Genomic DNA, 55,643 nt, shown 5'->3' with positions numbered 1-55,643 from the left:
GCGACCTCGAACACATGCGGCATGTTGTGGCTGATCAGAATGATCGGAATACCACGCGAACGGACATCAAGGATCAGTTCCAGCACGCGGCGGGATTCCTTGACGCCAAGGGCGGCCGTTGGTTCATCAAGAATGATGACTTTGGACCCGAAAGCCGCAGCTCGCGCCACGGCAACACCCTGCCGCTGACCACCCGAAAGCGTTTCAACCGCCTGATTGATGTTCTGGATTGTCATGAGTCCCAGATCAGACAGCTTCTGGCGGGCGAAGTCTTCCATCTTTTTCTTGTCGAGTTGCTTCAAGTACTTGCCCATGAAGCCTTCCTTGCGGATTTCACGGCCCATGAACATATTGTCTGCAATCGACAAGGCAGGGGACATCGCCAGCGTCTGGTAGACGGTTTCGATCCCGGCGGCACGTGCGTCGATGGGGGAATGGAACTTGACCTGCTCTCCCTCAAGAAACACCTCGCCCGCATCGGGGACAACTGCCCCCGAAAGCGCTTTGATCAAAGATGATTTGCCAGCACCGTTATCCCCGATCACGGCGAGGATTTCGCCGGGGTAAAGCTCAAAATCGCAGTGATCCAGCGCTGTGACCTTGCCATAGCGTTTGACAAGGTTCTTTCCGGTAAGAATTGGCTGTGTCATGCCGATACCTTTCTGATCCATTGGTCCAGACCAACCGCGCCGATAATCAACATACCGATCAGCATAAAGGTCCATTGCGGGTCTGCACCGGCCATCCGCAGCCCCATTTCAAAGACCCCGACGATCATCGCGCCAAAGAAAGCGCCATAGATCGAACCGCGTCCGCCGAACAACGAGATGCCCCCGATCACGACGGCTGTAATTGACTGGATATTGCCGATAACCCCGGTGGAGGCCGAAGGAGAGACAGAGCTGAACCGCCCGATCATCACCCATCCCGCCACTGCGCAAATCAATCCGGTCAGAATATAGACGGACATCAGCGTCTTGTGCACGTTGACACCGGCCAGTTGTGCAGCTTCTGGGTCGTCACCGACCGCATAGACATGCCGCCCCCACGCCGTTGAGCGCAGCGCGTAGGCCAGAGCGACCACGATCAGGATCATCAGGATCACGCCAAAAGTGAAGTTGGCACCACCGATGGAGACCTTGTTTCCAAGGAAAAGCAGAGATGGCGCTTCCTCGCGCAACTGACTGCTGCGCAACGTTTCGTTCCGTGAAAACAGGTAGGTTGAGGCCAGCACGATCTGCCACATGCCCAGCGTAGTGATAAATGGTGGAATCTTCACCCGGCTGACCAGAAATCCATTCATCGCGCCAACAAGGGCACCGAAACACAGACCGATCAGCAGACTCAATTCGGCAGGCAGGCCATAGCGGAAAGTGAATTGCCCCATGATCACCGTGCACAGTACGGCCAGTGCGCCGACCGACAAATCAATGCCCGCCGTCAGGATCACAAGGGTCTGTGCCGCAGCCAGAACGCCAACGATCTGTACCTGCTGCAAAATGAGTGTCAGCGTCCCCGCTGAGAAAAAGCGCTGGCCAAGAAGCATCCCGAACAGCGCAATCGCCGTCACCAGAATGATCAATGGCACAAGGGCCGGGTTCACATGCAGGGTATGCTGCACCGTGCCCAAGAACCCTTTTCGTTCGTCTTCAAACTGGGCGAATTGTGTTTCGCCCTTGTCCTTGACGACATCTTCGTAGCTTTGACTGTCTGTCATGTCGTTTCCTCCCGACTTTGTGAATACCACAAAGCAGTCTACCGCGTGACATGAAAAGGGCGGGCAGCGGTGGCCACCCGCCCCTTCGGATGTCAGTTGCGGCTATGTTGCCGCGTCAGTCGGGTTTAGCCCCAGCAGCGATCAGTGCCTTCGGCAACCGAGATTGACTCAACGCCATCGGCAGGCCGGTCAGTGACAAGCGACACGCCGGTATCAAGGAAGTCCTTGCCTTCGGTGTTTGCAGGCAATGTGCCGTCCTCGGCATATTGCGCAATCGCTTCAACGCCCAAAGAGGCCATGAGAAGTGGATACTGCTGGCTTGTCGCGCCGATCACGCCGTCGGCCACGTTCTGCACACCCGGGCAACCGCCATCGACAGACACAATCAGCACGTCATTTTCGCGCCCGATGGCAGCCAACGCTTCATAAGCGCCCGCAGCCGCAGGTTCGTTGATCGTGTAGACAACGTTGATTTCGGGATCGACAGCAAGACAGTTTTCCATCGCTGTGCGACCGCCCTCTTCGTTACCTGCGGTGACTTCGTTGCAGATGATGCGCGCATCATCTTCGTCACCCCAGCGGTTGACGTCTTTGACGTCGACACCAAAGCCGGTCAGGAAACCCTGGTCACGCAGAACACCAACAGTGGGTTGGCTGATGGCCAGATCAAGCATTGCGATCTTTGCAGTGGCCGCATCGTCACCCATGGTTGCGGCGGCCCACTTGCCGATCAGTTCCCCGGCAAGGAAGTTGTCAGTTGCAAATGTGGCGTCAGCGGCGTCGATAGGGTTAAGTGGTGTGTCAAGTGCGATGACCAGCAAACCGGCTTCGCGGGCCTGCTCGACCGAAGGAACGATTGCGGCGGTGTCTGACGCTGTGATCAGGATACCGGACGCGCCATTTGCGATACATGTTTCGATCGCGGCAACCTGTGCTTCGTTGTCGCCGTCAACCTGACCGGCGTAGGAATTGAGCGAGATGCCCAGTTCTTCGGCTTTGGCAGCAGCGCCTTCGCGCATCTTCACAAAGAAGGGGTTGGTGTCTGTTTTTGTAATCAGGCAAGCGGATGTGCCATGCGCGTCAGCCATCGCCGAGCCAGCGGATGTGACAGCGACGAGCGCAGTTCCGATAAGCAGTTTTTTCATGTTTTCCTCCCAAAAAGTCAAATTATAGCGGGCGTTTCCCGCAAATTTCGTCCGGCGCAATGCGAACCAAAGTAGGGGCAAAAAACGCGATTCTCACGGCGCTGTCAATTAATTAATTAACTTTCTTTATTAATTAAGAGTCGGTATGCTGGTGTGGGAGGATAGCTCCATGCGCGCAAGAATGGATAATTCAGTCGTTAGATCATTCAGTGCCGGACTGAGCCAGAAAGGCGTACGCAATCATAACGAACGGTTGCTGCTGTCGCTCTTGCAGCGTCACGGGCAGATGCCGGGTGGCGATCTGGCAAAGCTGGCGGGTTTGTCGCCGCCTGCGGTGTCAGCGATCCTCAAGCGACTCGAACTTGACGGACTACTCGTGAGGGGTGAACCGACACGCGGCAAAGTGGGTAAACCATCGGTACCGATGATGCTGGCGCCGGGCGGTGTGTTGTCGATCGGGCTCAAGATCGGGCGGCGGTCTGCCGATCTTTTGCTGATGGACTTCAAAGGGACGATCCGCACGCAGCGCCAGTTCAAGTACGCCTATCCCGTTCCGGCAGATGTGTTTGCATTTCTGGCCGCATGCATGTCCGAAATTTTGGCCAGTCTGTCGCCCGCCGAGGTGGGGCGCATCTGCGGAATTGGCGTCGCCGCTCCGTTTGAGATGTGGAACTGGCACGATCTGACGGGCGATGATGCCGACGTCTTCATGCGCTGGAAAGACATCAACATCCCCTGCGAGATCGCAAAGTTCAACGCGCTACCCGTTTCTATCGTGAATGACGCAACCGCCGCCTGCCACGCAGAGCATATCTTTGGAAGGGGCAAGGAATTCCGCGATTATGCGTATTTCTTTGTGGGTGCCTTTGTCGGCGGCGGCATCGTGTTGAACCATTCCGTTTACGAAGGGCGAAAAGGCAATGCTGGCGCGCTTGGATCGCTACGCAGCATCAGCCCTCTGGGCGAAAGCAAGCAACTGATCGACATGGCCTCGATCCATTTGCTGGAAACCCGGCTGAGCGAAGTCGACATCGCGCCTGAACGCATCTGGCGTCATCCACAAGACTGGAGCGGGATCGCAAGATATGTCGATCCATGGTTGGGTCAGACCGCACAGGAATTGGCAAAGGCCAGCCTGTCAATATGCGCTGTCATCGATTTTGAGGCAATCATCATTGATGGGGCGTTTCCAAACGACGTGCGCAGTGAACTGGTGGAACGGGTGCGGCGGTACATCGTCAACCAGGACACACGCGGCCTGATCGCGCCCCGGATCGAAGCGGGCAGCATCGGCGGCAATGCGCGTGCAATCGGTGCCGCCTGTGGGCCGATCCTTTCGCAATATCTGCTAAATACGAACGCAGGAGTCGCTGTGGCATAGTCGGCGCGTCTTGCAGGGAGCGGGCAAGATATGGTGGCGCTATTCCCGCCCCTATCGGCAGACCCAGCCCGCAGGCTTTGGATTGTTGTTTGAAGATGCGAAATCCATGCTTTTCGAATCGTACTACCCCAAACTTTCAGGCGAAACGAAATTCGGCCTTTGCTGGGGGCACTTATCCTACCAGTTCCGCAAATTGCTCGAAACCGGACGGGCGGGTCGGTCGAACTGGCCTTTCCGGATCATATAGGCAGTTTCAATTCCTGCCAGCGTGACTGCCGCAGAATTGAACGGTCTGAATGTCTGGGTGTGGCTGGCAATTTTCTTGATGAAACGATGGTCCTGCGCGATCATCTTGTTGAGATATTTCACTCGCAGAACTTCGATCAGCCAGCACCAACTCTGCATCGTCAATAAAGCGTTTCCCGAAAAGCTGTAGGTATCGCGACGCGTTAAACTCCCCCAACGCTCTTCACATTCAGCCAATCATGGCGCCATCGAATGAGCCCGGGGGTCACAGCCGGGGCTTATGTCGAGGTCCTACAGGTTTTTCGGCTCACCTTCTATCTGACCGGTGTCCTCACGGCTATCGTCAAGGGACATAAGCAAAAAGACATCCACCAGCTCCTACCATGGAGCTTCAGAGGCTGAAGCAACGCTAACTTAGCACTGGGATAGCTGTTATTTCAGCACAATTCTGGACGGCTACCTCAGAAGATAAATTCATGAGGTCCAGCGCTTCACCGATTGGATGAAATCCCAGCACCATTACAGGTCCCGATTGGCGACAAAACTCACATTTCAAAATTGACATATATCAAAATGGTCGTCCTCTTCTCGTGGATATCTTTGGTAGCAAAACAGCGAAGGAGAATATTATGCGCTTGATGAAAACACTAAGATCTTCTGTAGCACTAACTGCAGCCGTGTTGCTGACCGGATTTGTCGCCAGTGACTTCACTGACTTGTCCATGGCAGCAATGGCGCAAGAGGCCTCGGGTGGTCCTGCCCGCGGGCAGGGAAATCAAGGCGGCCAAGGTCAAGGTGGGCGAGGTGCGCAAGCTGGCCAAGGCAATCAGGGTGGTTCTGGTGCCGGTCAGGGCGGACCGGATCAAACTTCTGACAGTCAGGGTCCGCAAGCGGGCGGTCCTTCTGACACCAATACCGGTGGCGGCAGACCCCTTTGGGCACAAGAAGGCATTCCCGAAGTTGAGTTAGGGCGTCTGAGCGTCGTGCGCTCGCCCGATCAGGTGCTCGATAGGGCATTCGATGAGGCGCTTTCGACATGGGACGCCGCGACAATGGAAGCGTTCTACAGCCTGCCATTCGACAATGCCGACACCACCATACTGAGTGAGCTCAGCTTGAATTGGGACAATCTGACGATCTACGATTCTCCTCTTCAGAATCTTGCATTGATGGAGGACATTCTTGAGGATGGCGACAGCCAGCTTCCTGTGAACAACGATGCTGACATTTTGATGGCGGTCTTTCTTGGAGTCGCCTCTGACAAGACGCTTCCCATCACATCCGATACCGTCATCGCGGTAACAACGATTTTGGGCTACCCGATAACGGGTCAAGATGCAGCAGATCTGGCTGAAGACGCCGAAGCAGTGCGCATTGCTGTTCTTGCAGGCCACGGCTGATCAAATCAGGTTGGGTTTGCGCGAAATGAAATGGGTCCGTGGACCCGAAGCAAGAACCCCGAAAACGAGACTGACGACACGGGAACGGTGCGCACCTTTGCAGGTGCCACCGATACCGGTTTTGCATGGCCAGTCGGCGTTGGCGCATCGCTTCAAATGACGCCCCCTGGTGAATCGCTCGGTGATCCTTAGAGCAACCTACCGGTATTAAGACTATGGCAGCGTTTCGGGTGGCGGGGATCCGGTTGGAAACGGGGAAAGTGCAAAACAGGGATTTACCGTCGATCACACCGATCAGGTCATCGGCATCGCCATCCGCATTCCGCCGGAGCCAAGTGTGCAAGGATGCTCTGGCCGCTGCTGTACTGACGTTCAATGCGATAGGATGCTCAGATTTAGGAGAACCAAGATGATACGCATAATTTGCATCGGGACCGCTCTCGCCGCCTTGACGTCATGCGCAGAAACGACTGATTGCCAGAACTGGACGACTTATGAGTTTTTCGAGGATGCATCGGTCCAAGACGTGGCTGGGTGTCTCAGTACTGGCGCCAGTGTGAATGCAGTCGACCGGGATGGAGGGACGCCGTTGCATTTGGCCGCAATGGGCACCGAAAACCCTGATGTCATCAAAGCGCTGATCGCTGTGGGCGCAGACGTCAACGCGCGCGATCTAGCACAAAGAACGCCTTTGCACTGGGCGGCCCTGATCAACGACAACCCGTCGGTTTTCGTGGCGCTGATCGATGCCGGCGCAGACGTCAACGCACAGGATGTTTGGGGGCAAACCCCGCTTCACGAAGCGAACGTGGTGTCCAACAACACGGCTGTCATCAAGGTGTTGACCGATGCTGGTGCCCAGTGAACTAGGTCTGGCCGCCTGCCAAAAAAGTATGCCTGTCGCCTGCGTCACGAGGCCGCTCTGGTGAATGAGTTGATGGAGGCACGAGACGAGAAACAGCTGATGCGATTGCAGCGCCAACTCGCAAAGGTTAGCCGACGGATTGGTTTGATGTAACCGCGCAGTTTGTGAGTTATGGCACCGCGCCCAGCGCGGCGCGAAGGATGCGGTCAAGAGGTCCGGCATTGGTGGCCTTCATCATGGTATGTTTCGCGGTCTTTGGTGCAGGCACCTTCTATATCCTGCGGATGATGCGCAAACGGCCTGCTACACCCAACCTTGGCCTACGCGATGGTCCGATCCGCACGGCGGATATCACGCCCGCTGCGCAAATCGACCCTGACTTCATCCCCGCGAATAAGGAGCCCCACTATGGAATTTGATCTTGCTTTCATCTGGGCCGGTCTGATCGCCTTCGCGGTGCTGACCTATGTGGCTCTCGACGGGTTTGACCTTGGTCTTGGCATTCTCTTCCCGTTCGGCAAGTCCGTGCGTGACCGCGACATGATGATGAACTCTGCCGCACCGGTCTGGGACGGGAACGAGACGTGGCTGGTTCTGGGCGGCGGCGGCCCTTTTCGCGGTTTTTCCTCTGGCCTACGCCATCATCATGCCGGCGCTCTACATGCCAATCACGCTCATGCTGCTGGCGCTGGTCTTTCGTGGCGTGTCCTTTGAATACCGTTGGCGGACAAAGCGCTGGAAACCCGTCTGGGACACAGCCTTTTTCGGCGGCTCATTTGTCGCCGCATTGTGTCACGGCATCGCCCTGGGCGCGCTGGTGCAGGGGATCGAGGTTGATGGGCGTGCCTAGGCCGGTGGCTGGTTCGACTGGCTGACGCCTTTCTCTGTTCTGACCGGGTTTGCTGTTGTGGTTGGTTATGCATTGCTGGGTGCAGCTTGGCTGGTCATGAAAACCGAATGCGCCTTGCAGATGCAAATGCGCGGCTATGCCTGGTGGCCCGGGGCGGTGACCCTTGGTCTGATTGGCACCGTGAGTATCTTTACGCCGTTTCAGGATCCGGTCTATTTCGAACGCTGGTTCAATCTGCCGGGAAGCCTCTGGTCGATGAGCGTGCCGCTCGCGATGATCGCGCTTGTCTGGTCCTTTTTCACAGGGCTGAATGACCAAAGCGACCTGCGCCCGTTCCTCTCTGCCCTCGGCTTTTTTTGTAGTCAGCTTTATCGGCATTGGTATCAGCTTCTACCCGATGGTGGTGCCCCCCTCGCTGACGATCTGGCAGGCCGCCGCGCCGGATCGCGGCCTTGCCTTTGCACTTGTTGGCACGGTGATCCTGATCCCGATCATCCTTGCCTATACCGCCTATGCCTGCTGGATGTTCCGCGGCAAAATGGATCCGAGCGAGGGCAATCACTGATGGCCCGGAATGTCCGCAAATGGCTCTGGTTCATCGGGCTTTGGTTCGCAAGTGTTGCCATGCTGGCCATCGTCGCCTCGGTGATCCGTGCCATGGTACTCTAGGATCAGGACCCATAAACGCAAGAAAGGTTGGTGCGCTCCTCTTGGCGTCGTGACGGACAAGCTGCGCAGTTATCGCCGCTTTGCCTTGGTGTCGATGACAGATCGCACATGGCATTGCACAATCGCAGCGCGGCGTCACATCGGCCCACCCCTTGATGAGAGAAGATATTCCGCCGGTTCAAATCAGCAAGACAGGCGCTTGAGGCTCCCGGCAGGGTAAAACAGGCAGACTGTCCGAATAATGCTTGACCCGTCTACAGCTTCACACCTTAGGAATATCTCAACAGTCGGAATTCGGTGTGAGTGGGCAAGGCGGCGGATGTATCAAATATCGAAACTGGCGGAGAGCGTGGGTCTGTCACGCGCGACGCTGCTCTATTACGAGAAGCTTGGGCTGCTTAGGGCCGCGCGGCAGGCGAACGGCTATCGCGTCTACACTGATGTTGATCGGCAGCGCCTGAGTCTGATGCAGCAGCTTCAGGCCGGCGGCCTCAGCCTGCAGGAATGTCGGGCCTGCCTCGATGGCAAGCTCGACCGCGAGATGCTGGGCCAGCGGCTTGACACGCTGGAGCGCGAGATCGCCGCGAAGACGCGGTCGCGCGATCTGCTCGCCGCACTTCTGGGGCGTGGCAGCCTGAAGGACTGGCACGAGGAGGTCGAGCGGGTCGCGCCCGACCTGCATCGCGCCTGGCTGATGACCCAAGGATTTTCAAGCGCGGAGGCCGCGCGGGTGGCGTGGCTGTCAAAGGACATGAACGCACATGACGATTACATGGCGGGCTTCATGGAGGTGTTCTCGAGGCTCGACCGGTGGGGGCCGGCGACAGAGGCCGCAACGCGACGCGCGCTGGTCATGGTGCCTTTTGCACCCCAGACGATCCTCGAGATCGGCTGCGGCCCCGGCATGGCGACGATGACGCTGGCTGACGCGACCGCTGCGCGGATTGTGGCGACCGACACTGATGCGGGTGCGCTGGACCGGCTTACGGGACGGATCGCAGCGCAGGGCGTAGGCGACAGGGTCGAGGTCCATAACATGGACATGGCACAGTTGCCCGTGCCGGATGATCCATGGGATGTGATCTGGGCCGAGGGCAGCGCGTATATCATCGGTATCGAGCGTGCGTTGCGGGACTGGCGGCCCCTCCTGCGCCCCGGTGGCGTGCTGGTGTTCTCCGAGATGGTCTGGCGTATCAATGACCCCTCGGACGAGTTGCGCGCCTTCTGGGCCTCGGAATACCCGGCCATGACCCGCGTTCCCGTCCGGCTCGCGCAGGCGAAACGCGCGGGCTACCGCGTAATCGGGCATTTCGACATGGGGCGGGAGGCGATGGACACCTATTACCGCCCGCTGGAGGCCCGCGTCGCGGAGATGGAGGAGCGGTTGACAGGTAGCCGAGTGCTCAACGATCTGCGCGCGGAACTCGCGACCTACCACACCTGCGACGGGATCGTGAGTTTCGAGATGTTCGTGCTGCAGAAGCCCTGATCCGCAGCGCGATCCGATTTTTCAACCACAGCATGGCAAACAGCCCCTGCAGACGGAGACATGACGATGGACTATTCAACGGACCATAGCGCCCACGCCGAGGCGATCGCGGATCTCTTCACAGCAACCTTCACCGCCTCGGAAGGGGCGGAAGAGGGCGCGCTGATCGGTGACCTCACCCGCCGCCTCTTGGCTGAAACGCATGCCGCGGACCTCCGGGTCTTCACCGCTTGGGAAGACGGTGCGCTCGTCGGCGGCATCCTGTTTACCCGGCTGACCTTCGAGAACGAGACACGTACGGTCTTCATGCTCGCCCCGGTGGCGGTCGCCACGACATGGCAGGGCAAGGGGATTGGACAGAAATTGATCGCCTACGGTCTGGATACGCTTCGAAAGGAAGGGGTGGACATCGCCGTGACCTATGGCGATCCAGCCTTCTATGGGCGGCTTGGGTTCAAGCCGGTCACGGAAACCGAAGTTCCTGCGCCCCACAATTTGCAGCACCCCGAAGGCTGGCTGGGCCAGTCCCTGACCAAGGGACCTCTCGTGCCTTTAAGGGGACCGGTTCGGTGCGTTGGAGCCTTTGACGATCCGGCTTATTGGTAACTTCGGCAGCCTGTCAGCCTGACGCTATTTGATGCTTCCGGCAGTGTAGGAAAACAGTCCAGCAGCCTTGGCACCGTCCCCCTGCTCTGGCTGACCGCCCCGGAGCGCGCAATCAAATACTCACAAGCGCGTTGCGCGTCCGCCGCGTGGATAAAAATCGCTTACTTTACGGAACGCAGAAGGCGCAGCCAGTTGTAAAGCCAGACGGCGTTCATCTCAAGCGTATGGGCCGTGGTCGCGTCGTAAATTCTTTGAGCCCAGTTGCGGTGGACTGATGCTCACAGCGTTTCGCGAAGAACCGTTCTCACAGCTTTTCGGGAAACGCATTGCGACGTTCGTACGTGGTGGGCATTTCTTCTTTATCTGATGCCTCAGTTTAAAGGCAAAACCCTTGATTGGCGATGCAGCGTTGGGGCGGGCTGATCGAAGTCTTGCAAGTGAAATATCTCAACAAGCTGATGATGCCGGATAATGGGTCCTTACCCTAGGCCACAGCGTGCGCCGCTGCCGCATCACGTTTGAAAAGGAGCGCAAGACCAATCGCGATGAACCACACGATGGCGCCAAGGCCAAAAATAGCGCCAGCAACATCCCCCAGCGGGGGCAGGATCGTCAGCAATCCGCCCAGCCCGGTCAGCAACCCAAGTCCGATAACGATCTTGCCAAAGGCGCGGTGCAGCAGGCCCGCAAGGCTGACGCACAGTATCCAGACCCCTCCGGCTATTTCATTCCCGCCGCCGAGGCCAAGCTCAACCGCATGCAAGGTCTCCCAGGTCTGCACCGCCACGTCGAAATCGCTTTGGGCCAGAACAACCGCTCGTTCTGTGGCCACATTGGCGATCATCCCCGCCCCCAGCACAAGCGTCGTCCAGATCACCCCGAACACCAGTGTAACGCTGCCCCATTCCGGTGACGTGGACTTCAACCGGTTTGCCAGTGCGACGACCAGCAGGGCCAGCGCAAGCGCATTGACGATATAGATGACCGTGTTCCAGGTAATCATGATGGCCTGGTTTTCGGCGCTGAAGCGAACCGCGGCGGCCGCGTCAATCGCGTTTGTACCGTACCCCAATTCCGCCATTACAGTGACAAGCAGAACAAAGCCAAAGACATAGGTGCCTGCGCAAGTGAGGGCGGCGAGCCCGCCAATACGTTGGATCGTCATGATTCTTTCCTTTCGGTTGGGTGCTGGAGTACACGCGCCGCCTTGGCGGCGGCAAGGCTGTCCTGAAAGTAGTCTTGCAGATGATGTGTGCCGTGGCGCCTGCCGACCATGTCGAGGGCCAGGGCGCTGAGAAAAAAGCGGGCAGGCCCGTTGATGCGGCGTGGCCTGAGACAGGGCAGAAGTCGCAGTACAGTGCGTCGAACGACATCCGGCAAAAAGGTCAGGCGCGGGGGTTTTCCAAGACTGGAAAACGCCAGCTCCGCCAATTGCTTGTGGGTAAAGGCATCAGGACCGCCGATATCAAGCCACTCAATCCCCGTCTCTGCCGCATCTGCGGTGGCGGCCGCCAGATCTGCCCCGTGAATGGGATTGATCTGTTTGCTGCCATCGCCGAACAACCAGACCCGTCCGGATAGCGCCATCGTCAGGAAGTCACCCATATCAGAGAAGTACCCGGTGGGTGCGACAATCGTGGCGGGAACCGGACTGCGCTGCAGTTCGGCCACAAAGGCGGATTTGGCGGCGACCATGGGCACGCGGCTCAAATCTTTTGCTCTCAGCACGTGGATATAGGCGAACCGGCCGACCCCCGCCTGTTCCGCTTCGCGCAGCAGGTTAAGGTTGGCCTGATAGTCGACATCCCAATAACCCAGCCCTTCCGCTTGCCGCGTGATACCAAGGCAAGAGACGACCAGATCGGCTCCGGCCATCGCCCCTTTGAGGGTAGCAGGCACAGTGGCCTGCGCCTCAACCAGTTGGTCAGCCGCGATAGGGACGGCCTGGGTCGTCTTGCGGACAAGTGCGATCACATACCATCCGCGGCGCTGATATTCCGCGCAAAGGTAGCGCCCGAGATAGCCGGTCGCACCGGCGATAAAGACACGTTTCATGGCGTATATCTTTCCTTAAAAGGGCAGCAGTTGCGGCCTGACCGGGTGAATGCATAGACCCAGATGACTTATGGGCCGGTCGCGCCGCGTCGCTTCCGGCAAGCCCAGGTCTTGCGACAGATGATCAGGGATATCGTGGTGGCCGCGCGGTTTTGTACGCGCGTCACCGGTGAGCAAAGCGTAAAGCCCGTGAAACCGGCGGGCACGAATGCAGGGGATGTCAGTCATCGTCCGGACCTCAACCAACGACCCGGTGGCCGCGACCACGCAGGCATTCAACAACAATGGACTCTCGCCGTTCGCTGACGTCCACGGCACTCGCGATACCGCCGGCCAGCGCGCCTGCAAGGGCACCGCCCAATGCGTCGCCACTTTCGGCTGCACCCAATGCTGCACCAGCGCCCGCGCCCAGAACAGTCGCCCCCAGCGTTTCCTGATCGAACTGGTTTTGGTCGTGGGCCAGCGCCTGACAAGCAGCCAAGTCAGCCTGATAGGCAGGGGTCGGCGTACCATCAAGGATCGGCTGGTAGTTTGCACCGCTATCGGCACAGGCCGCTATCAGGACCACCCCGGCAGTGGAAATTACAAGTTGCGTTTTCATTGTCTGACCTTTCTCGTTTCGATGTCGAGACAGCAGATAGCCAGTCGTCCGCGGTCACGGCATGACCGCAGGCATCAACGAATTGACACTTCGTAACAGAGTGTCGTCAGGCTGCCTGATTGAGGTAGGCAGTGGGGCTGAGCCCTGTCCACCGCTTGAAGGCGCGAACGAAAGAGGAGGCTTCGGAAAACCCCAGAAGATAGGCGGTTTCGTTCACTGTGACCTTTTGTCCACCCAGATATTCCATGGCCATGCGCTGACGCAGGTCATCGTGGATTTCAGCGAAAGTAATCCCTTCATCCTTCAACCGACGATACAAGGTCTGGCGGCTCATCGCGGTATCCTTGGCCACCTTGTCCATCGAGATCGTTCCTTCGTGCAGTTTGGGCAGAATCTGGGCTTCAATCTGCGCACGGATGGATGTATCGGCCCGCAGCTTTGCCAGCATCTTATCAGCGTGGCGGGTGAAAATGCCGAATGCATATTCGTTTCCCGGCTCGAACTGGGTGTCCGGGCTGTCCCAGACCGGATCAATCTGAAGCGCATTGCGGTTGGCATTGAACTGCACCGGCACGCGAAATAGGTCAGGGTACTGGTCCGCATGCGGCGGCGGCGGGTAGGTGACCTCCATCCCGATCTCGAATGTTGCACCCGGAAATGACCTGCGGAATTCGCTGATGAACCGCGCGAACGCCCCCTCAATGCCCATATACGCATCATGTGGAACAACCAGATGATCGACGATCCAAAGACCAGCATCCGTGTGAAGAAGCGCAAACCGGTCGGTGCCCGCTGGCAGGTTCACATCGGCCATCAGGTGCAAATAGCGGTTCAACTGCGCGATTGAGTGACCGAGCGACGCCGAGGTATGAACGATCTGGCCAACAACCGACATAGTCTCCAGTCGCGACTCCAGCGTGTGCCGCAGCAGCAACGCGGTATCGCCCGTTTGCCGGATCGCAGCCCCTATAAGCGCCTGATACGCCGCCACTGGAATGCGATTGTCCTGATCTGACAGAACATCATCTGTCAGGCCGCTGTCGGCCAGCAAGGCATCACGGTTTGCACCTCGGTCGCAGGCATAGTCCGCAAATGCCGCAGCAAAACCTGCTGCCATTGTCTGTTCGGTCACGATTGTCGCCTCAATCCGGTCATCTCATGACAGAATACGTCCTGATCCGGGTTTTAATCAACCAGGGCGGATGAAGACAGCGCTCCATTTCGGACCCGATATCCAAACAATGAACCGACCTGACGATGAGGTCCCACGATTTGGCCGATCAGGCGTTATCTTGCGCCGTGTCGCGGCTTTTGATCGACCATCTGAGTGCCGCCTTGTCGAAGGGGCGCACGGACTTCATCGGGCAGTGAAGGGTTCGGAGGTTATAGCCATACGATTGCAATTGTGAGGCACAGTATCACGGTCATGATTGGCCCCCAGAGCTTACGTTCTGCAACAGACGGCGTGATCCAGTTCAGGACAGTTGAAACGAAGATGACGGCCACAGCCGGCCATGCTGTCCAACGCGGCCAATACGGCCAATAGCCATCAGCCGAAAGCAGTGCCAAAGCGATTGCCGCAAGGATCGCGATTGAGAGCGCCGCAATGATCCTGCCGGACAGGGGCAAGGCCCCGTCCACCTGCCCCCCTTGGGTCAGCCGCCCCCAAGGGGCCCCGACTATCAAGGCGACCTGAAAACCGATCACCCCAAGGATCACAACGCAAACGAAATAAACCATGTAAGCCATCATATCCATTCACGCGCCGCCCTTTCAATCCACATCTGAAGCCGGGAAAACGGATTTCCCGGCTTCAGGCGCGGTGCGTTCGTGATGCGCAGCGCTCTGCTGCAAACGCGCCTCACGCCGACTGTGTTTGGCTCTGTGTCATCCACAGAAGCCCAAAGAGAAGCAGCGCAGCCGACGCGGCGCAGGCGGTCGTCCGGACGGAATTCCAGAAGGTCCACCGGGGGACATAGGTCTGCGCCCAGTAGTCGCGCGTGGTGCCCGATGAGATATCCATGCCCGCCAGTGCCTCGTTCATTGGCACGTTGAAGAAAACGGTGACACCGAAGCAGCCGACAAGATAGACCAGTCCGGCCATCATAACCAGCGTTCCCGCGGGGCCGGAGAGACCAAAGGCGCCATAGCCCGCGACGATCAATGAAGCTGCTGCCATGCCCAGAAACAGCGCCATGAACACCCAGCGAAAGACCTCGCGGTTTATGACCTGCATGGCCTCGATGCCGCCATGGCCACCCGTCATTGCGAGGGACCGCATGATGAAGTCCGAAAAGGCAAGGAAAACGCCGCCCAAAAGAGCATAGGCGAGAATTGCGAATTGGAAGAGGAAGAAGAAAGCTATCGACATTGTCGGGTCTCCTGATGAGGGTGATGCGGCAGAAAAGCGGTGTCTCCTGCCGCCTGTTGTGAGGGTTAGGCGGCGGCAGACCATGCGCCTGCGGCCATCGCGGTCTGTGCGAACGCGGCGAAGTCGCGCGGCTTGCGGCCCAAGGCGCGCTCTACCCCGTCCGCTGTGTATGCGTTGCGGCCATCCAGCGTTTCCCGCGCGATCTGCGTAAAGACCTCGGCCACGAAGTCACCGCCAGAGGCTGCGACATTGGCGTGAAAGTCTTCAAACGTGATCGGGACATGCTGGATATGGCGGCCTAGCGTCGTGGACAGCACTTCTGCCATCTCAGCAAAGGTCATCAGGCGCGGGCCAGTGACTTCATAGCGCTCGCCCAGATGCCCCTCTTCGGTCAGGGCAGCGACCACCACGTCGGCGATATCGTCGATATCAATGATCGGCTCAGGCATATCACCACCCGGCATCGGCAGCACGCCCCCCAGGATCGGGTCGCGCAGGTAGCCTTCGCTAAAGTTCTGCGCAAACCACGCTGCCCGCACGATGGTGAAGGGCAGGCCTGAATTGCGGACGACCTCTTCGCCCATGCTGGCAAAATGCTCGCCGCGGCCCGAGAGCAGCACAATATGCTTTAGCCCTGTGTCCACGGCCACCTTGGTGAAGGCTTCGAGCTTTTCTACTGCGCCGGGGAAGGCGAGATCGGGGAAATAGGTCACATAGGCTTTTGAAACGCCGGTGAGGACGGGAGCCCAAGTGCTTGGGTCGTCCCAATCGAAGGGTGTCTCGGACCGCCGTGCGCCGCGACGCACTGCGACGCCTTTGGCTTCGAGTTTGCTGGCGACCCGCGACCCGGTTTTGCCGGTGGCGCCGATAATGAGGATAGGTTGGTCAGTCATTTTCAGTCTCCTTGGTTCAAGTTGATGACCAAGGATTAGAAAAACCAAGGGACCCAGGTATTGACCGCGCTTGCCACGGTTTTAACATCTGCTGCCAATGTCACAGGTCGGGGGAATTTTACTTGGGAGACTTCCGATAGGTCGCCGGTGTCACGCCCATCCACCGCTTAAAGGCACGGTTGAAGGCGCTTTGCTCTGAATACCCGGTGAGGAACGCGATCTCGGACAGCGCGTAGCGTTCTTCTTGCAGCATGGCTGTGGCAATCTCGCGGCGCGTCTCCTCGGTGAGGGTCTGAAAACTGAGACCCTGTTCGGCGAGGCGCCGGTGAAGAGACCGGGCGCTAAGCCCCAACCTGCGCGCGATGTCCCCCATCTTGGGCAGGCCTTCGCTCAACGCGCGCGCGATTTCGCCTTTGGTCTGCGTTTGCAAAGCGGGGGCGTCGTCAATCTGCGCAAGCTCCTGATCGAGGTGCGAGACAAGAAACCGGGTGATCCCCTCATCCCCAAGCACATTGGGCTCTGAAAGAGACTGATGGGACATAAGCATCGCATCCTTGTCTGCCCCAAAGTGAACCGGGCAGCCAAAATAAGCCTCATGATGCTTGGTCGTTTTAGGCGCGTCATGCTTGAAATAGACCGCCAACGGAGAAAATGGCCTCGGCGAAACCTGCCGACTGAGCGAGACACCACTGGCCAGATCGGCCTCTATCGAAATCCGCATTCCAAGGCGTCGCGCACCTTTGCGTTGCTCTATGAATAATACACCTTCGTTGGTCCGTTCCAACTCATAGCGTGTGAAGCTGGTCCAAAGGCGCCAATACCGTTCCACGCGAGAAAAGGAACCAAGGAGATTTGGCGCGGCTTTCCAGGCAAGGCCAAGGGCCCCGTATTCATCTGGCCGCATCGCATCGCCGACGATCAAGGCCAATGACGTCACATCCATTTGCTCTGCGATCAATTCAATCATGCCGTAGAAGTCATCTTCCTCCAGCATGACTTTTGGGTCCCACGGCCCGTCCACGTCCAACCCAACGAATGCGAGTACGGCGCTCGCATCAATGACATCGCCAGCGCCACCGACGACCTTTCGCGCGAAGAGAGAAGTAACCTGCCCCATGAAACCAGTTTAATCTGATGAGAAATATGATCCAAGTGCTACAATCAGTGTCTTGTCCTGAAAACGAAGAAGCAGTTTCGCGTGCCATGAAACAGCCAAACATTCCGGCGCCTTCAAAGGCCACCGTTTCGCGCCTGATATCATTGCCTATGCGGTCTGGTCCTGTTTTCGGTTTCCCATGAGCCTGCGCGATATCGAGGATCAACTTGCGGCGCGCGGCATCATCGCGAGCTAAGAAACGATCTGGAAGTGCGTTGATAAATTTGGTGCAAAGTTTGCCGCGTCCATCCGGCGGGATCGGCCTGCGCAGACATAAGGGGGCAAACAACAGCTCCGAAGGCTCGCATCGACCGACGCGACGTCGGGAAAATATTCCTCTTGTCTTATGAATTGAACAGTTTCTGTGAGAAGCTGGAACATCTGCCCGGTACGGCATTTATGCCGGGCAGCGGCGGAGATCGGACCGCTCCCATATTGGCTATAATGGGCCGTCTATGAGTATGGTCGCCTGACCAGGGCTCTGCCGCTCATTTTCCGCAAGATCCAATAAGTTGACGATGCCAAAATGTGTCCCCGCAATCGAAGTTGGACTATGAACGCAATCTAAATATGGTCGGGAGCGGGCAAAACCCGGTGGTTGCAACGGGCATTGTCAGGCAAAGAAGTTGGCTACATCGAAACCTTTGTCTTGAACGCGCGGGCCACCCCTCAAATGGCCCCGACATCGCCGTAACGCGCAAGTCATCTGCTCTATTTGGGTATTGCGCGCTTAATACGGGGTCGAAAATCGGATCTTTCCGACGCCTTGGAGGCATTAGGAAAAGCAACCAGCTGACGGTTCGGTTACTTTGCGTCGTTCCGGCGCGCGTTTTGCGTGCCGGGCAAAGATCAGGCCTGATACTGGGCGTCCGTGACCTTCTCCATCCATGTTACCGCACTGCCGTCGATGCTCTCCTGAATAGCGATATGGCTCATCGCCGTGTCGGGAGTTGCCCCGTGCCAGTGTTTTTCGTCTGCGGGGAACCAGACGACATCGCCTTGGGAGATTTCTTTGATTGGTCCGCCCTCGCATTGCACGAGGCCGCGCCCGAAGGTGACAATCAGCGTCTGACCCGCGGGGTGCATGTGCCAGGCCGTGCGGGCACCCGGTTCGAACGTGACATGGGCACCTGCGACGCGCCCGGGCTCTTCTGCCTGAAGCAGTGGGTCGATGCGGACAGTGCCTGTAAACCAGTCCGTGGGGCCCGGGCTTGACGGAGCTGTCCCGCCTTTCATGATCTTCATGAATTCTTTCCCTTTCCTTCAGCAATGCAGTTTCTCAAAGCTATAGGTTAGTGCCGGGCCACCGGGCTGGCCATAGGCAAGTTTGGCGGTCACCATGGCGAAGGGTTCAACGAACCGGGCCGTACAGAGGCCACCGGCCGCGAGCGGCTCAAAGCCAATGTCCCGGATCGTAACTCCAACGGCATCCTTGGCATCGGCGTCGTCACCATTGACAAGCATGTGCGAAGGGGCACAACCCTCGGCAAACCCGCAGGACGTCGATTTCACATCAACTCAGCGGCCTGCGTCGTCCTTAGAAAAACTAGGCCTGCGCAGCGCAAATCACTGATATTTCATGAAATCTACGCTAACGGCGCAGGATGAATGGCTCCTGAACCTAGGGCCCATCCCTGCAGAGTCTTACCCTCCGGTAAAGCGACTCACTGTATATTTTCCGGTATTGGGAGATGAGAGTGCGATCAAGTTTCACCACGAAGCCCCGTTCGCTTTTCTCGCCGTTGCGTTTCTCATGTCCGGAGCGGTATCGCCCGGATCCGGAGAACAGGAAAGGAGAATGGAAGCTATGACCAGTATCAACTTCATTATCGCAGACGCGCAACTTTCTGCGACGCTTGACGATACGATGGCAGGCCAGGACTTTGCCGAACTGCTGCCTCTTGATCTGAAGCTGACCGACTTTCACGGAATCGAAAAGGTGGCGGACCTGCCTCGCAGTCTCGATACTTCGGGTGCTCCGGAAAGCTACAAGCCCGAAGTCGGTGACATCACGCGTTACGCTCCCTTGGGGCAACTTGCCGATCTTCTACAAACCATTTCAAAGATTGCGCGGGCTTGTCCGGCTGGATGCATTTGATGATCCGATTGATCCGCTCATCAGGGACGGCGCGATTCCGGTTCGTATCAAATTGTCTGACTGAAATGCGTTGAAATCGAAACCTAGGGGGCAGGCTTTGCCGATCATCGTGGTATGCGGTGCTGCGCTGAATTTCGGGCGCAGCATGTTTTCCGGCGCAGGGTCCAACATTCGTCCGGTTCAAAGAGTTCTTTGTGCCCAAACCTGTCTGGACGAACGCTTTGGCGAATTCGATCATTGCCTTTTGTCACACCAACCATCGTTTTTGGCGTTGGGCTTGGTTTCTTTCGGGCGTTCAACAGCGGCTTGGGGGCAATCTGGTCCGGGGTTATCAGCCCCGCGATCTGGCGGCGCACGGATTTTGACAGTGCCGAGATGAACGTCGCATTGGCAGTCAGGCCCATCGGCACAGAAAGAAATGGCGGGTCGGGACATGCTTCGTAAATCGCATCGGTGAGATGCAAAAATAGCATTTGCGGGACAAGGTTGGACCACACATTCTGTCGGGATCAGGAGAACGCTATGGAAGATGCGAAGGGCCCGAGAGGTTACCACGATGTGGGCGGTGACCAGGCGGGTGAAATACCAAAGGTTGAGTTGCCCTGGCTGCATTGGGAAAAGCAGGTTGAGGCCATTCGTGGATTGTTGGGCGACGGCACCCGCAGGATTGTGTCGTTGGACGAAGTCAGGCGTGGCTTCGAGAGCTTTGGGCTAGAGAAGTACAACACACTGTCCTTTTACCGTCGCAGGCTTCAGGCGATGACAGATATCCTTGTTGAAAAGGGCATCATATCCCCCGAAGAACTGGAGACGGCTATTGAGGTGGTTCGCGCCCGGTGGGTTGAGGCCAATGATGCCAAATGACACGTTTTTCGGCAGGCGATATCGTGACTGTTCTGGCGCTTGGTAAACGGGGCCATGTCCGCATACCGCATTATATCCGGCACCAGACCGGTGAAATTGTGGGGTATTGCGGCACCTATTTGAACCCGGAAGACCTTGCAGTCGGAAACACGGGTTCCAGAGCGATCGATCTGTACCGCGTTGCCTTCGCCCAGACCCGGCTTTGGCCTGACGAAGACCACCCCGCCCAAGATCGATTGATCATTGAAATCTACGACCATTGGCTCGCACCGGCAGCAGGAGACTTATGATGCCCCATGATCACCATCACGAAGAACACGAAGCGCTCGTGATTGAGGATGATGCAGGTAATATAGAGGCCCAGATTATCGTCGATGCCTTGCAAGAGGTCTTGATCAGCAAGGGATTGCTGACGGCGACGGAAGTGACGGGCGCAATCGCAAAGCTGGAAAGCCCTGGCATCCACCTTGGGGCACAGGTTGTGGCCAGGGCCTGGACGGACCCCGCCTATAAGCGCCGCTTGCTGAAAGATGGGCGTGCAGCCGTTCAGGAGCTGGATATCCCCGTCACAGAGGCCCGGATCATCGTTGTCGAGAATACCGACCAGTTGCATAATCTGATCACCTGCACCTTATGTTCTTGCTATCCTCGCTCTATCCTTGGTCAGCCACCATCATGGTATATTTCAAAAGCATATCGTGCCCGGTCCGTGCGGGAACCGCGCCGGGTGCTTGCTGAATTCGGGCTGAGTTTGCCGCACGATGTGCAGTTGGATGTGCATGATAGCAATGCAGACATGCGATACCTCGTTTTACCCCAGCCACCAGCCGATGTCGCGCGGCGGTCGGTCCAAGAGCTCGAGGCTTCGATCTCGCGCGACCATTTGATCGGGGTCGCACGAGAGGTCGCATGAACAACCAAACCAACCTGCAAATATGGGACAAACACATTCATGCCTTTGTAACTTTGTCTAATACAAACGGCGGGACCGGGCTGCTGGCTGGCATACGCGTTGGCGTGAAGGATATCATCGACGCCGAAGGGTTGCCGACCCGCAACGGCAGCGATGCATGTGCTGATGTGCCTCCTGCACTGACTGATGCGCCTGTCGTGGCGCGCCTGCGCGCGCATGGGGCAACCATTGTTGGCAAGACCACCACGACCGAATTCGCATTTACCGACCCTACACCATGCCGCAACCCACATGACCTGCGCCGGTCACCGGGTGGATCCAGCAGCGGGTCAGGCGCTGCTGTTGCCGCAGGCGTTGTAGATATTGCACTTGCTACGCAAACGGCAGGGTCATTATGCAGACCAGCCGCCTATTGTGGTGTTGTGGGCTTCAAGCCAACTTACGGGCTTGTGCCGACGGCGGGCATGACGCCGCTTGCGCCCAGTTTTGATACGCTTGGGATCATCGGTCGGGATATCACCACAGTGCGCAGGGCTTTTGATCTGATAGTCCCCGATCACCCGCCGTCAGACCAGATGCAGATCAAGGCAATCAGTGGTCTGTGGGAAACCGATGTTCCGGTCGGGGAAAAATGGCGCGGGGCTTTGGCACAGGCGGCAAATGCGTTGTCGTACATCGGCGCGCAGGTGGACCGACGTCCGCTTATTGCACCTGTAGCCAGCATCGTGACAGCGCACCGTCAGGTCATGTGTGCAGAGGCATTTGCCGCGCATGGTGCCATGTTGTCTGATAGTCGGGCCCCGCTATTGCGGCCCAAATTCAAAGCGGGATTGGAATTTGGGCGGGATATCACCCCCTCAGATTTTTCCGACGCCCGGAACCTTCTGAAGACCGAAAGACAGGCGTTTTGGGATCGGATGTCCGACCACAACATCATGTTGACCCTGCCAGTGCCGGAAGGTGCCCCTTTGATCGGTGATACCACCGGATACCAGGATTGGCTGACCCCCTGGACCGTCTTTGGGGGACCGCTTGTTTGCCTGCCATGGGGGATGGATCAGCTGCAAAGACCTGCATCGGTGATGCTGGCCGCCCGTCCAGGGCAGGATAGGTGGCTGCTGGAGGTGGCGGCAACGCTGGAACCGCACGCACCGCCAATATCTGCCCCTAATCTTTAAGTCGCACAATGGCATCCACCTCGACCGAGGCATTGCCAGGCAGCCCGGGTACACCAACGGCGGTGCGGGCGTGCCAGCCGCTTGCGCCGAAAAGGGCGATGAAGAGCTCTGTGGCCCCATTGATCACAGCCGGGCTTGCACCAAAGCCAGATTGGCAATTCACGAACCCACCAAGCCGCAGAACCACATCGACACGGTCCAGATCGCCATGGCAGGCTTCACGCAGACGATAAAGCAAGTTCAAAGCACATATTTGCGCGGCCTCGCGCCCCGATTGGATGCCTTCAGGCGTATCGGCAACCGGGCCTGCATGTGTGACGGCGCCTGCCCATTCGCATATCTGGCCCGACAGATAGACAGTGTTCCCGTCCTTGCGAAACGGCAGAAATTGCCCGCGCGGTGTCCAGTCGGGCGGCAGCGCCAAACCCAGCGCCGCAAGCCTTTGTTCGACCTGCGATGTCATGCGGGCACGGCGTCCTGCGCCAAAAAGCTGCGCCAGTCTCCCAAAGCCGTGATGTCAGTGGCACCATCCAGCCCGCTTGCCTCGCACAGAAACCCTTTCACGCTTGATCCATCAGATAGCGAAACGGTGCCGATCCCCAATGGGGCCGGAATACCCGCCATGAACGTCCCAAATGCGGTTTTGGGCAAGGACCAGATTTCAAGTGCGATGGCCGCCCCGGCGTCGCCTGTTTTCACCAGACCCGGTCGCGCTGGCGGACCACCGGCAAGGGCATAGAATTTATAGTCGCTCGTCGTTCTTGCCTTGCGCACAAATACACCGCCAAGATCCGTAAGCTGCCAATTCAGCGGCAGATCCGACATATGCGCACCACAAACCGCCAGTTCAATCGTGTCCGGAACAGCCAGCGGCAACGGTGTAGGGCTGGGGGCCGGATGCCGGGTCGCCCCCATCATACGTGGGCAGTCTTTTTCAAAGTCACGGGCAACAGCGGCAACCAATGCGTCTTTGCCCGCGCCTGCCAACAAGGTAACGCTCCCCGGTCGCCCATCACTGCGGGGCGCTGTGGGCACCGCAACCCCGCACATATCAAGCAGGTTAACGAAGTTCGTGTAAGTCCCGTTGTTAGAATTAGGCGTAACCGGGTCTGCATCCAGATCAGCTACGGTGTAGAAAGTCGGTATGGTTGGCACGCAAAGCAGATCAAGCCGTGCAAGCATGGGTTCAGCGGCGCGTTTCAGTTCGGCCAGTCGGTAAAACCCGTTGAACGCATCCGCCGCAGACATGCTTTCAGCATGGGTGATGATTTTGCGGGTGACCGGGTGGATGGCTTCAGGGTCTTTTGCCAAAAGGTCCGCGATGACGGTATAACGTTCCGCCACCCATGCGCCTTGGTAAAGCATCTCTGCAATTGCATAAAGTGGTTCAAAATCAATCGGCTCGATGATCGCGCCGCGCGCGGCCAAATCCGCGATATCGCGTTCAAATGTTGCCTTTTGCACAGTATCGCCAAAGAACTTGATCGAGGCCGGATCAGGGATGCCCACGCGCAGTGGCATTTGAGGCGCTGACAGAGGTTCATGCGTCATGGGCTTGGAATATGCATCTGCCGCATCAAAGCCCCGTGCAATAGCGAAGGCAGCATAGGCATCGTCTACTGTCAGCGCAAAGATCGAAACAGTTTCGGTCGTCCGGCATGCGGGCACGACCCCGCTTGCTGATAATGCGCCCAAAGTGGGTTTCAATCCAACGATGTTGTTCAGTGCAGCCGGTACACGGCCCGAACCGGCGGTATCTGTCCCCAGTGCAAAGCTGACAATGCCATGGCCAACAACCACGCCTGATCCACCCGACGATCCACCGGGCACGATTTCAGGGTCGATGGCGTTCAAGGGCGCGCCGTAGGGGGTGCGCACGCCCACAAGGCCGGTGGCAAACTGATCAAGATTGGTCTTGCCAATCATCAGGGCACCTGCTGCGCGCAGTTTGGCGATCAGAAACGCGTCTTCGTCCGGCATATAGGCATAGGCCGGACAAGCAGCAGTCGTTTCAATCCCGGACACATCAATGTTGTCCTTGACCGCGTAAGGAATACCCCAGAGCGGCTTGTCCGGGTCGTATTTTCCCAAAACAGCAGCTTCGGCACGCAGGCTTTCGCGCGCGCAAAGGTGGATGAAAATTCCGGGATCATTCACCGCTTCAAGCCGGGCAAAGATTTCGTCAATCACATCAACAGGGCTGGCGCCTGCTGCATAGGCATCATGAAGCGCGTTTATCGTGAATGGCAGTTTGCTCAACATGAGTCTTCTCCAGTTCAGGTCTTGGTATTTCTATCGCGCGTTCAGGCGGCTTCGGGGCCGCTGCGATCAGTGATTTGGTGTAGTCATCTTGCGGGTTGACCATGATCTGCTGGGCTGGGCCTTGTTCGACGATTTGCCCATCTTTCATGACGATCACATGATCGCAAAGCAGCCGCACAACGTGTAGGTCGTGGCTGACAAAAAGATAACTCAGGCCCAGCTTGGCGCGTAAATCCACCAGCAGGTTCAACACCAGCGCCTGGATAGAAACATCAAGCGCGGCAGTTGGTTCATCAAGAATGAGGAACTTTGGCTCAAGCGCCACGGCGCGCGCAATCCCCACACGGGCTTTTTGGCCGCCGGACAATTGATGCGGAAACCGGTCAAGTAACGAAAGCGGCAAGCCTACCAATCCTGCCAGTTCTTCTATTCGTGCCGACCGCGCGCGCCCGCGCATCTTGCCCAGACGGCGCAAAGGCTCAGCGATCGTCTGGCGCGCGGTATACCGGGGGTTCAAACTGTCGGTGGCATCCTGAAACACCATCTGGATATCTGCGCGGCGTGGGTCCTTTGCAAAGGCACGGGCAGGGATTTTGGCGATGTCGCCCCCATCAAATACGATCTGGCCTGCGGTGGCATCCATCAAGCGTACCAGCATCTCGGACGTGGTGGATTTCCCACATCCGCTTTCGCCAACCAATCCGACGCACTGTCCGCGATTGATCTTGAAAGAAATACCTTTGACCGCTTGGACCGGACCCGATTTGCCAGCATATGTCTTGACCAGATTGCGGACCTCCAGGATAGGCGCGCTTGATGGATTCAACACAGGTGCCGCGGCGCGCATATCTTTCGGCAGAAGATCGCGCACCGACGCCCCTGTGCGCGGCGTCGCGTCGACCAGTTTACGGCTATAAGAGTGCTGCGGTTGGCTGAATATCTGTGTCGGGTCGCCTTGTTCAACAATTCGCCCGTCTTTCATCACCAGCAACCGGTCACAATATTGCGCGGCAAGTCCCAGATCATGAGTGATTAAGATGCTGCTCATATTGCGTTCACGGATCAGGTCACGGACCAGATCCATAACCGCTTTTTGCGTCGTGATATCAAGACCCGTCGTGGGTTCATCTGCGATCAGCAGGCGCGGGTTGCAGGCCAGAGCAATGGCGCACACGATGCGCTGACACATGCCGCCTGACAATTCGAACGGATAGGCATCATAGCGGTTCGCAGCATCGTTGATCTTGACCGCCTCCATCGCTGCGATGGCCTTTCGGCGGGCGTCGTAGCGGGTGGCTTGGGCATGTTGGCGCAACACATCCTCGATTTGATGGCCAACCTTGCGGATCGGGTTGAGTGCGGCGCGGGGATTTTGAAAGATCATCGAAATCTCGCGCCCGCGAATGTCGCGCATGTCCCGTTCTGCCGCACGGCGCAGGTCGACGCCAGAATATGTAGCCTCGCCCGCTTTGATCGTTCCGCCTATATCGAGGATTCGCATCAAGGCGTAGGATGTGACGGATTTTCCCGACCCGCTTTCGCCCACAATACCAAGGATTTCACCCTTGGACACCTCGAAGCTGATGCCACGCACCGCGTCAACTGCGCCGCGCCGGGTCTGAAACATGACGCTGAGGTCTTTGACGGTAAGCATCACTCAGGTCCTCTTACGCGGGTCAACGATGTCACGCAGCCCGTCGCCCAGAAGGTTGAAGGTGAAGACAGCAAACATCAGCCATAAGCCGGGAAACAGGGCCAGCCACCATTCACCCGAGACGATGAAATTTGCACCTTCCGCGACCATGATCCCCCATTCGGCGGTGGGTGGGCTGACACCAAGCCCGATGAAGGACAGCCCCGCTGCGTTCAGGATCGCCCAACCGAGGTTCAACGAGACTTGCACCATCATGGGCGGTAGCGCGTTGGGGAAAATTTGCGTGGCCAACACCCGGACGTCGGAGCTGCCTGCCAGTTTGGCCGCGCGGACAAAGCCTGCATCGCGGCGGATGTTGACCTCTGCCCGGACCAGCCGGGCATAGAAGGGCATGTTGATGATGGCGGTGGCGTAGATGATATTTTCGACCGTATTGCCAAGGGCCGCCACGATTCCCATCGCCAGTACAAACAGGGGAAAGGCCATGATTGTGTCCAGGCATCGGTTCAGGATGATATCCAGCCATCCGCCCCAATAGCCTGCGATGCAGCCCAAGACCGAACCAACAACAAAGGAAATTGTGACGGCCGCCACCGAAATTGTCAGGTCCAGCCGTGTTGCCACGATCACCCGGCTGAACACATCGCGTCCGATCTGGTCAGTGCCGAACCAATGCGCCCATGATGGCGGTTGCAAGGCGTTGCTTGCATTGGTTGCCAGCGGATCATAAGGCACCAGCGCGGGTCCAAAGACCGCCGAAAGGATAAGGAATGCGAACATCCCGAACGCGATCAGCGTCACCGGGTTGGCCCGCAGCACATAGATGATATGGCCCATTTGGCCCTTTTGGCGCGGCAGGTCGGTGGGCGTTGTATCAGTCATTTCGCTTCAAACCCGATGCGTGGGTCGATGGCCGTGTAAAGCAGATCGATCATCAGATTGAGCGCGACGAACAACAGCGCCATAGCCAATACGAACCCCTGCACGGCTGCGTAATCCGAGACCACCAGCGCCTCGACCGCGTATGAACCGATCCCGGGCCACGCAAAGACTTTTTCCACCAGAACATTGGCCCCAAGCGCAAAGGAAAACACCATGCCCAGCGTCGTGACGACGGGCAGCAGAGCATTTCGAAATGCATAACGATACAGCACGGCGCGATTGGACAGGCCTGCCGCTTTTGCCGTGCGGATGAAATCCGATGACAGGGCGGTCAGCATCGCGGCACGCGTCATCCGTGCGATGGGTGCAAGGGTGAACAGGGCCAAGGTCGTCGCGGGGAGAATCAACTGTTTCGCCGCCCCCCACCAGGTTTCCCAATCGCCCATCAAGGCTGCGTCGATCAGGTAAAAACCTGTGACGTGATCAGGGGAAAGATAGATGAAGTCCAGCCGCCCCAAGGGCGATGGCGCCCAGCCCAGAAGGTAATAGAAGATGTAAATTAACAAGATGCCGGTAAAGAACGTTGGCAAGGATACACCCGCTGTCACAACGATACGGCATAGGTGATCGACCCAGGTGCCCGGACGCGTTGCTGCCAGCACGCCAAGGGGGACCGCGATCACAATGGCCAGGATCAATGCAGTGAGCGTCAGTTCCAGTGACGCCGGCAACCGATTGGCCAAATCAGTGGAGACGGGCCGTCCGCTCGTGAGGGACTGGCCCAGATCACCTTGCAGCAGGTCGCCTACATAGTGGAAGAACTGCATCGGCAACGGCTTATCCAGCCCCATCGCCATACGGGTTTCCGCGATTGAGGCTTCATCCGCTGCGACCCCCGCAAAATAGACGGCAGGATCCCCCGGCAGCGCGCGTGTCAACAGAAAGCTGATCACCACGACACCGACCACTACAGGTACGGCCTGTGCCACACGCCAGCCAATTGCGCGCAGCCGGGGGAAGGTTTTGGCCATGTTCAGACGGCCTTCAGGACCCGAGAGTCAAGCTGGCGATGGAACCAGAATTCATACCCTTCAGCTCCATTGGTCGCCACATTTAGGGCAGGCTGATACAGCGGAATACGGGGCAATTCATCCAGCACAATCTCGAACATGCGCATGATCTTGGGTGCATATTCAGGATCGTCCATCGGCATATGCAAAGTCGCATTTGTCAGCTCTTCAACTTCGTCATTGCGGTAGTTGGAGGAGTTGAACAGATGCCCTTCCTGATAGGCCCAGAAGAAATAATAATCCGGTGTGTTCAGCCAGCCACCGAAGTTTTCCAGATGCAACGGCAGGCGCTTTTCCACCAGTACAGCGGTCCTCCAGTTGGCACCGGGGATCTTTTCAATCTCGACCGTGATCCCGATTTCGCCCAAGGCTTCCTGCACCAGCAACGCAGTTGGTTCCATCCATGAGGCAAGGTCGAGGCTGATCGACAAGGGTACCTCGAACCCATCCGGATAGGCGGATTGTGCCATCAGTTCACGGGCCTTATCCAGATCCGTATAGTACTGGGTCTTGCGTGGCCAAGCGATGTCGGTGATCTCCTCCTCGCCGCCCCACATAGGCAGGCCGCGGCCAAAGGCAGCCGCCTGGAAAATGTCCTCGTAAGGGACGGCATAGGCGATGGCTTTGCGCACATTGGCATCCTGAAACGGCTCAAACGCGAAGTTCGGGCACAGGCAGTGGATGCAGTTTTCGACCGGGGTCGAAAAGACATCCAATGTATCCGCCAGTTCTGCGGCGTCCTTATCGGGGATGTCAAAGGCCACCTGCACATCGCCACGTTCCAGCAAGGCACGGCGGGTGGCAGGGCTGGGAACTTCGCGGATCACAACGCGCTGCACTTCGGGCAGTGGGCCGCCCACCCATGCATCGTTGCGTTCGTAGACAAGCTGTTCACCCGGGGTCCAGCGGGCGACTTTGAAGGCACCTGATCCGGCGGGCGTCGTATGCAGGTATTCCATCGCCCATGGGTCGTCCTCGGTGGCGTTGGCCTTCGCTTCCTCAGCGTTGATGATATAGGGAACAGGCACAGCCAGATCAGGGATCGTCAGTTTCGATGGACGATCCAGCTTGATGATGAATGTATCTTCATCTTCGGCAATGAATTGCTCCGGACGCTCCAGCCCACCGGCTTTCATCTGCACCGTCGGGAAACCACCCACGGAAACAGCGCGGTCGAAGGACCATTTCACATCGGCTGCCGTCACTTTGCGGCCGTCCCAGAAGGTCGCATCCGGTTTCAGCTTGAAGGTCAGGGTCAGCCCGTCATCGGATTCTGTCCAGCTTTCAGCCAGTTCGGGTTCTACGACTGTGTAGTCATAGGACAGTCCGTTGCCGGGCACTTCCTTTGTGCCGAAGGTCAGCAGGCGATCATAGCAGTTGATGCCCACTTGATACGACGCGCGGCTGGTGCCGGTGCGATGCAAATCAAGGCTGTTGATCGTTGCACCCGTCACGACAACCAATGTGTCGTTCCCTTGGGCGGCGGCAGGCATAGCGCGCAAGAAAGGCAGGACAGACGCGCCAGCGACCCCCATTTTCAGGAAATTGCGTCTTGAAGTTGTATCGGTCATCAGATCTCTCGCTGTTGGTGTGGGGGCTCTTGATTTTGTTGTGTAAGAGCTTGCAATGGAACAGCGTGCACTTCTAATGCTATAAAAGAACACAATCGGTGCAAAAAATGCATCGGATAAGGAATGCCATGACATGCGCTACCTAAGAACCTTTGAACTGATCGAAGCCGTGGTGCGCGCGGGCTCGATCCGTAAGGCCGCGGAGGACACAAATTTAACGGCGTCCGCGTTGAACAGACGTATTCAGGGATTCGAGCAGGAATTCGGCTGGCCGATCTTTGAACGGCTTCCGCGCGGGATGCGGCTGAACCCTGCGGGCGAATTGCTGATGCAGCATATTCGCTTGCAGCGGACTGATCTGGCGCGCGTGCAGTCGCAGGTCGCCGACCTCTCGGGGGAACGGCGCGGCCATATCTCGATCGCCTGTTCGCAAGCCTTGCTGCCATATTTTCTGCCAAAGCAAATTGCGATCTACCGGGCAGAACATCCGGGCGTGACCTTTTCGATCAACGTGCGCGACAGGGCGCAGGCAGAGCGTGACCTGGCATCCTACAGCAGCGATCTGGCACTGGTGTTTGAGCCGGTGCATTTGGTGGAATTCGATGTCATTTATGCCTTGCCGCAAAAGGTGCATGCGCTGTTTCAAAACGGCAGCCCATTGGCGGAAAAGCCTGATCTCAGGCTGCGGGATTGCCTGAACCATCCACTTGTTCTGCCTGCGCCCGCATATGGTGTGCGTCATTTGCTCGAACTTGGGGCCACGTCAATCGGCCGGACGCTGACCCCGACGGTCGAGACGGAATCCTTTGATTTGATCCGGCACTATGTGACCCAGGAAAACGCGGTTGGCTTTCAAATCCCGATTGGCCTGAAACCGCAACAAGACGCGGGCTTCGGGCATCGGCCGCTGGCCGAACGGGATGTGCGGCCCGGCCAGCTTCTGCTTGGTCAGATGAAGGGGCGCGTTCTTCCGGTTGCGTCATCAAAGTTCGGGCAACAACTTGTTGCAGCGCTGGAGGGGCTCAACGGGACGTGGCACACATCCTGATTTTGCATGCGCGTCCGTGTTGCGTTTTTTGCAGCATAACGGTGCGATAATAGCAGAAGACAGCAACGCAAAGCACACCTCATGATGATCGCGACTGATCCGCCGGCTGACCACATCAGCCGCGGTTATAGCGCGTTCAGAATATAAGGAGTATTTGCATGTCGATCCCCCCCTTTTCCCGTCGTCGTTTTCTAAGCGGTACGGCTGCTCTTGCTGGTGCCACAGCAATGCCGCAGCTTGCCTTTGCGGATGGACACGCCCCGCTAAGCGTTGGTTTTATCTATGTCGGCCCAAAGGATGATTTCGGCTACAATCAGGCCCACGCCGAAGGCGCTGCAGCTGTGAAAGCCATGGAAGGCGTCACAGTGGTTGAGGAAGAAAACGTCGCCGAAACCATCGATGTGCAGAAATCGATGGAATCGATGATTAACTTCGATGAAACAAAACTGCTCTTCCCGACATCCTTTGGCTATTTCGACCCGCATGTTCTCGAAACCGCGCCAAAACACCCTGACGTACGCTTTCAACACGCCGCCGGCCTGTGGTCCGAAGGCATGCCGACAAATGTCGGGTCCTATTTCGGCTATATCGGCATGGGGCAATACCTGAACGGCATCACGGCAGGCCACGCGACGACAACCAAGAAAATTGGCTTTGTCGCGGCCAAGCCCATCCCGCAGGTTCTGCTGAATATCAACTCTTTCCTGTTGGGTGCGCGTCAGGTCGATCCGGAAATCACCTGCCAGGTGATCTTTACCGGGGAATGGTCATTGGCTGTGAAAGAGGCCGAGGCGACCAACGCTCTGGCAGATGCGGGCTGTGACGTGATCACCTGCCATGTGGATGGACCCAAAGTCGTGATGGAGACCGCTGCGGGCCGCGATGCCTATGTCTGTGGCTACCACGCCAACCAGTCCCCGCTCGCCCCCGAAAAATACCTGACAGGTGCCGAATGGAACTGGGCCGGTGTCTATACAGGCATGGTTCAGACTGTGCTGGATGGCGGCACGATTGATAACTTTGTGCGCGGCGGGCTGGCCGACGGCTTTATCAAGATGTCCCCTCTTGGCCCCGCCGTGTCTGACGCATCCCGCGCCCAGTTTGAGGCAACGAAAGCGCAAATCATGGCCGGTGGATTTGCAGCCATCAAAGGCCCGCTGAATGATAACAGTGGCAACGTCATTGCGGCTGCGGGGGAAGGCTTTGCCGAAGATGATATCGCGCTGGAAAGCATGGATTATCTGGTAGAAGGCGTGATCGGTTCGACCTCCTGATCGGTGTGATGCGCGTTTCATCACCCTCCTTACCTGCCACAGTCGCGCGTCCTTTGTTGGGGCGTGCGGCTGTGGCCCGGCGCGCAGAAGCGGTGGTTATCCCCGTTGGCGCGCTGCTCGTGGGCTTTGCAATTTTCAGCGTTTTTCTGCTGTTGCAGGGCAAATCACCGACTGAGTTCTTATCACTGGTTTATCGCGCCGGTTTCGGCACGGCCTTTTCATGGCAAAACACGTTGTCGCGGGCGGCACCTTTGTTGCTTGCGGCGCTTTGCGTCGCGCTACCCGCGCGATTGGGCCTCGTTGTCATCGGGGGTGAAGGCGCAATTGTTCTGGGTGGCGTCGGGGCGGGGGCTGCGGCTGTTATGCTTGCCGGAACCCCTGCTGCGTTGGCCCTGCCACTGATGCTGGTGTGCGCCATGGTGATCGGCGCGGTCTGGATCGGCGCGGTTGGTGCATTGCGTCACTTTCGAGGGGTGAACGAAACCATCGCCAGCCTGCTGATGGCCTATATCGCTATCGCCTTGATGAACCACCTTGTCGAAGGGCCATTGCGGGACCCGGCCAGCCTGAATAAACCGTCCACTGCCCCCTTGGACGATGCTTTACGCATCGGAAACCTGCCCGGCTGGGACGTGCATTGGGGACTGGCTTTCGGGGTGGTCTGCTGCGTGCTGGCCTGGGTATTGATCGAAAAGACCACATGGGGCTTTGCGGCCCGGATCGCGGGCGGAAATGTGCGCGCGGCACAGGTGCAGGGGCTGCCTGTCGGGTGGTTGATTGTCGGGTTTACGGCACTGGGCGGTGCTTTTGCCGGTATGGCCGGGTTCTTTGAGGTCGCCGCCGTGCATGGATCGGCGAACGCCAGCCTTGCGGGTGGCTATGGCTATACAGGCATCCTGATTGCATTTCTCGCCCGGCATAACCCGCTGGCGATCATTCCTGTGGCAGTCCTGCTTGCAGGCTTTGAAGCATCGTCCGGTTTGGTCCAACGCCGCATGGATCTTCCAGATGCAACGGTCCTGGTTCTGCAAGGGTTTGTTTTTCTGGCGATCCTGATTTCAGACACACTCTTTGGGCGGTTCAAATTCTTCGCCCCGGAACGGTGGAGCACACGCGATGGAAACTGATTTGGGCCTTTGGGTGATCCCGCTTGCCATCATCGGCGGGGCAATTCGGGTCTCAACCCCGTTTTTGTTTGTGAGCTTGGGCGAGGCGCTGACAGAAAGATCAGGCCGGATCAATCTTGGCCTTGAAGGAACGCTCGTCTTTGGGGCCATGTCTGGCTATGCGGCGGCCTATCTGACGGGATCACCCTGGCTTGGCGTCTTTGCTGCCGCAATCAGCGGCGCGATGTTTGGCCTGTTGCATGGCCTTATATGTTCGCTGCCCAAGGTGAACGATATCGCCGTTGGCATTGCTATGATGATCCTTGGCATGGGGCTGGCGTTTTACTTCGGCAAGCCCTTTGTGCAGCCTGTTGCGCCGAATTTGCCATCAATCGGTTTTGGATGGTGGTCGGATGTACCGCAGGTGCGGGCCGCCTTGCAGGTCAACGTCTTGTTTCTGATCGGAGCAGTCCTTGCCGTCGCCATGTGGTGGATGTTTCGCAGTACCCGGGTCGGGCTGATTGTCCGGGTCGTTGGGGACAGTACAGATGCTGCCCGCGCCATGGGACTGCGCCCTGCGCTTGTACGCATCTGCGCTACCGCAGTGGGAGGTGCTTTTGCAGGGGTCGGAGGGGCGTATCTGTCGCTTTATTACCCCGGTAGCTGGAACGAAGGCATCTCATCCGGTCAAGGGCTGATGGCTGTCGCCCTCGTGATCTTTGCGCGCTGGAACCCACTTGCCTGCTTTGGGGCTGCACTGTTGTTCGGCGGGGCCGGGGCCTTGGGACCGACCCTGCAATCGGTCGGCGTGTCCGAAGGCTACTATCTGTTTTTTGCGGCACCCTACGTCCTGACACTAGGTGTCCTGATCGTAACATCATCGCCGACCCGCGCCATGACCGGTGCGCCGGGCGAACTCAGTATTACCAAATAGGAGAGACATCATGAACGGTCTTGGAGGTCTGAACAAATCGCCCAATGGGGTGGTTATCGGTCTGGTGCAGCTGAAACTGCCCGTTGTCGAAACGCCCGCCGATCTGGCCGCTCAAACCGACCGGATCGTTGAGATGACTGCAAAGGCCCGCCGCAACATGGGTACGATGGATCTTGTGGTGTTCCCTGAATATGCTCTGCATGGGCTGTCGATGGACATCAATCCCGACATCATGTGTTCAATGGACGGCCCCGAGGTTGCGGCTTTCAAGCAAGCCTGCACCGACAACGATATCTGGGGCTGCTTTTCCATTATGGAGGCGAACCCCGGCGGCATGCCCTACAATACCGGGCTGATCATCGACAACGCAGGCGAGGTGCAGCTTTACTATCGCAAAATGCACCCTTGGGTGCCTGTGGAGCCATGGGAGCCGGGCGACAGCGGTATTCCGGTTGTCGAGGGGCCAAAGGGCTGCAAGCTTTCTCTGATCATCTGCCATGATGGCATGTTCCCCGAAATGGCGCGCGAAGCGGCCTACAAGGGCGCCGAGATCATGCTGCGGACCGCCGGTTACACCGCACCGATCCGCGACAGTTGGAAATTCACCAACCAATCCAATGCCTTCTGCAACCTGATGGTCACCGCCAATGTATGCATGTGCGGCAGTGACGGGACCTTCGACAGCATGGGGGAAGGCATGATCTGCAACTTTGATGGCGCGATCATCGCCCATGGCACATCAGGGCGCGCAGACGAGATAATCACCGCCGAAGTCCGTCCTGATCTGGTCCGCGAAGCGCGGGCGAACTGGGGCGTGGAAAACAACATCTATCAGTTCGGCCATCGCGGCTATGTCGCGGTCAAAGGGGGGGCGCAGGATTGCCCGTATACTTACATGACCGATTTGGCCGCCGGGCAATACAGCCTGCCATGGGAGGATGAGGTGAAAGTCACAGACGGCACTGATTTTGGCTTTCCAGCGCCAACACGGACATTCAACCCCACAAAAGAGGCCGCAGAATGACCATTCAAGCCGATCCTTACGTCTGGCCCTATAACGGGGATCTACGCCCCGAAAATACGGCATTGATGATCATCGATATGCAAACGGATTTCTGTGGTGAAGGCGGCTATGTGGATAAAATGGGTTATGATCTATCCATGACCCAAGCGCCCATTGAGCCGATCAAAGCGGTGCTGGGCGCCATGCGTGCCAAAGGGTATCATATTATCCATACCCGCGAAGGCCACCGGGCCGATCTGGCCGATCTGCCTGCCAACAAGCGTTGGCGCAGTCAACAGATTGGCGCAGGCATTGGTGATCCGGGCCCCTGTGGCAAGATCCTGATCAGGGGGGAACCCGGCTGGGATATTATCCCCGAGCTTTATCCTATCGCGGGTGAGCCAATCATCGACAAACCCGGCAAAGGCAGCTTCTATGCAACAGATCTGGAAATGATCCTGCGCACACGTGGGATCGATAATATCATCCTGACCGGCATCACGACTGATGTCTGCGTCTCGACCACGATGCGTGAAGGCAATGACCGGGGCTTTGAGTGTCTTGTCCTTTCGGACTGTTGCGGTGCAACGGATCAGGGAAACCATGACGCCGCCTTGAAGATGGTCACGATGCAGGGGGGCGTCTTTGGGGCGGTTAGCGACAGCAAAACCGTTTTGGAGCAGCTGCCATGAAGGCCATTGGCGTCGAGACGGTTCATATGACGATGCAATTCGGCGCATTCACTGCATTGGAAGACTGCTCGATCAAGGTAAGCCCGGGCAGTTTCCATGCGCTGCTGGGTGAGAATGGTGCGGGCAAGTCGACGCTGGTGAAATGTATGATGGGGTTCTATCACGCGACGTCTGGTGAAATGCTTGTGGACCGGCGCGAAGCGCGGATTACCGATCCCAAAGTAGCGCATACCTTGGGGCTGGGCATGGTTTACCAACACTTCACGTTGGTCCCGTCACTGACCGCTGCCGAAAATCTGGTGATCAGCCGCGAAGACGCGCCGCGGATCATCGATTGGTGTAACGAGCATAAGAAATTACAGGCTTTCATGGCCCGGATGCCGTTTCAGGTTCCGCTTGATCAACCGGTACAGGCCTTGGCAGCCGGTGAAAAACAAAAGCTGGAAATTCTCAAGCAACTCTATCTTGGGCGGCGATTCCTGATCCTGGATGAACCGACGTCAGTGCTGACCCCTGCTGAAGCAGATGAGGTCCTGGGCCACGTGCGCCAACTGTGTGAGGACGGCGAAATTTCAGTCCTGATGATCACCCATAAATTCCGCGAAGTGACAGCCTTTGCAGATGCGGTATCCGTTCTGCGGCGTGGCAAGCTGGTCGGAGGCGGCAGAGTCAGCGATCTTAGCCACGCGGATATGGCAGGCATGATGATGGGTGACGCCGAAATTTCGAAGCCCGCACCGCGTTCAGGGGCTGCCGGTGCCAAGGTTCTTGAACTGAGTGGTGTAACCGCTCGGGATCGGTCCGGTCTGAGGGATATCCAGATCGACAGGCTCGCAGTGCGGGCCGGGGAAATCGTGGGCATTGCAGGCATTTCCGGCAATGGCCAGATGGAACTGATGGAAATCCTTACCGGTCAACGCCCGCGCAGATCCGGCGAGATCAAAGTCAAGGGCACCCCCTATGATGCAACCCGCAACGAGGCCCGCGCGCACAACGTGCGTTACCTCCCCGAAGAGCCGCTCTTCAACGCCTGCGCACCGCGCATGACGGTTGCGGAAAACATGGATTTCCGCAGTTTTGACACCAATGACAGGCAGTCCCGTTTCTGGCTGTCTGGTCGGAACATGCGCAATCGTGCGTCTGATCTGGTCGGCAAATTCAAGGTCCAGACGACCTCTATCGACAGCCCGATCAACGCGTTGTCCGGGGGCAATGTCCAACGGGCGGTCCTTGCACGGGAACTGTCTGGCGATGTTGATCTGTTGATTATCTCGAACCCTTGCTTTGGGTTGGATTTCTCGGCCGTGGGCGAAATCAGGACGCGGATCATGCAGGCGCGTAATGCGGGGGCAGCAGTACTGATTATGTCCGAGGACCTAGATGAAATCATGGAATTGACCGACCGGGTGCTGGTCATGTCAGAAGGCCGGATAACCTATGACGTACCAACTGCCGAAGCCGACATCGCCATGATCGGTCACCATATGGCAGGCCATGCATGATGGTCGAAGTCGGCAACGCACAGCCCTTTGGTTTTCGGTTCGATCCCGCAACAACGGCATTGATCGTGATCGACATGCAGCGTGATTTTCTGGAACCGGGCGGTTTTGGTGAAGCGCTGGGAAATGATGTATCGCTCTTGCGGGCGATCATACCAACCACGTCAGATCTGATGGCGTTGTGCCGGAACAAGGGGGTTGCGGTCATCCATACGCGCGAGTGTCATAAGCCTGATCTGAGCGATCTGCCCGCCGCAAAGCGGGACCGAGGGGCACCCAGACTGCGGATCGGTGATCCGGGGCCAATGGGTCGTATTCTTGTAGCAGACGCTGACGGGGCCGCGATTGTCCCGGAACTTATGCCAACGGGGACCGAACTGGTGATTGACAAGCCCGGCAAAGGCGCATTCTACGCAACCCCGCTGATGGCGCACCTGACGTCACATGGCATCAAGAGCCTGATCCTCGCAGGTGTGACAACAGAGGTTTGCGTACAAACCACCATGCGCGAAGCAAACGATCGCGGCTTTGACTGTCTGCTGATTGAAGACGCCACCGAAAGCTATTTCCCGCAGTTCAAAGCCGCCACACTGGATATGGTTCGCGCACAAGGGGCCATCGTCGGTTGGACTGCGCGCTACACACAGTTACGGGATGCATGGCATGACTGACCCCTTCGTGATCACGGATCTACCAGGCCAGTTGGATAAGCTTCCTTTTGAGTTTTTCCGCGAAGGGGTGGATATTCACCACATCAAAACGGGCGAACCTGCGACGGCTTTGTTGCGCTATGCGCCCGGTGCAAAAGTGCCGCGCCATCGACACACAGGGTTGGAAACCATTCTGGTGCTGGAAGGCCAGCAGACCGACGAACGGGGCACGATCTATAAGGGTGATCTGGCGATCAATCCCGAAGGATCAATCCATTCCGTCAGATCAGAGACCGGATGCATTGTCTTGATCCAATGGGAACGGCCGGTGGAAATACTCGAATAACACCGGCGGCCCAGAGCCCCTTCCTGCCCCGTTCCGCTTCGCAGCGAGCAATAATTTCAAGCATGCGTGCCCGCTTCAAACCGCCCGCCCCGTCTATCGACAATCTCGGTCGGATGCTCACAGCATTGGGGACGACATCACATGTGAGTTGAAGGCCGCCGACGGGACATTAATAACAATACCCTGATACAGAAGGGTCAGGACGCATTCACCCTAAGCCGCGAGCTGCCTCATCAAAGGGATTTTGCGGGTAGCCGACTTCGGCCAGATAAAGCCCATGTGGCGGGCTGACCGGGCCACATGCGGCACGATCTTTTGCGGCCAGCGCGTCTGCAACCTTGTCCGGCGTCCAAGCACCTGCGCCGACCCTTTCCAACGTGCCTACAAAGCTGCGCACCTGATTATGCAGGAACGACCGTGCGCGCACGTGAAACCGGTATTCGGTGCCGTGAGGTCGGGGCACAACCTCGATCCGCAATTCATCCAGTGTCTTTACCGGGCTTTTGGCCTGACAGATCGAGGACCGGAAAGTCGTAAAGTCATGCGTACCCAATAGGCTGTCAGCGCTCGCCTGCATTGCAGCCGCATCCAGCGGATGATTGACCCGCCACAACTGCCCTGCTTCGGATGTCAAAGGGGCACGGCGTGAAATCACTCGAAAGAGATAGCGCCGCTCGACGGCGGAAAACCGGGCGTGCCAGTCGTCGGACACCTGCGCACAGGCCAAAATCGCCACAGGTGCGGGTTTGAGATGATAATTCAGCGCCTCGGACAGCCGGAACGGATCCCAGTCCTTGTCCATGTCGCAATGGGCCACCTGCCCCAATGCATGTACGCCTGCATCAGTGCGCCCTGCTGCGGCGATGGTATGTGCGCGCGGTTCCAGCTTGGCCAATGCAGCCTCGATCGCGCCTTGCACTGACGGCTGGTCGCTTTGGCGCTGCCAGCCTGCAAAGGGGGTACCGTGATATTCAACAAGAAGGGCATAACGTGGCATGACAGTGGCTTAGGCGCGGACCCATCTGAAATCAATCCCTACACAATGTCCCCGCACACCCCTATCTTGTGCCCAAGGCAAAGAGGGGCAGCCAGTGGTGCTATCAACAATTGCGGACCAAATCGCACGCAGCGTTGAAGGTGTGGCCGACACGCTTGCGGCCCCGTTTAGCGAGCCTGTGATCAGGTTGGGCGTAACGGGGCTGTCGCGGGCGGGTAAGACCGTCTTTATCACGTCGCTTGTCGCCAACCTGATGGATCGGGGGCGGATGCCGCAACTGGCCGCTGCCGCCAACGGGGCCATCCGCACAGCCTATTTGCAGCCGCAGCCGGATGATACGGTCCCGCGCTTTGCCTACGAGGATCATCTGGCGCGCCTGACGGCGACGGACCCACGCTGGCCGGAGGGGACCAATACAATCAGCGAATTGCGCCTGTCCCTGCGGGTGCAGTCAAGTGGATTGCTGTCTGGCCTTTCCGGCCCGCGCACAGTGCATATTGATATCGTGGATTATCCCGGTGAATGGCTGCTTGATCTGGGGCTTTTGGATCAGTCCTATGCCGACTGGTCCGCCGCAGCGCTTAAACGTGCCGCCGGGCGACCGAGCGGTGATGAATATCTGGCATTGGTGGCAGGCGTTGACCCGATTGCAAAACTGGATGAACCGGATGCGCAGGCGTTGGCTCACAGCTATACCGCGCATCTGCGCGCATCACGTGAAGCGGGCTTTTCCGACTGTTCGCCCGGTCGCTTCCTGTTGCCCGGCGATCTGGCAGGTTCACCCGTGCTGACCTTCGCCCCCTTGCCCGGTAACAGCTTTCCACGCGGGTCGCTGGGGCGCGAGCTTGAGCGGCGCTTCGAAAGCTACAAACGCAATATCGTGCGGCCGTTCTTCAAGGACCATTTTGCCAAGATCGACCGGCAGATCGTCTTGGTCGATGTGCTGGGGGCCATTCATGCGGGGCCTGCTGCACTTGATGATCTGCGGGAGGCGATGGCGCGGATATTGGGGGCCTTTCGCCCCGGACGTAACGCATTTCTGGCCCGCATTTTTCAGGGCCGACAGGTTGAAAAGATACTCTTTGCCGCCACCAAGGCCGACCACCTGCATCACAGCCAGCATCCGCAATTGACCGCTATCACAGAGGCGCTTTTGCGGGATGCAAAGGACCGTGCCGATTTCGCAGGGGCCAAGACCGCTGCGATGTCGATTGCTGCTTTGCGCACCACTGTGGAACAGACCGTCGAACATAAGGAAGGGCCCTTGGACGTGGTTCGCGGGCGTTTGCTGGAAAATGGCAAACAGGCCGCGTTTTATCCCGGAAAGCTGCCAAGCGATCCGTCGCATTTACTGGCGCCGGCACGGGAAGGGTCGGAAAACTGGCTTGATGCGGATTATAGCATAATGAATTTCGCACCTGCCCCGCTGACCCTGCGCCCCGGTGACGGCCCGCCCCATATCCGGCTGGATAAGGCCGCGCAATTCCTGTTGGGGGACCGGTTGTGAACAGATGCAAGGCGCGTTTTTCTGATCGGTGTCCCCTTTTGAGAGTTGTCAAATGACCAACGGCCCCATCTTTATCGACCTTGAACACGAGGAACCGGCCAAGCCCGAAGCGGCCCCCGCTGTCCCTGATCTGGTGCCGATGGAACAGGGGGCTGCAATGCAGCAAGTGGCCGCGCTTGCGGCCCGACGCCCATCGAAAATTGCCCGCTGGTTCTGGTCTATCACCCTATCATTGCTGGTTTTTATCGTGTCATTGGCGGCATGGGATTACGTGAATGCGCTGCTGGCGCGTAGCCCTATCCTGGGTGGAATCGCCAGCCTTCTGATCGGATTACTGGTTTTTGTTCTGCTGGTGCTGGCGGTACGCGAACTGGCGGCCTTTGGACGTTTGCGCAAACTGGACACGATCCAACGGCAAGCGGCAGAGGCGCTGGATGCTAAGGATCTGAAGGCGGCGCGCACCGTGATCGGGTCGCTGAACAGCCTGTATGCCAACCGCGAGGATACCGCATGGGCGCGTACATCCCTTGCGGAGCGGCAGGCAGATATACTTGACGCTGATGGACTGCTGGGGCTGGCGGAAAACATATTGATGGCCCCGCTTGACGCGCGCGCCGCCCGCGAGGTCGAAGCCGCCGCCAGACAGGTTGCGACTGTCACTGCGGTGGTGCCCTTGGCTTTGGCCGACGTCTTTACCGCGCTCACGTCGAACTTGCGGATGATCAGGCGTATCGCAGAGGTTTACGGCGGGCGTGCGGGCACGTTGGGCAGTTGGCGGTTGACCCGCTCTGTGCTCACCCATCTTGTGGCGACTGGTGCGGTCGCCGTTGGCGATGATCTGATCAGTTCCGTCGCGGGTGGCGGGGTGCTGTCCAAGATATCGCGCAAATTTGGTGAGGGTGTCGTGAATGGCGCATTGACCGCCCGCGTGGGGGTGGCCGCCATCGAAGTCTGCCGCCCGCTGCCGTTTCATGCGACGCAAAAGCCATCGGTCACAGGTCTGGTCCGCCGCGCGCTCACCGGGCTGTTCGGGCGGGACTAGCGCAGGCGTGGCGCGGGCCCAAGCGGTATGGGCCCCAACGACATAAAGCCATTCCCGAAACTGACGGGCAACTCCAGAACGCCTGCATCATTGGCCAGACCTCCGGCCATGTTTCTAAGCGTTTCCGCGATGCCCGGCTGCACCTGACCCATGCTGACCAGAATGTCGATCATCGTGCGCCAGTCTTGGGTGATCAGCGTGATCCGTCCGGTCGGAACGCCTGTCGAGTCAATGTCGACACGACCCTCTGCCCGCACCGAAAGCGTGCCCCAAACGATCTGCGCGTTTTCAAGGGTGATGGATTGCAGTTGCGGGTTCTTCGTGTGTCGGTCCAGCGTTTGATTCAAGCCAAGCTGGCTATTGATGGTGATGCTGTCGATTTTGGCGGGTAGGTTATTGCCTTGGTTCAGTTGTTTCAGGAATTCGCTGGGCAATGAGAGGTTGTTGATCTGCGCATAGGCATCATAGGATTTGTCCATGTCAGGCGTATTTCGTAGCGCAATTAGTGCGTTCTGCAATGCAATGGACCAGCCGATATCAGAGGAGACGCTGACGCCCGCACCCTCGGTGGTGAGTGCATCAAAACTCAGGTCCGCATTTGGCCGCACCCCGGCGCTGACACGCAATTCATCCGATGTCAGGCTGAGTTTCTGGGTCGGCAGTTGCAACCTCTGGCTATTGGGAAATGCCGCGATGATCTTGTTGGGCTGATAACTGAGTGCAAACACCTGCAAGAACGGCGCCTGCCATGTCCAGCGCGCATCAGGCGGCGTGACGTTGGGGGCGTCGATCGTGGTGTCGAACCTGGAGGGGAACCCGATTGTCTTGATCGTGTCATAGGCAATATCCCAGCCTTCGGAACGGGCAAGTGCAATGGATTCAACCGCGCGGCTTTCGACCGTATTTGCGCCAACAAACCAATAGGTACTATAGATCGCACTGACGATAAGCACCAGTAATGTCAGTCTTTTCATAGCCTCGCCCTGATTGTCTGGCGCCAATCTAGCGCGTGCAGGCATCAAGTGCCAGCGGCGCTGCCAACGCCAAAGATCGGGAGGTCGATGGCGCGCCACGCATGGTTTTTGTCACAATTCGAGTGGTGCCTGCAATGGTTTCTAAACGATGCGTCGCTATGCCGAAATGACTACGCGGAATATAGAGTAGGGTTGAGTTCGGGCCCGGAATTCAACGCCCTTTCTGGATGTTCTGGCACGGTTTGGGGTTGCCGACCTGCGGTCCGGGCAATTTTCGTGCGATACGGCGAAACGGTTTTGGCGTGGTGGTTTTACGACGAGCTTGGAAGCATTGGGCCGGACATCTTTGTCCCCATTGCAGAGCAAACCGGCTTGATCGTCGAATTGGGCCAACAGATACTCCGTCAGTCATCGCAGAAGGCATTGAAACCAAACAACAGGCGCAAACATTGGCGGTTTTGAAGTGTAGCGAAGAAAAGGGGCTTTTTCTTTGGGCACCCCTTACCATTCAGGAGGGCGTGCAATGCGATAATCGAAGACGTCAAAAACCGGACGTCTTTAGCCGGATAGTCACCTTAAGCCCGCCCAGCCGATCTGATGTGCCAAGTGTCACCTCACCACCGTAGGCATAGGCCACGTCCGTCGCAATCGCCAGCCCCAGTCCCGTGCCGGGCTGAGATGTATCAAGGCGCTGGCCGCTCATCATCGCTGTTTTGCGATCTGCTTCGGGAATACCGGGGCCATCATCTTCGATGATAATTGCGACGTGATCCTGTTCGTCGCGGGCCGTAATGCGAATTTCTGTGGCGGACCATTTCAGAGCATTATCCAGTAGGTTGCCAATGACTTCTTCAAAGTCCGTACGGTCCATCCGGACCCTCAGATTGGAACTTATGTCTGATATCAGAACCTTGCCAAGATTGCCTGCCAAGCTGGTAAAAGCTTTGCTCATGCGGCCCAGCGATATGTCAAGATCGGTGTAGGTATTGATTGAAGAGCTTCCGCCATCTGCCCTGATCCTTGCGAAGGATCGGTTCAACTGGGCATCCAGACGATTGAGCGCCGCGATTGATTGGTCAACAGGTTGTCCGTTCCTTTGCAACGCTTCAAGCTCATTCCGCACGATTGCCGATGGTGTCTTGACCGCATGGGCAAGGTCCGCTGCCTGCCGCCGCGATCTTGTGATAATTTCGCGGTTCCTGTCGAGCAGGGTATTGATATCATTGACCAAAGGGGCGACCTCGACCGGATATCCCGCGACATCGAGCCCGCCTTCTTTGTCCCATCTGGACAAGACTTCCCGTCGCAAGTCATTTAGCGGCCGGAGCGTCGTAGATGCTTGCAGGAACGCGCCAATTATCCCGAGAATCGCGATTAAACCAAAGGCAAGCAGAAGATTGCCGCGAAGTTGATTACGATCCTGAAGCAGGCTGCTCAGCGACGACGCCACCTGAACGTGCCAGATGGACCCATCCTCAAGGGTCAGCCACTCTTCAATCCGGCGCAATTGTTCATCTGTCTCGCCGACAAAGTTGGCTATTGATATCTTGCCTGTGTTGGGGCCGGGGCGCGGAAGGCGCGCATCGACAAGCGATTCAGAAACAAAAACCTCGCCATCTGGCGCAATGACCTGCCAATATTGCCCCGAAAAAGGCCGCCTGTAAGAAGCTTCACCAATACCGCTCGCAATGCTGTTTTGCGTCATCGCGCTTTTTGCCACTGAAATGACCGCTTGGGTGTGCCGTGTGACAAGCAGTTCATCAAACCGTTCTTGGGCCAGTCGGTCCACATAGGAGGCGAGGCCAAAGACACCGATAATAATGGTAAAAATCGCCCAGATCACGCCGCCGGTGATCGCGCGCGCCCGGAGCGAGATCATTGGGCCAATTTAATGACGTACCCGCGGCCTCTCACGGTTTCGATCAAACCATCGCCCAACTTCTTGCGCAGCCGATTGATAAAGACTGCAATCGTGTTGGAGTCCCTGTCGCCGTCATATTCATAGATATGTTCCGAAAGCTCAGTGCGCGACACGAGTTTATTGGAATTGTTGAATAAATATGACAGCACAGCAACTTCCTGCGCGGTAAGACTGGCTGGCAGGCCTCTGACTGTGACCTGATTATTGCGCGTGTCAAAGACGATGCCATCCTTTTCAAAGACTGGATTGCGCTGCTCCGATTTCCGCCGGATAATCGCTCGGATGCGGGCTGACAGTTCAGGCATGTGGAACGGTTTGGTCAGGTAATCATCGGCGCCAGCATCTAGACCGTCCACACGTTCTGACCAGCCATCGCGCGCAGTCAGAATAAGCACAGGGGTGGATATCTGCTTTGAACGCCAACTCTTGAGGACTGTCAGTCCGTCGCGCTGCGGTAGCCCGATGTCCAATATGATCACATCATATGGTTCGGTTTCGCCCAAGAACTGAGCTTCTACTCCGTCACGAGCGACATCTACAACGCGACCTTCGGAAGTCAGGACGCTCTTGATTTGCTGTGCAAGTGCGGTTTCGTCTTCGGCAAGTAATATACGCATGGGGAGTCACTATTTGTGCAGCGTGGCAAATATGAGGCAAGGACATGCTAAAATCCAGAAATTAAAGAAGCGTTCACGAGATGCCCCGGTAAGCGGTTTCGTAAGATTTGGACCCTTTGCTGCTTACTTCTTCTTCCCGTTGCCGCCGCTGTTCCCTTTGCCGCCGCCATTATTGCCGCCGCCACTGTTCCCGCCGCCATTATTTCCGTTTTCGCGGCCACTATTTCCGTTGCGGCCAGCGTCATTGCGATTGCTTCGACTGTTGTTGCTAGCGTCTCTTCCAGGTGCCCGGCGCGTGCCACTGACGTTTAGGTTCGCGCGCCCACGTTCAGACCCAGATGCGGCAGGCGCGCTTGCTACAAGTGATCTGACTTGCTGTCCGGCCTGCGAGTCCGGGGTGACGGCGCGGCCTGTCTGCCCGTCAATCATCACCGACCCGATGTGCCCGTCTTTGTGCCGTACCAAAACACTGTATGTTACAACGCTGTCGATCAGAAAGGCGCGGATTTCCACGACATCACCGCCAGTGTAATCTTCGACACCGGAGATAAGACGTCTGGTTTCAATAGCAGAATTGCTGGCGACCGCCGTACGCAATTCGCGTTGCGACAACTCGCGGTCATCAGCATCGGCTGCGGCCGGAAGTGTCCAGAACGACGAAAGGCAGATCAGGCGGATGACCATCAATGCCCGAGGAGAGCGCATCATGATTTCACTCCCGTTTGGGGCCGTAAGAAACTAGCGCGTCTGCGCACGAAGGGTGACGATTTTCGCGTCGTGAGATAGCCGATCAACAATGTCGTCCACTTCGGGAAAGCGGCCGTTTTCTCTGTCTGCCAAATCATCTCTGGAATGATGGACATCGTCAAGAGAACCGTCCGCCTTTGGGCGACTGATTGCCGGATCCGACATGCCGCGTGGGCTTGCCATCACTTCGGATGACTTGGTGTAAAACTGCCCAAAATACATATTCATCACTCCTTGCGTCCCGAATATGCTCTCTCTGCACTCCCCAAAGGCGTTGAGAACTTATTAACAAATTATATGACCGACCCTTTGTTAACGGGCACAAAACAGGGCGTTCACTTTCGGTTAATCTAAGCGGTAGATTGCCAAAGTGGTTTACAATTAGTGGGGATGGAGGTTGAAATATATACCTAAGTATTTGTAATATATATAAAATATATGCATCTTTCATTCGGCGCGCGTTCTGGAAAAAGGCTGCATGACCTTTGCTCACTTTGTTCGGTTGGCGCTGCTTTGCCAAAAGATTGGACGGTTTATGAAGCAAATTCATTCATAGTTGGCGGCTTCCCGGCAGTTGCTTAGACCGATTCTGCCGATTCTGGGTATGCGTGGCACCATTTTTCGTTGGAAGACGGTCAAGATGTCCGGCTGACGCTCTCGGTGCGCAGCAAAATTGGTCTATAAAAAATCGCATTGTGCGTTTTGTCACAGACCTGATTGAGCAAGATCAATCACAAAGGCGCCAACCACGCTAAAGCTAAACCCCAGAGTAGTAACCTCATGAGACCGGGAGATGCGACTGCCAAGTCAGCCCCGATCTTCTGCGAGGGGCTGTTTTGTCCCGAAACAGAACCTTGCGTTTCATAATGAGTTTAGGCGCGCCTTTCGATCTGGCGCGCCAGTTTACAATCAAAAAATCCAAGCCAAAGAAAGACCCAACATGCATAGTTTTGCCCTGTCTTACCCAGCCCGTAGTGATTTTGATTGGTGTTGGTTTCTGCGTCGGCAAGGCAAGTCCGGCGAGGCGATTGAAAGAATCCTGCATGACATCGGGGTGATGCATCCGGACGGTTGGGCGGATTGGCGCCCCAGCGTTTTGACGTCAACGGGTTCCCCGGTCGAGATGCTTTTTTCAACGGCACAACCCGATCTGCAATTGATGACCGAGGTCGCAGACCCGGCATCGGACCCGAACGGAAGAGTCGACGAGGTATGCAGAATCATGGATGGCTACGGCGCAAAATTGCCCCCTGCTTCATTGCGCGATGTGATCAGCGCAGCACAAGGCGCGGGGCCGCTGAAATTTGGTGCGTGGCTTGGCCTGCGTCATGGCAAAGGCAAAACACATTGCGACATCATCGCAGAAGTGCCTGCAGAGGCCGATGACCTGTCTACTTTGTTCAGTGCCCATGACCTGAGCTCAGTGCTTGAAGCCTTTGGTCCGAAAGTCCGGCCCAAAACAATTGTGTTTGACGGGACGACGGGCGCGACCAGTATCCTGTTCGAACTAGCCGATGCGACCCGACACTGCCTGCCTGTTCTGGCCGATGCGGCGCAGGTGTCACCATTAATCTTGTCGAACGCTATTGACGGGCTGACCGGCGCCAACCCGGGCGGTCCACTTCCGTTCAACCGCCTTGGCTTCAGATTTACCGACCACGGCAACGGCCAGTTGAAAGTGCTCAAGTTGCACTTTTCCGCAACAGATGCGCTTGGGTCTGACGATGAAATCGTGCGGCGGATCACAGCCTGTGGCGGGAATGCATTCAACGGCTATGGCGCGCTGATCGAAAGTCTCCCCCACGTGCCTGCGCGTTTCAAACACCACGGATGTGTCGGGCTGATCGCAAGGCAGAACGCAGCCCCGGTGTTGTGCGCAGGCGTTGCCGCACCATGGACGAGCCTGTTCGAACCCTACTAAACTCAAGCATCATTTTGGCTGCTGACCTGCTTTATTTGACAGGTCTTGACCGACCCGGCTGACGCTAGGGTCGTGCCGTTTTGTGACTTTTGGGTGGCGAATCTGCCGTCCTTGGCAATCCCTATTTGCTGATTTTCCGTTTTTTCAAAGCGTTGTAAGGCGTGCGAAAGTTGATCCTTCCGGATTTTTTCGCACGCGAGGCCTTCTTTACGCCAGCGTTTGCACTTAACGGTGACACGAACAAAGAAGATAAAAACCACACAGCTTTTGGTTTGCCGCGCTCTTGCCGTCAGGAAGGCATAGCGCAAATAGGGACATGTTTGGACGACAATGAACGCAGAAGGGTTACTTGATTACGGGCTCCCGTTGTTTGAAGGGGTCACAACTGCTGATCTGGAAGACATTGACATTTTGGCTCACGAGCAAAAGCTTGGCGCATGGCAAACCGTGTTTGACCAGCAAGACGAGTCATTTGATCTTTATTTCCTGCTTGAGGGTGCACTCTTGGCGGTATTTTGGACACCCGAAGGCCGCGAGATAGTGTTTTCGCGGTTTCCAATCGGCACCTATTTTGGCGAATTGGCCGCACTGGATGGAACCCCACGGTCATTGGCCGTTTTTGCCAAGACAGACGCGCGCATTCTCTCGCTCAAACGCCAAAGCCTATTGGACATCTTTGACAAGGTTCCGCTGGTCCGTAACCGGATGGTGCAGCATCTGGTGGGCCAAATCAGAACGCTGACCCTGCGCAGCATGGAAATGACGACGATGTCGGTGGAACAGCGCGTGGGGTCATACCTGCTGCGTCTGGCTGCCGAACAGGGCAAACTGGAAAACGGCGCGATTATCGAAGGCGCGCCAACACATTCGGAAATCGCGGGCAGCATCGGTGCAAACCGCGAGATGGTCAGCCGGTCTATCAGCAAGTTCGTCAAGCGCGGCGCGATCAAGTCATCGCGGCAACGGATCGAAATTCTTGACCCGGAAATTCTGTCAGAAAATTAGGAAAATCATTAACCTTTGTGTCAAATCGCACAGAAAAGGGCCCACGCCTGCCGTAGGCACGTCATTGTAGCGAGTGCGACGGTAAAGGTTTGATGAAATTTACGAGTATGCCTGGACCTGAGATCACGTCATTTTACGTGATTGGTCTATTTGGTGTTCTGGGTGCGGCCTATATGGCCGGAAGTGATGTGCAAAGGGATGAGCGTGGTGGCCTTCAGGATGTGCCGATCCTTTCAGCAACCAGATGAAAGTTATTTTAGCTGGCCCCCGTCCTGAAAAGGGCGGGGGTCTTTTCATTCCAACTTGGCTTTAGACAGAAGCATCCGCTTGCGCATCATTTACCATTAACCAATGATGCATAGTCTGACGGGACAGCAGCCAAAAGGATGTCACATGCTCAAGCGTACACTTCTTGCAATCTTGTTCTGTGTTCTGAGTGTACCCGCCGTTGCCCAATGCGTTGGCGACGGATTTCTCGATCAACTCAGCCCGGCGGACAGGAACGCGCTTGCGCAGGCGGCATCTGATATTCCGTTCGGTAATGGCACTGTCTGGACTGCCAAAAAAGGTGATCAGCAGGTTACTGTCGTGGGCACGATGCATGTCTATGACCCCCGGTTGGAAGGTATCCGTGAACGGCTCAAAGAAACCGTGCAGCGCGCTGATCTGGTCTTGGTTGAGGCCACGCAAGAGGATCAGAAGACGCTTGAACAGCTTGTCGTGACCGAGCCCGGCATCCTTTTCCTGACCGAGGGGCCGACCCTGCGCGATCTTGTCGATGACGACACGTGGGCGACGATTGCAGAAGCTGCCAGCAGTCGGTCTTTACCGCCATTCATGGCTGCCAAGATGCAGCCATGGTATCTGTCAATGATGCTATCTATCCCGCCCTGCGCGATGCAGGACATGGTCAGCGGTAATTTGGGGTTGGATCATATGATTATGCAGGACGCGGCCGCAGCGGGCGTGCCGACCCAGGCGGTTGAGGATATCATGACCCTGTTTACCATCTTTCAGCAAGACCCGCTTGAGGAACAGATCGACCTTTTGCGGATCAGCCTGCTTGCCCCTGACACCCAGCGGCAAATGTTCGTGTCCATGTTGGACAGCTATTTTGCCGGAGATATTGCGACCCTGTGGGAAATGTCGCGGATTGCGGTGCGCCAGACGCCGGGGATCAGCAAAGAACAGGCCGACCTGTATTTTGAAGAGACAGAGGCATCACTGCTTGTCGGACGCAATCGCGCGTGGATGCCTGTGATGGCGGATGCTTTGGCGCGGCATGATGATGTTGTCATCGCTGTGGGGGCCGCGCATCTGATGGGCGATAGCGGGGTGCTGAAATTCCTGCAAGATCGCGGTTGGGACCTGTCGCAAGGTTTGTAGACGTCAGGTATCACCATAATCGGCGAGCCCCTTGCGGCCCGCATCTGTCAGATCATAAATCCCGCGCTGGACTCGTTGGAACCATCCATAATGATCGTCAGCCATGATCCGGGTGGCGTCGGGCACTTCAGCCCATGCCTTGATTTTCGCACCCGCAGATGGCCCATGCACCGCCAGAAACCGCGCGCAACGCAGCGCATCCTGCCGGTAGCCGGTTACGATCCCGTGCCGTGTCGCGCCGCCATCGTTGGGATCACCTTGTAGCCTGTCGAACGCGCGCAACAACTGCGCCTGCTTCTTCTTGGATTTGCGGGGCGCGTATGGGCCCGGGTCGGCATGGACTTCGATATGACCATCGCGCAGCCGCACCGTCATCAGTCCCAGCCCCAGCCTGCGGCCCAGTTTCACGTTATCTTTCAAGGTCCGTTGAAACAGCTTGCCCGGTTTGTGCGCCACAGCCAGATAAACATGGTCAGTGACCGCAAGCCGCGCGACCCCTTGGTGAAAAAGCGTAAGCGAAAATGCCAGCTTCAGTTCAACAATGACCGGGGGCGAGTCTCCCTTGCGCGCGACCACATCGGCGGCCCCGACCTCGCCTTTCACGTCGTAACCCTGCCGCTGCAAAAAGGCTTTGATAGGCAGGTAGAGGTCAGTTTCGCGGGGCTTGGTCACTGGGGGCGCTATCCAAGGTTTCAGCAGGTCTGACAGTTTAGCCGTCAAGGATCGCGGGATCAAACCCGCCGTTGCGCCATGATTCAAGGGCACTGATCAGGTTTGGACCCGAAATCCCGTCAATGGCATAGGCGTAGAGCCCCGCCTCGTTCAGAAATCGCTGCATTTCGGTCAATGTGGCTGGCGTCCATTGGCTGGCGTCCTGCCGGAGTGCGGCGATGATGGTGCCGTCGTCCTCGGCGGCGCCGCGCAGCAAAAGCTCTGCCGCGCGCTGCGGGTCTTTGGGCACGCCGCGCCCTTCATCCAGCAGGATCGCCCCCGCCCGATAGCCGTCGGTATAGCCAAAGCGCACCGCTTGGGCGAAATAATCCAGCGCGTCGGCGGGCGTGTCGATGATCTTGTCCTGCGCCAAGACCCCCAGATTGAAAAGCCCCTGCGCCGACCCGCCAGCGGCCGCCTGCCGTAGCAGGCTGATAGCGCGGTCCGTATCTCGTGGAACGCCGGCCCCTTCAAACAGGGAAACTGCAAGGTTGATCTGCGCGTCATGGTTGCCACCCGCTGCCGCCACCTCGTACAGGGAAAGCGCCTGATCAAAGTTCTGTTCAACCGCAATCCCGCGTTCATAAAGTTGCGCAAGGCTGACCATGGCACGCAAATCGCTGCGGGCCGCCGCATCGCGGTAAAGGGCGACGGCGCGTTCAAGGTCGTTTGTTGCAGCGGTTGCGCGGGCCAGAAGGGCCACATAATGCGGCAACTCGGGGGCCTGAATGGCAGCGGCACTACAAGCCTGAATGGCGGCAAGCGCATTGCGGGCAAGCATCTCGAATTCGACGCCTGCGGTGGCGGCGGTAGCATCGTGGGGATGCGTGGCTAGCCGCTCGCACAGGACGCCCGCGCTGGCCTCCTCTGGCCGCGGGATTGCGCTTAGCAACAGCCTTGCTTCTGCCGCGTCAGCCCCGTCGGGGTATTGTTCAAGGTAGAATTCCAACAGGGGGCGCATGCGTGTCCGGCGGGCCAGCGACCAAAGCTGTTTGGCCTGTGCCGCACTATCGGTCATGATGTCAGCCCGCCGGGTGGCGGGACTGTCGAGAAAGGCCAACACATCGCCCCGATGGGCCCCGTCCGGATAGCGTTCCAGATAAAGTGTCATCAGCTGGTCATTCCGGGCATTGGACGCCACTTGCCAGAGCAGGGTTTCTTCTGACGCGGTGGGCGGGGACCGATCAAACCGGAATTGCCGGGTCAGTGACGAATTGTTCCAAGGGATTTGCTTGCCGCCTGTCGCCGCCAGCACATCGCGGCGCACATTGATCAGCAACTCAGAGATATCCTGACCAGGTGTGTAGATATGGCTCAGCATCGCTTCGGTAAAGAAACTGTTCCGCCCGGTGCCGTCATAGGCCACATTGTCGGGCTGGGTGGCGTAGACGAACATAAAGTCGGCCTCGGTGCCGACCCGCGCCAGCCCGTCTGTCGTCGTCGGGTCATCTGCGATGGCCGCCCCAAACGGATTGTCACGGCAGGCGTCCAGCACCACCAGTTTCAGCCCGGGCGCACTGTCCATCGCGTTCAGCACCGTCTGCATTGCGATCGTCTGCTGCGGCACGTCCGCCGGGCTGGCGATGGCCGCATCTGTCGGCACCAGATAGTTTGTGCCCGAAATCTGAAACCCATGCCCCGCATAATAGAACAGGGCCACGTCGGATGTCGCAGCCAGTGTGCTGAATTCTCGTGTCTTGGCCAACATCCCGTCGTGCCCCAGATCGGTCCCCAGCAAAACGGTGAACCCCAGCCCGCGCAAGGCAATCGCAATGTCGGAGGCATCATTGACGGGGTTGGGCAGGGCACCGACACGTGTGTAAGCGCCATTGCCAACGACAAGCGCAACCCGGTTTTCTGCATTGGCAACTGTCGCCGCAAAGAGGGCCAAGACATATATCAGCCCCCACCTGATCAATCGCATATCGGCCTCTTTGCCCCGTGTTTACAGACCCGTCACGCGGGCCAGTTCGATGCTAACGCCATCGACGGCGGCTGCAACCGTTGTGATCGTCGCACGCTGAATGCCCGCAAGTTCCGGGTCGGCGACACGAACCAGCGACAGGGCCTTGCGGACTTCGACACCAGCTGCATCAACGGCGGCGCGGGCCTCGTTGAGGGCATCAGTGCTGATCGCCCGCCGCTCGGCCTCGGTCGTGGCTGTGGACAGACGGGCGGTTGCGCGGGCGCGGGCTGCGTCCACTCCCTGACGGGCATCCTGAATGATTTGCGCGACGTTGCCCAACTCTGGCGGCAGATCAAGAACAATGCGGTCCAATTCGACGGCGAAATCGTTCAGGGCATCCGACAGACAGGCCAAGACAGCTTCTACGTCTTCGGAGTTTCCGGAACAGGCGCGCACTTTGTCGGTCAAGCCGTCGGCGGCCACACGGGCCTTGGCGAGGCCTTCGGTCGCGTCACCAACCGGGTCCGATGCACCTGCGCTGCCCACGCTGGCAGCAACAGTGATCGGACTCAGCGCCAGACTGAATTCAGCAGGCAGGACGTCAACCGGGTTCGGCAGATCAAAGAAGGGAACGGGCGGCAGCGCGATTACCCCGCTTTCGCCAGAGCCGGTTGGACCCGGTCCAGGCGTTGGTTCGACAACGGCGGGTTCAGATGTAAGCCCATCAAGCACAATCGCATAGTTGGCCATGCCAACGCCTGTTGTGTCCTCGAACAAGACCGGAAGCGGGCCTGCGCTGTCCAATTGGTTGCGCAGCGCGCCTTCTCCGTCCAACAGCACGGAATCGATGCGGTCGCCGTTGAATAGCGGACTTGAGACGACGTAATCCTCATCCGTAACCAACGCTGGCTGGTCATCGGCCACGGCGTTGCCCAAAGAGCTCAGCAAGAGCGGCGCGGGTGCTACAACAAGTGAACCGTCGACATAGCTGATATCGTAGTTCGCAAGTCCGGTTCCCCCGGCATCTGTTGCAATGATGTCGTAAAGGGTTTCAGACACAAGCACGTCGCCTGGTGCGCCCTCGCTGGTCAGCGTAATCGCGGTGACGCTATCCCCCGCGACGAGCCCGCTGGGCACCTCGGACGCTGTGCCGGAAACGGTGATATCATCGACACCCAAAACAAGATCGGTGCCATAGGTTTTTACCACATCGTCTGCGGTAATCAGCAAGCCGCGCGCCGTGATCCTGGCTGATCCAAGCCGATCCACCACATCATAGGTATCGCCTGACTCTGTGTCCAAAGTCGTCAGACCAACATCAAAGGTGGTCGATCCCACGTTTTCATCTGCAAAGTTCAAGCCGCCGATGGGCAGGCCAAAGTCGAAGTCAGGGTCACCCGTGCGATCAAACGCATAGCGCCCCGGCCCGCCTGTGGCCGTGGCAAGCGTGGTCGCATTGTCCGTTTCACCATAGATAATGCTAAGAAGGACGGGGGCTGGCTCGATAAAAACGACCTGCGATGTAGAGTACAGCGTTGGATAGCGGAGGTCATCACCCGGCGCCCAAGGTGCCGTTGGCCCGGTGAAGGTCCAGCCTTGGGCCGCACCAAGTCCGAGGAAGGTTTCGGTATCCTGAAACTGGTCTGTGGTCAGGCCGGTGCCCATGTCACTTGTGGTTAGCCCGGACGATACAACATCCCAGAAGTTCGAGCCGCCGCCGCCGGGTTCAAACACGATCCCCGCGAAACCGCCTGCCTGACCTCTGGTCGCACCAGATGCGGTGCGGGTGACAGCACCCGACGCATAAGAGCGGCTGATCAGGTCTGCAGAATCAGCCTGCCCGACAAAGCCACCAACATAACTGCGCGGGTTGATCTCACCATTGCCATCCGCCAGTGTCGTCACGGTCACGTCACCCTGCGCATAGGAATCGATGATCGACCCGCCCGATGTGTCGCCGACAAAGCCGCCTGCTGCGATGCTCAGGCAACAAATGGCCCGGTCCAGAACCTCTACATCGCCGGTCGCGTGAACCCGTGCGATTGTGCCGTCGTTGCTGCCAACCGCGCCACCAATGCTGGTCAGGGGGTTGTCGGTCGTTTCCGCCCGGCGCACGCTGGCGCTGCTGCGGCTGTCAACGAGTGACCCGTTGTTTTCGGCCACGATGCCGCCAACGCTTGGCCCGCTGCCAACAATGCTGCCAGCGACGCTGACGGCGCTGATGTTGCCATTATTGGTGACGGCGATACCTGCGGCGCTGTTGCCCGCGATATTTGCGCCCTCCAGAACGACATTGCTGATGTTGCCGTTCGCACCGACTGTATCAAACAGTGCTGTGTCGCGGCCCGCGTCTCCGACACCAAAAATGGTCAGGCCCGAAATGATGAAGTTTTGCCCGTCAAATGACCCGGTAAATTCACC

Annotated in this window: 56 protein-coding genes and 6 pseudogenes (2 of these 62 cut by a window edge); 30 read left to right on the top strand and 32 right to left on the bottom strand. The window is 57.7% G+C overall.

Annotated features, from left to right (window positions below):
- The 3 genes from C8N45_RS06885 to C8N45_RS06875 all read right to left on the bottom strand — a co-directional run.
- Positions 1-650, bottom strand: partial view of an ATP-binding cassette domain-containing protein gene (locus C8N45_RS06885; protein ID WP_211095456.1) — the 5' portion only. It extends 118 nt beyond the left edge of the window; 650 of the gene's 768 nt are visible here — the first part of the coding sequence; its start codon is at positions 648-650; the stop codon falls past the left edge of the window.
- Positions 647-1,717, bottom strand: coding sequence for an ABC transporter permease (locus C8N45_RS06880; protein WP_108385478.1), 1,071 nt, complete (start codon positions 1,715-1,717; stop codon positions 647-649). Before C8N45_RS06880 ends, C8N45_RS06885 begins: the two co-directional genes overlap by 4 nt.
- Positions 1,718-1,842: 125 nt before the next feature.
- Entirely contained in the window at positions 1,843-2,862 is a 1,020-nt protein-coding gene (locus C8N45_RS06875) for a sugar ABC transporter substrate-binding protein (protein ID WP_108385761.1), read from the bottom strand.
- 181 nt (positions 2,863-3,043) lie between these two features.
- On the opposite strand from C8N45_RS06875, the gene C8N45_RS06870 reads away from it, so the two are divergent.
- A complete protein-coding gene (locus C8N45_RS06870; RefSeq protein ID WP_108385477.1) occupies positions 3,044-4,243 on the top strand; it encodes an ROK family transcriptional regulator in 1,200 nt (399 codons plus the stop codon).
- Positions 4,244-4,415: 172 nt separating this feature from the next.
- Here C8N45_RS06870 and C8N45_RS06865 read toward each other — a convergent pair.
- Positions 4,416-4,630: pseudogene (locus tag C8N45_RS06865) on the bottom strand (DDE-type integrase/transposase/recombinase); the annotation flags it as partial.
- Positions 4,631-5,118: 488 nt separating this feature from the next.
- Here C8N45_RS06865 and C8N45_RS22980 point away from each other — a divergent pair.
- The 8 genes and pseudogenes from C8N45_RS22980 to C8N45_RS06835 all read left to right on the top strand — a co-directional run bounded on the left by C8N45_RS22980 (position 5,119) and on the right by C8N45_RS06835 (position 10,368).
- The gene (locus C8N45_RS22980) at positions 5,119-5,889 is read left to right on the top strand and encodes a hypothetical protein (protein WP_133175951.1); all 771 of its coding nucleotides are present in this window, start codon (positions 5,119-5,121) and stop codon (positions 5,887-5,889) included.
- Positions 5,890-6,298: 409 nt separating this feature from the next.
- Positions 6,299-6,754, top strand: coding sequence for an ankyrin repeat domain-containing protein (locus tag C8N45_RS06855; protein ID WP_168769418.1), 456 nt, complete (start codon positions 6,299-6,301; stop codon positions 6,752-6,754).
- 1 nt (position 6,755) lies between these two features.
- Positions 6,756-6,883 (top strand): annotated as a pseudogene (locus tag C8N45_RS23565) (ATP-binding protein); the annotation flags it as partial.
- Positions 6,884-6,966: 83 nt separating this feature from the next.
- A pseudogene (locus C8N45_RS06850) lies at positions 6,967-7,173 on the top strand (hypothetical protein); the annotation flags it as partial.
- Positions 7,163-8,169, top strand: a pseudogene (cydB, locus tag C8N45_RS06845) (cytochrome d ubiquinol oxidase subunit II). The pseudogenes C8N45_RS06850 and cydB, both read left to right, overlap by 11 nt.
- Positions 8,169-8,273, top strand: coding sequence for a DUF2474 family protein (locus C8N45_RS22975; protein WP_114427817.1), 105 nt, complete (start codon positions 8,169-8,171; stop codon positions 8,271-8,273). Before cydB ends, C8N45_RS22975 begins: the two are co-directional and overlap by 1 nt.
- A 319-nt stretch (positions 8,274-8,592) precedes the next feature.
- Positions 8,593-9,762, top strand: a complete 1,170-nt coding sequence (locus tag C8N45_RS06840; protein WP_108385475.1) for a methyltransferase domain-containing protein — start codon at positions 8,593-8,595, stop codon at positions 9,760-9,762.
- 66 nt (positions 9,763-9,828) lie between these two features.
- On the top strand, positions 9,829-10,368 hold the full coding sequence (locus C8N45_RS06835) for a GNAT family N-acetyltransferase (protein ID WP_108385760.1): 540 nt from the start codon (positions 9,829-9,831) through the stop codon (positions 10,366-10,368).
- 95 nt (positions 10,369-10,463) lie between these two features.
- Here C8N45_RS06835 and C8N45_RS23555 read toward each other — a convergent pair.
- From C8N45_RS23555 to C8N45_RS06785, 10 genes and pseudogenes are all read right to left on the bottom strand, one after another.
- Positions 10,464-10,601, bottom strand: a pseudogene (locus tag C8N45_RS23555) (ArdC family protein); the annotation flags it as partial.
- Positions 10,602-10,852: 251 nt separating this feature from the next.
- On the bottom strand, positions 10,853-11,533 hold the full coding sequence (locus C8N45_RS06825; RefSeq protein ID WP_108385474.1) for a hypothetical protein: 681 nt from the start codon (positions 11,531-11,533) through the stop codon (positions 10,853-10,855).
- Positions 11,530-12,423, bottom strand: coding sequence for an SDR family oxidoreductase (locus tag C8N45_RS06820; protein WP_108385473.1), 894 nt, complete (start codon positions 12,421-12,423; stop codon positions 11,530-11,532). Before C8N45_RS06820 ends, C8N45_RS06825 begins: the two co-directional genes overlap by 4 nt.
- 15 nt (positions 12,424-12,438) lie before the next feature.
- Positions 12,439-12,651: a hypothetical protein gene (locus tag C8N45_RS06815; protein ID WP_114427816.1), complete on the bottom strand. Its 213-nt coding sequence runs from the start codon at positions 12,649-12,651 to the stop codon at positions 12,439-12,441.
- A gap of 10 nt (positions 12,652-12,661) precedes the next feature.
- On the bottom strand, positions 12,662-13,024 hold the full coding sequence (locus C8N45_RS06810) for a glycine zipper family protein (protein WP_108385471.1): 363 nt from the start codon (positions 13,022-13,024) through the stop codon (positions 12,662-12,664).
- Between the two features lie 106 nt (positions 13,025-13,130).
- On the bottom strand, positions 13,131-14,156 hold the full coding sequence (locus tag C8N45_RS06805) for an AraC family transcriptional regulator (protein ID WP_108385470.1): 1,026 nt from the start codon (positions 14,154-14,156) through the stop codon (positions 13,131-13,133).
- Positions 14,157-14,407: 251 nt separating this feature from the next.
- Entirely contained in the window at positions 14,408-14,782 is a 375-nt protein-coding gene (locus tag C8N45_RS06800) for a hypothetical protein (protein WP_108385469.1), read from the bottom strand.
- A gap of 103 nt (positions 14,783-14,885) precedes the next feature.
- The gene (locus C8N45_RS06795; protein WP_108385468.1) at positions 14,886-15,395 is read right to left on the bottom strand and encodes an anthrone oxygenase family protein; all 510 of its coding nucleotides are present in this window, start codon (positions 15,393-15,395) and stop codon (positions 14,886-14,888) included.
- Between the two features lie 65 nt (positions 15,396-15,460).
- Positions 15,461-16,288, bottom strand: coding sequence for an NmrA family NAD(P)-binding protein (locus C8N45_RS06790; RefSeq protein ID WP_108385467.1), 828 nt, complete (start codon positions 16,286-16,288; stop codon positions 15,461-15,463).
- A gap of 118 nt (positions 16,289-16,406) precedes the next feature.
- Entirely contained in the window at positions 16,407-17,405 is a 999-nt protein-coding gene (locus C8N45_RS06785; protein ID WP_108385466.1) for an AraC family transcriptional regulator, read from the bottom strand.
- A 139-nt stretch (positions 17,406-17,544) separates the two neighbouring features.
- On the opposite strand from C8N45_RS06785, the pseudogene C8N45_RS24210 reads away from it, so the two are divergent.
- A pseudogene (locus C8N45_RS24210) lies at positions 17,545-17,709 on the top strand (IS6 family transposase); the annotation flags it as partial.
- 584 nt (positions 17,710-18,293) lie between these two features.
- Here the strand turns inward: C8N45_RS24210 and C8N45_RS06780 are convergent.
- A complete protein-coding gene (locus tag C8N45_RS06780; RefSeq protein ID WP_108385465.1) occupies positions 18,294-18,689 on the bottom strand; it encodes a (R)-mandelonitrile lyase in 396 nt (131 codons plus the stop codon).
- Between the two features lie 18 nt (positions 18,690-18,707).
- The gene (locus tag C8N45_RS06775) at positions 18,708-18,908 is read right to left on the bottom strand and encodes an NAD(P)-binding domain-containing protein (protein WP_211095455.1); all 201 of its coding nucleotides are present in this window, start codon (positions 18,906-18,908) and stop codon (positions 18,708-18,710) included.
- A 334-nt stretch (positions 18,909-19,242) separates the two neighbouring features.
- Between C8N45_RS06775 and C8N45_RS06770 the strand changes: the two genes are divergently transcribed.
- From C8N45_RS06770 to C8N45_RS06745, 5 genes are all read left to right on the top strand, one after another.
- On the top strand, positions 19,243-19,542 hold the full coding sequence (locus C8N45_RS06770; protein WP_211095454.1) for a cyclophilin-like fold protein: 300 nt from the start codon (positions 19,243-19,245) through the stop codon (positions 19,540-19,542).
- 522 nt (positions 19,543-20,064) lie between these two features.
- Positions 20,065-20,406, top strand: a complete 342-nt coding sequence (locus C8N45_RS23890; RefSeq protein ID WP_108385463.1) for an SH3-like domain-containing protein — start codon at positions 20,065-20,067, stop codon at positions 20,404-20,406.
- On the top strand, positions 20,403-20,696 hold the full coding sequence (locus tag C8N45_RS23885; protein WP_108385462.1) for an SH3-like domain-containing protein: 294 nt from the start codon (positions 20,403-20,405) through the stop codon (positions 20,694-20,696). The genes C8N45_RS23890 and C8N45_RS23885 overlap by 4 nt, the downstream gene beginning before the upstream one ends.
- Complete coding sequence (locus tag C8N45_RS06750) at positions 20,696-21,319, top strand: nitrile hydratase subunit alpha (protein WP_108385759.1); 624 nt, start codon at positions 20,696-20,698, stop codon at positions 21,317-21,319. The genes C8N45_RS23885 and C8N45_RS06750 overlap by 1 nt, the downstream gene beginning before the upstream one ends.
- A complete protein-coding gene (locus tag C8N45_RS06745; RefSeq protein ID WP_108385461.1) occupies positions 21,316-22,497 on the top strand; it encodes an amidase in 1,182 nt (393 codons plus the stop codon). Before C8N45_RS06750 ends, C8N45_RS06745 begins: the two co-directional genes overlap by 4 nt.
- On the opposite strand, the gene C8N45_RS06740 is transcribed toward C8N45_RS06745, so the two are convergent.
- The 6 genes from C8N45_RS06740 to C8N45_RS06715 are packed head-to-tail and all read right to left on the bottom strand — an operon-like array spanning position 22,487 to position 29,936.
- The gene (locus C8N45_RS06740) at positions 22,487-22,960 is read right to left on the bottom strand and encodes a RidA family protein (RefSeq protein WP_108385460.1); all 474 of its coding nucleotides are present in this window, start codon (positions 22,958-22,960) and stop codon (positions 22,487-22,489) included. The two genes, C8N45_RS06745 and C8N45_RS06740, sit on opposite strands and share 11 nt — an antisense overlap.
- Positions 22,957-24,759, bottom strand: a complete 1,803-nt coding sequence (gene atzF / locus C8N45_RS06735) for an allophanate hydrolase (RefSeq protein ID WP_108385459.1) — start codon at positions 24,757-24,759, stop codon at positions 22,957-22,959. Before atzF ends, C8N45_RS06740 begins: the two co-directional genes overlap by 4 nt.
- On the bottom strand, positions 24,719-26,413 hold the full coding sequence (locus C8N45_RS06730) for a dipeptide ABC transporter ATP-binding protein (RefSeq protein ID WP_108385458.1): 1,695 nt from the start codon (positions 26,411-26,413) through the stop codon (positions 24,719-24,721). Before C8N45_RS06730 ends, atzF begins: the two co-directional genes overlap by 41 nt.
- Before the next feature lie 3 nt (positions 26,414-26,416).
- A complete protein-coding gene (locus C8N45_RS06725; RefSeq protein ID WP_108385457.1) occupies positions 26,417-27,295 on the bottom strand; it encodes an ABC transporter permease in 879 nt (292 codons plus the stop codon).
- Positions 27,292-28,326, bottom strand: coding sequence for an ABC transporter permease (locus C8N45_RS06720; protein WP_108385456.1), 1,035 nt, complete (start codon positions 28,324-28,326; stop codon positions 27,292-27,294). Before C8N45_RS06720 ends, C8N45_RS06725 begins: the two co-directional genes overlap by 4 nt.
- A gap of 2 nt (positions 28,327-28,328) precedes the next feature.
- Complete coding sequence (locus C8N45_RS06715) at positions 28,329-29,936, bottom strand: ABC transporter substrate-binding protein (protein WP_108385455.1); 1,608 nt, start codon at positions 29,934-29,936, stop codon at positions 28,329-28,331.
- Positions 29,937-30,069: 133 nt separating this feature from the next.
- Here C8N45_RS06715 and C8N45_RS06710 point away from each other — a divergent pair, with 133 nt between their 5' ends.
- The 9 genes from C8N45_RS06710 (at position 30,070) to C8N45_RS06670 (ending at position 38,488) form a co-directional block, all read left to right on the top strand.
- A complete protein-coding gene (locus tag C8N45_RS06710) occupies positions 30,070-30,984 on the top strand; it encodes a LysR family transcriptional regulator (RefSeq protein WP_108385454.1) in 915 nt (304 codons plus the stop codon).
- A 158-nt stretch (positions 30,985-31,142) separates the two neighbouring features.
- A complete protein-coding gene (locus C8N45_RS06705; RefSeq protein WP_108385453.1) occupies positions 31,143-32,258 on the top strand; it encodes a BMP family ABC transporter substrate-binding protein in 1,116 nt (371 codons plus the stop codon).
- Between the two features lie 8 nt (positions 32,259-32,266).
- A complete protein-coding gene (locus C8N45_RS06700; RefSeq protein WP_108385452.1) occupies positions 32,267-33,385 on the top strand; it encodes an ABC transporter permease in 1,119 nt (372 codons plus the stop codon).
- Positions 33,375-34,298 (top strand): ABC transporter permease, encoded by a 924-nt coding sequence (locus C8N45_RS06695; RefSeq protein WP_108385451.1) that lies wholly within the window; start codon positions 33,375-33,377, stop codon positions 34,296-34,298. Before C8N45_RS06700 ends, C8N45_RS06695 begins: the two co-directional genes overlap by 11 nt.
- A 10-nt stretch (positions 34,299-34,308) precedes the next feature.
- Positions 34,309-35,322 carry a formamidase gene (locus C8N45_RS06690; RefSeq protein WP_108385450.1) on the top strand — a complete coding sequence of 338 codons (1,014 nt, stop codon included), beginning with the start codon at positions 34,309-34,311 and terminating at the stop codon, positions 35,320-35,322.
- Complete coding sequence (gene biuH, locus C8N45_RS06685; RefSeq protein ID WP_108385449.1) at positions 35,319-35,993, top strand: biuret amidohydrolase; 675 nt, start codon at positions 35,319-35,321, stop codon at positions 35,991-35,993. Before C8N45_RS06690 ends, biuH begins: the two co-directional genes overlap by 4 nt.
- Positions 35,990-37,495: an ABC transporter ATP-binding protein gene (locus C8N45_RS06680; RefSeq protein WP_108385448.1), complete on the top strand. Its 1,506-nt coding sequence runs from the start codon at positions 35,990-35,992 to the stop codon at positions 37,493-37,495. The genes biuH and C8N45_RS06680 overlap by 4 nt, the downstream gene beginning before the upstream one ends.
- Positions 37,492-38,163: a cysteine hydrolase family protein gene (locus tag C8N45_RS06675; protein ID WP_245882579.1), complete on the top strand. Its 672-nt coding sequence runs from the start codon at positions 37,492-37,494 to the stop codon at positions 38,161-38,163. The genes C8N45_RS06680 and C8N45_RS06675 overlap by 4 nt, the downstream gene beginning before the upstream one ends.
- Entirely contained in the window at positions 38,156-38,488 is a 333-nt protein-coding gene (locus C8N45_RS06670; RefSeq protein ID WP_108385757.1) for a cupin domain-containing protein, read from the top strand. The genes C8N45_RS06675 and C8N45_RS06670 overlap by 8 nt, the downstream gene beginning before the upstream one ends.
- Positions 38,489-38,696: 208 nt before the next feature.
- Here C8N45_RS06670 and truA read toward each other — a convergent pair whose 3' ends face one another.
- Positions 38,697-39,485, bottom strand: a complete 789-nt coding sequence (gene truA, locus C8N45_RS06665) for a tRNA pseudouridine(38-40) synthase TruA (protein WP_108385447.1) — start codon at positions 39,483-39,485, stop codon at positions 38,697-38,699.
- Between the two features lie 94 nt (positions 39,486-39,579).
- Here truA and C8N45_RS06660 point away from each other — a divergent pair, with 94 nt between their 5' ends.
- Together C8N45_RS06660 and C8N45_RS06655 are read left to right on the top strand one after the other, a co-directional pair.
- Positions 39,580-40,992: a YcjX family GTP-binding protein gene (locus tag C8N45_RS06660; RefSeq protein WP_108385446.1), complete on the top strand. Its 1,413-nt coding sequence runs from the start codon at positions 39,580-39,582 to the stop codon at positions 40,990-40,992.
- 52 nt (positions 40,993-41,044) lie between these two features.
- Positions 41,045-42,034, top strand: coding sequence for a YcjF family protein (locus tag C8N45_RS06655; RefSeq protein WP_108385445.1), 990 nt, complete (start codon positions 41,045-41,047; stop codon positions 42,032-42,034).
- On the opposite strand, the gene C8N45_RS06650 is transcribed toward C8N45_RS06655, so the two are convergent.
- The 5 genes from C8N45_RS06650 to C8N45_RS06625 all read right to left on the bottom strand — a co-directional run bounded on the left by C8N45_RS06650 (position 42,031) and on the right by C8N45_RS06625 (position 46,521).
- Entirely contained in the window at positions 42,031-43,008 is a 978-nt protein-coding gene (locus tag C8N45_RS06650; RefSeq protein ID WP_168769417.1) for a DUF2125 domain-containing protein, read from the bottom strand. The two genes, C8N45_RS06655 and C8N45_RS06650, sit on opposite strands and share 4 nt — an antisense overlap.
- Before the next feature lie 541 nt (positions 43,009-43,549).
- On the bottom strand, positions 43,550-44,887 hold the full coding sequence (locus tag C8N45_RS06640; RefSeq protein ID WP_108385442.1) for an ATP-binding protein: 1,338 nt from the start codon (positions 44,885-44,887) through the stop codon (positions 43,550-43,552).
- On the bottom strand, positions 44,884-45,546 hold the full coding sequence (locus tag C8N45_RS06635) for a response regulator (RefSeq protein ID WP_108385441.1): 663 nt from the start codon (positions 45,544-45,546) through the stop codon (positions 44,884-44,886). Before C8N45_RS06635 ends, C8N45_RS06640 begins: the two co-directional genes overlap by 4 nt.
- 123 nt (positions 45,547-45,669) lie before the next feature.
- A complete protein-coding gene (locus C8N45_RS06630) occupies positions 45,670-46,254 on the bottom strand; it encodes a hypothetical protein (protein WP_133175950.1) in 585 nt (194 codons plus the stop codon).
- A 30-nt stretch (positions 46,255-46,284) separates the two neighbouring features.
- A complete protein-coding gene (locus C8N45_RS06625; RefSeq protein ID WP_114427814.1) occupies positions 46,285-46,521 on the bottom strand; it encodes a hypothetical protein in 237 nt (78 codons plus the stop codon).
- Positions 46,522-47,233: 712 nt separating this feature from the next.
- On the opposite strand from C8N45_RS06625, the gene C8N45_RS06620 reads away from it, so the two are divergent.
- The gene (locus tag C8N45_RS06620; RefSeq protein ID WP_108385438.1) at positions 47,234-48,214 is read left to right on the top strand and encodes a hypothetical protein; all 981 of its coding nucleotides are present in this window, start codon (positions 47,234-47,236) and stop codon (positions 48,212-48,214) included.
- A 2-nt stretch (positions 48,215-48,216) separates the two neighbouring features.
- On the opposite strand, the gene C8N45_RS06615 is transcribed toward C8N45_RS06620, so the two are convergent.
- Positions 48,217-48,522, bottom strand: a complete 306-nt coding sequence (locus C8N45_RS06615; protein ID WP_108385437.1) for a hypothetical protein — start codon at positions 48,520-48,522, stop codon at positions 48,217-48,219.
- A 22-nt stretch (positions 48,523-48,544) separates the two neighbouring features.
- On the opposite strand from C8N45_RS06615, the gene C8N45_RS06610 reads away from it, so the two are divergent.
- The 3 genes from C8N45_RS06610 to C8N45_RS06605 all read left to right on the top strand — a co-directional run bounded on the left by C8N45_RS06610 (position 48,545) and on the right by C8N45_RS06605 (position 50,605).
- Positions 48,545-49,219 (top strand): Crp/Fnr family transcriptional regulator, encoded by a 675-nt coding sequence (locus C8N45_RS06610; protein ID WP_108385436.1) that lies wholly within the window; start codon positions 48,545-48,547, stop codon positions 49,217-49,219.
- A 92-nt stretch (positions 49,220-49,311) separates the two neighbouring features.
- A complete protein-coding gene (locus C8N45_RS23160) occupies positions 49,312-49,467 on the top strand; it encodes a hypothetical protein (RefSeq protein ID WP_168769416.1) in 156 nt (51 codons plus the stop codon).
- 145 nt (positions 49,468-49,612) lie between these two features.
- Positions 49,613-50,605 carry a TraB/GumN family protein gene (locus C8N45_RS06605; RefSeq protein ID WP_108385435.1) on the top strand — a complete coding sequence of 331 codons (993 nt, stop codon included), beginning with the start codon at positions 49,613-49,615 and terminating at the stop codon, positions 50,603-50,605.
- A gap of 3 nt (positions 50,606-50,608) precedes the next feature.
- On the opposite strand, the gene C8N45_RS06600 is transcribed toward C8N45_RS06605, so the two are convergent.
- The 3 genes in view from C8N45_RS06600 to C8N45_RS06590 are tightly spaced (at most 37 nt apart) and all read right to left on the bottom strand, a layout consistent with a single transcriptional unit that may run on beyond the window.
- Complete coding sequence (locus C8N45_RS06600; protein ID WP_108385756.1) at positions 50,609-51,277, bottom strand: DUF2161 domain-containing phosphodiesterase; 669 nt, start codon at positions 51,275-51,277, stop codon at positions 50,609-50,611.
- 37 nt (positions 51,278-51,314) lie between these two features.
- Positions 51,315-53,240 (bottom strand): caspase family protein, encoded by a 1,926-nt coding sequence (locus C8N45_RS06595; protein ID WP_108385434.1) that lies wholly within the window; start codon positions 53,238-53,240, stop codon positions 51,315-51,317.
- 21 nt (positions 53,241-53,261) lie between these two features.
- Positions 53,262-55,643 carry the 3' portion of a two-partner secretion domain-containing protein gene (locus tag C8N45_RS06590; protein WP_108385433.1) on the bottom strand. 1,983 nt of this gene lie beyond the right edge of the window, so 2,382 of the gene's 4,365 nt are visible here — the last part of the coding sequence; its start codon lies off the right edge, out of view — the gene reads right to left on this strand; its stop codon occupies positions 53,262-53,264.

The organism is Yoonia sediminilitoris (assembly GCF_003058085.1).
In the GTDB taxonomy this organism is placed as follows: domain Bacteria; phylum Pseudomonadota; class Alphaproteobacteria; order Rhodobacterales; family Rhodobacteraceae; genus Yoonia; species Yoonia sediminilitoris.
The sequence above is the reverse complement of the archived record's forward strand: the minus strand, read 5'-3'. Positions and strand labels throughout refer to the sequence as shown.

What these genes read in the sequence shown, in the direction of transcription:
- C8N45_RS06635 (WP_108385441.1), bottom strand. Translation starts at nt 45,546, where the DNA reads ATGCGTATATTACTTGCCGAAGACGAAACCGCACTTGCACAGCAAATC.
- C8N45_RS06595 (WP_108385434.1), bottom strand. Translation starts at nt 53,240, where the DNA reads ATGCGATTGATCAGGTGGGGGCTGATATATGTCTTGGCCCTCTTTGCG.
- atzF (WP_108385459.1), bottom strand. Translation starts at nt 24,759, where the DNA reads ATGTTGAGCAAACTGCCATTCACGATAAACGCGCTTCATGATGCCTAT.
- C8N45_RS06785 (WP_108385466.1), bottom strand. Translation starts at nt 17,405, where the DNA reads ATGGGGCAGGTTACTTCTCTCTTCGCGCGAAAGGTCGTCGGTGGCGCT.
- C8N45_RS06840 (WP_108385475.1), top strand. Translation starts at nt 8,593, where the DNA reads ATGTATCAAATATCGAAACTGGCGGAGAGCGTGGGTCTGTCACGCGCG.
- C8N45_RS06675 (WP_245882579.1), top strand. Translation starts at nt 37,492, where the DNA reads ATGATGGTCGAAGTCGGCAACGCACAGCCCTTTGGTTTTCGGTTCGAT.
- C8N45_RS06700 (WP_108385452.1), top strand. Translation starts at nt 32,267, where the DNA reads ATGCGCGTTTCATCACCCTCCTTACCTGCCACAGTCGCGCGTCCTTTG.
- C8N45_RS06705 (WP_108385453.1), top strand. Translation starts at nt 31,143, where the DNA reads ATGTCGATCCCCCCCTTTTCCCGTCGTCGTTTTCTAAGCGGTACGGCT.
- C8N45_RS06640 (WP_108385442.1), bottom strand. Translation starts at nt 44,887, where the DNA reads ATGATCTCGCTCCGGGCGCGCGCGATCACCGGCGGCGTGATCTGGGCG.
- truA (WP_108385447.1), bottom strand. Translation starts at nt 39,485, where the DNA reads ATGCCACGTTATGCCCTTCTTGTTGAATATCACGGTACCCCCTTTGCA.
- C8N45_RS06620 (WP_108385438.1), top strand. Translation starts at nt 47,234, where the DNA reads ATGCATAGTTTTGCCCTGTCTTACCCAGCCCGTAGTGATTTTGATTGG.
- C8N45_RS06795 (WP_108385468.1), bottom strand. Translation starts at nt 15,395, where the DNA reads ATGTCGATAGCTTTCTTCTTCCTCTTCCAATTCGCAATTCTCGCCTAT.
- C8N45_RS06715 (WP_108385455.1), bottom strand. Translation starts at nt 29,936, where the DNA reads ATGACCGATACAACTTCAAGACGCAATTTCCTGAAAATGGGGGTCGCT.
- C8N45_RS06630 (WP_133175950.1), bottom strand. Translation starts at nt 46,254, where the DNA reads ATGATGCGCTCTCCTCGGGCATTGATGGTCATCCGCCTGATCTGCCTT.
- C8N45_RS06750 (WP_108385759.1), top strand. Translation starts at nt 20,696, where the DNA reads ATGCCCCATGATCACCATCACGAAGAACACGAAGCGCTCGTGATTGAG.
- C8N45_RS06680 (WP_108385448.1), top strand. Translation starts at nt 35,990, where the DNA reads ATGAAGGCCATTGGCGTCGAGACGGTTCATATGACGATGCAATTCGGC.
- C8N45_RS06835 (WP_108385760.1), top strand. Translation starts at nt 9,829, where the DNA reads ATGGACTATTCAACGGACCATAGCGCCCACGCCGAGGCGATCGCGGAT.
- C8N45_RS06745 (WP_108385461.1), top strand. Translation starts at nt 21,316, where the DNA reads ATGAACAACCAAACCAACCTGCAAATATGGGACAAACACATTCATGCC.
- C8N45_RS06625 (WP_114427814.1), bottom strand. Translation starts at nt 46,521, where the DNA reads ATGAATATGTATTTTGGGCAGTTTTACACCAAGTCATCCGAAGTGATG.
- C8N45_RS06670 (WP_108385757.1), top strand. Translation starts at nt 38,156, where the DNA reads ATGACTGACCCCTTCGTGATCACGGATCTACCAGGCCAGTTGGATAAG.
- C8N45_RS06875 (WP_108385761.1), bottom strand. Translation starts at nt 2,862, where the DNA reads ATGAAAAAACTGCTTATCGGAACTGCGCTCGTCGCTGTCACATCCGCT.
- C8N45_RS06710 (WP_108385454.1), top strand. Translation starts at nt 30,070, where the DNA reads ATGCGCTACCTAAGAACCTTTGAACTGATCGAAGCCGTGGTGCGCGCG.
- C8N45_RS22980 (WP_133175951.1), top strand. Translation starts at nt 5,119, where the DNA reads ATGCGCTTGATGAAAACACTAAGATCTTCTGTAGCACTAACTGCAGCC.
- C8N45_RS06800 (WP_108385469.1), bottom strand. Translation starts at nt 14,782, where the DNA reads ATGGATATGATGGCTTACATGGTTTATTTCGTTTGCGTTGTGATCCTT.
- C8N45_RS06790 (WP_108385467.1), bottom strand. Translation starts at nt 16,288, where the DNA reads ATGACTGACCAACCTATCCTCATTATCGGCGCCACCGGCAAAACCGGG.
- C8N45_RS23160 (WP_168769416.1), top strand. Translation starts at nt 49,312, where the DNA reads ATGAAATTTACGAGTATGCCTGGACCTGAGATCACGTCATTTTACGTG.
- C8N45_RS06740 (WP_108385460.1), bottom strand. Translation starts at nt 22,960, where the DNA reads ATGACATCGCAGGTCGAACAAAGGCTTGCGGCGCTGGGTTTGGCGCTG.
- C8N45_RS06690 (WP_108385450.1), top strand. Translation starts at nt 34,309, where the DNA reads ATGAACGGTCTTGGAGGTCTGAACAAATCGCCCAATGGGGTGGTTATC.
- C8N45_RS06610 (WP_108385436.1), top strand. Translation starts at nt 48,545, where the DNA reads ATGAACGCAGAAGGGTTACTTGATTACGGGCTCCCGTTGTTTGAAGGG.
- C8N45_RS06820 (WP_108385473.1), bottom strand. Translation starts at nt 12,423, where the DNA reads ATGAAACGTGTCTTTATCGCCGGTGCGACCGGCTATCTCGGGCGCTAC.
- C8N45_RS22975 (WP_114427817.1), top strand. Translation starts at nt 8,169, where the DNA reads ATGGCCCGGAATGTCCGCAAATGGCTCTGGTTCATCGGGCTTTGGTTC.
- C8N45_RS06770 (WP_211095454.1), top strand. Translation starts at nt 19,243, where the DNA reads ATGGAAGCTATGACCAGTATCAACTTCATTATCGCAGACGCGCAACTT.
- C8N45_RS06880 (WP_108385478.1), bottom strand. Translation starts at nt 1,717, where the DNA reads ATGACAGACAGTCAAAGCTACGAAGATGTCGTCAAGGACAAGGGCGAA.
- C8N45_RS06825 (WP_108385474.1), bottom strand. Translation starts at nt 11,533, where the DNA reads ATGACGATCCAACGTATTGGCGGGCTCGCCGCCCTCACTTGCGCAGGC.
- C8N45_RS06720 (WP_108385456.1), bottom strand. Translation starts at nt 28,326, where the DNA reads ATGGCCAAAACCTTCCCCCGGCTGCGCGCAATTGGCTGGCGTGTGGCA.
- C8N45_RS06870 (WP_108385477.1), top strand. Translation starts at nt 3,044, where the DNA reads ATGGATAATTCAGTCGTTAGATCATTCAGTGCCGGACTGAGCCAGAAA.
- C8N45_RS06810 (WP_108385471.1), bottom strand. Translation starts at nt 13,024, where the DNA reads ATGAAAACGCAACTTGTAATTTCCACTGCCGGGGTGGTCCTGATAGCG.
- C8N45_RS06650 (WP_168769417.1), bottom strand. Translation starts at nt 43,008, where the DNA reads ATGAAAAGACTGACATTACTGGTGCTTATCGTCAGTGCGATCTATAGT.
- C8N45_RS06855 (WP_168769418.1), top strand. Translation starts at nt 6,299, where the DNA reads ATGATACGCATAATTTGCATCGGGACCGCTCTCGCCGCCTTGACGTCA.
- C8N45_RS06815 (WP_114427816.1), bottom strand. Translation starts at nt 12,651, where the DNA reads ATGACTGACATCCCCTGCATTCGTGCCCGCCGGTTTCACGGGCTTTAC.
- C8N45_RS06605 (WP_108385435.1), top strand. Translation starts at nt 49,613, where the DNA reads ATGCTCAAGCGTACACTTCTTGCAATCTTGTTCTGTGTTCTGAGTGTA.
- C8N45_RS23890 (WP_108385463.1), top strand. Translation starts at nt 20,065, where the DNA reads ATGGAAGATGCGAAGGGCCCGAGAGGTTACCACGATGTGGGCGGTGAC.
- C8N45_RS06725 (WP_108385457.1), bottom strand. Translation starts at nt 27,295, where the DNA reads ATGACTGATACAACGCCCACCGACCTGCCGCGCCAAAAGGGCCAAATG.
- C8N45_RS06780 (WP_108385465.1), bottom strand. Translation starts at nt 18,689, where the DNA reads ATGAAGATCATGAAAGGCGGGACAGCTCCGTCAAGCCCGGGCCCCACG.
- C8N45_RS23885 (WP_108385462.1), top strand. Translation starts at nt 20,403, where the DNA reads ATGACACGTTTTTCGGCAGGCGATATCGTGACTGTTCTGGCGCTTGGT.
- C8N45_RS06775 (WP_211095455.1), bottom strand. Translation starts at nt 18,908, where the DNA reads ATGCTTGTCAATGGTGACGACGCCGATGCCAAGGATGCCGTTGGAGTT.
- C8N45_RS06655 (WP_108385445.1), top strand. Translation starts at nt 41,045, where the DNA reads ATGACCAACGGCCCCATCTTTATCGACCTTGAACACGAGGAACCGGCC.
- biuH (WP_108385449.1), top strand. Translation starts at nt 35,319, where the DNA reads ATGACCATTCAAGCCGATCCTTACGTCTGGCCCTATAACGGGGATCTA.
- C8N45_RS06695 (WP_108385451.1), top strand. Translation starts at nt 33,375, where the DNA reads ATGGAAACTGATTTGGGCCTTTGGGTGATCCCGCTTGCCATCATCGGC.
- C8N45_RS06730 (WP_108385458.1), bottom strand. Translation starts at nt 26,413, where the DNA reads ATGCTTACCGTCAAAGACCTCAGCGTCATGTTTCAGACCCGGCGCGGC.